Here is a 57,671-nt window from a genome sequence, read left to right on the forward strand (position 1 = left end):
CGAGCTGCGCTTGTTCGAATTGCTCTTGTAAACTCATGATGGCTCCTGTGTGCTGATGGAATCGCTGGAAAAGTGCGGCAGACCCGGCGGAGTGGCCACCGTGCGTGCTGCAGTGCCTGACATCATAGTGAAAAAAGGGCGCCGTGCATTAGAGGAGACACTCAAAAAAACGCCGTCTCATGGACGGCGTCTGGCGGCAGGCAGTGTCTGGACTGCCTGGCAGTCTTATACGCCCAGCAGTTCGACGTCGAAAATCAGGGTGGCGTTCGGTGGAATCGCGCCGCCGGCGCCGCGTGCGCCATAGCCCAGTGCTGCCGGGATGATCAACTGGCGCTTGCCGCCCACTTTCATGCCTTGCACGCCTTCGTCCCAGCCTTGAATGACGCGGCCTGCGCCCAGCGGGAATTCGAATGGGTCGTTGCGGTCCTTGCTCGAGTCAAATTTCGAACCGGCGCTGCCGTCGTCGTTTTGCAGCCAGCCCGTGTAATGCACGACAACATTGTTGCCGGCTTGCGCTTCAGCGCCTTCGCCGACGACGGTGTCGATGTATTGCAGGCCGGAAGCGGTAGTGGTGGTGGTCATGATAATCCTTGTGTAGGCGATGAAAGCTTCAGATTGTAGAGCAATGAGTTGCAAAGCGCCATTCCAGGCTCGGCGCAAGGAAAAAGGGGAAATTACGGCGATGTGTGGCTACCGCTTGCATTTAAGGGGGGATTTCACACAATATGTACAGTGTTCCACGTAAAATGCCTATTTTGTATTTAACAGTGATTTCTTCCATGTTCCGCAGTCTACGCCGCCTTGTTTTTTCCTCGCTGTGCCTGGTTTCCGCAATGTCTACGGCGCAAGCCGAAGTGGTGGTGGTGCTCAATTCCCGTGATGCTACGGTGCAACTGCTGGACCAGAAAACCTATGCTCCCTTGTCCACCTTTGCCGTCGGCAAGGAACCGCACCATCTGATGGAGACGCCGGATGGCAAGTCGCTGATCGTCGCCAGTTCCGTCGGCAATGAATTGATCTTCCTCGACCCCGTGTCGGGCCAGATCCAGCGCCGCATCAGTAATATCCTCGATCCTTACCAGATCGGCTTTTCGCCGGACCAGAAGTGGTTCATTTCGAATTCGCTGCGTCTGGACCGCATCGACCTGTACCGCTACGACGGCAAGAACCTGACCCTGGCCAAGCGCATCGCGCTGCCGAAGCTGCCCAGTCACATGGCGTTCACGGCCGACAGCAGCATGGCTTTCATTACGCAGCAGGGCAGCAACCAGGTCAGCGCCATCGACCTGGCCACGCAAACCGTCAAATGGACCATGCCTGTCGGCCCCGCGCCAGCCGGCATCACGATGACGCCCGATGGCAAACATTTGCTGGTGGGCATCATGGGCAGCGATTACGTGGAAGTGATCGATTGGCGCACGCAAAAGACCGTCAAGCGCATCAAGGCGGGCGCCGGCACGCATAATTTTCGCGCGCTCGGTGATAACCGCATGACGTTTGTGTCGAACCGCGTGTCGAACACCATCAACATCATCGACCAGAAGACGCTGGAAAACGTGGGCACCATCAATGTGCCCGGCGGCCCGGACTGCATGGAAATCACGCCCGATGGCAAGACCATGTGGGTGACGTTGCGCTGGATCAAGAAAGTGGCCGTGATCGATTTGACCACGCGCAAAGTGATCAAGACGATACCGGTGGGCCGCTCGCCCCACGGCGTGTATTTCGCCACCCATTCGCCGCGCATGTGATGACGGGTGTGATGATGAAACGCCTCCTTTTTGCGGGCTGTGCGCCCGCCATGCTGCTGTGCGCCAGCGCCATGCTGTCGCCCGCGCATGCGGCCGCACCGGTAGCACCGGCATCAGCCGAAACTGCCGCCTGCAAGGGCACCATCTATATGACGTTCGATACGGGCAGCCAGTCGCAAGCGCAACTGATCGCCGACGTGCTGAATAAACGCCATGTGAAGGCAACCTTCTTCCTGGCCAATGAAAAGACCACGCGCGGCGACTATTCGCTCGATCCGTCGTGGGCGCCGTACTGGAAAGCCAGGGTCGCCGAAGGCCATGCGTTCGGCACGCATACGTTTGACCACGTGTACTGGAAGAAGGATCTGGCCAATGGCTTGATCCAGGTCAAGCCCCAGTTCGGCAAGGGGGGCGGCAAGCTGGCATCCTTGACCGATCAACAGTTCTGCGAGGAATTGCGCCGCGTCGATACGCGCTTCCAGGCGCTGACCGGGCACAAGCTCGATCCGTTCTGGCGCGCGCCAGGCGGCTATACGTCGCCGCGCACCTTGGCGGCCGGCAGCGCCTGCGGCTACCAGCATGCGGGCTGGGCGCCAGCGGGCTACTCGGGCGATGAGCTGCCCAGCGACAAGTATCCAAACGCCGTGCTGCTGAAAAAAGCCCTGGCGAACTTGCGCAGCGGTGACATTTTCATTGCACACATGGGCATCTGGTCGCGCAAGGAGCCATGGGCTCCCGCCAACCTGGATGCCTTGATTTCCGGCTTGCAAGACAAGGGTTTTTGCTTTGCCACCCTGCGCGAGCATCCTGCCTACGCGCCGAAGAAGGGCCAGCCATGATCGCCGCCGACATCCTCAGCCTCGTCACCCCCGTCATCGACACGGTGATCGACGCCTTTGGCGTGGCGCAAGGCTGGCTGTTCCAGACTATCGTCAACCCGCTCGTATATCACCTGGGTTTTGGCGAATTCACGGAAGAGGCGTTCGAAGGCACGGAGTGGCTGTTGATCGGCCTGTGCGAGCTGGTGCTGCTGTTTTTTGTGTTACGTCCGCTCGAAGCCCTGATTCCCGCGCAAAAAATCACCGATGCGCGCGCCCGATGGAACGACTTTATTTACACGGTGCTGCACCGCATCGGCCTGTTTTCCGTGCTGGTCTTCTTCACGCTCGATCCACTGATGGATGCATTGGCGGGCGCCTTGCGTTTCGATAATATCCATCCCTTCAACCTGGAATCGCTGTTGCCCGGCATCAGTCCCTTGCTCAGTTTTATCATTTATTTTGTGATACTGGACTTCGTCGATTATTGCTACCATCGGGCCTCGCACCATTTCGGCTGGTGGTGGGGCTTGCACAGCCTGCATCACAGCCAGCAAAACATGAACTTGTGGAGCGATGACCGCAACCACTTGCTCGATGACTTCTTGCGCGACGTAGTGATGGCGCTGGTGGCGCTCGGTATTGGCGTGCCGCCTGGGCAATATGTGCTGCTGGTCTCAATTTCGCGCATTCTGCAAAGCTTGCAGCATGCGAATGTGCGGATACACTTCGGCCGCGTCGGCGAGCGGCTGTTGATCTCGCCCCGTTTCCACCGCACGCATCATGCGATAGGCGTGGGGCATGAATCGAAAGGCAAGGGCAGCATGGGCGGTTGCAACTTCGGCGTGGTCTTGCCGATTTGGGATATGCTGCTGGGCACCGCGAATTTCTCGGAGGGCTATGTGCGCACGGGCGTGCGCGACCAGCTGGCCCGTATCGACAGTCATGGCGTGGGCCGGCCGGGGCGCAACTATGGCAGCGGCTTCTGGCAACAACAATGGCTGGGCCTGCGCCGCATGGTGGAATTTGCAAGATTGAAACGAAAAGGACGCCGTTGATGCGTAATGTCTTGAATTCGTATGGCCGCGCCCTGCTGTCGCAATTGCACGGCAAGATACTGCTGCTGAGCGTCGCGCCATTCATCCTGTCGGTGATCCTGTGGGGCGCTCTGCTGTATGTGGGCCTGCAGCCGCTGATCGACAGCCTGCATGCGCTGTTTACCGAATACGATTTCTTCCGCAGCAGCGGCCAGGTGCTGGCCACCTTTGGCCTGGGCGTGCTGAAAGCCGTGATCGTGCCCCTGATCGCCATGTTCATGTTGCTGCCGCTGATGATATTGACGGCGCTGATCTTCATGGGCCTGTTCGCCATGCCGGCCATCGGCCGCCACATTGGCGGGCGGCACTTTCCGCAACTGGACAAGAAACATGGCGGCAGCTTGGCTGGCAGCGTCGGCACCTCGCTGGCCACGTTCTTGCTGTTCATCGTCGTCTGGGTAGTCTTGCTGCCCCTGTACGCGTTTCCGCCCGCCGCATTGGTGGGGCAAGCGGTGCTGTGGGGCTGGCTGACCTACCGCGTGATGGCGTATGACGCCATGGCCGACTATGCCAGCGTGGAAGAGCGCCACGCCATCATGCGCACGCAGCGCTGGCCCCTGCTGGCCATCGGCATGGTCTCCGGCGCGGCCGGCGCCGTGCCGGGCATGCTATGGATGGGCGGCGTGATGTCAGTGGTGTTCTTCCCCTTCCTGGCGGCGTTCGCCATCTGGCTGTATGTATTGATCTTTATCTTTACGGGTCTGTGGTTCCAGTATTACTGCCTGGAAGCACTGTCGCGTTTGCGGGGCGTACGCGGCATGACCGACGTGGCGCCGGCGGACGCTTGAGTATTTTTGTCGAATTCTACGAGGAAGTTCCATGGCTATCGGATTGATCATCATCGGCGACGAAATCCTGTCGGGCAAGCGCACTGACCAGCATTTCCCGAAAGTAGTGAGCATGCTCAAGCAGCGCGGCTTGCAGCTGAGCTGGGCGGAATATGTGGGCGACGAACCGGCTCGCCTGGTCGCCTTGCTCAAGCGCAGTTTTGCCAGCGGCGACATCGTTTTCAGCTTTGGCGGCATCGGCGCCACGCCGGACGACCATACGCGCCAGGCGGCGGCCGATGCGCTGGGTCTGCCATTGGTGCTGCATCCGCAGGGCAAGCTCAATATCGAGCAGCGCATCACGGAAATGGGCGAGGAAGCGGGCGTGTCGGCGGACTTGAACTCGCCGGAAAACCTGCACCGCCTGAAAATGGCGGAGTTTGTCGAAGGCGCCGAGCTGATTCCGAATCCGTACAACAAGATTGCCGGCTTTGCCGTGCGCGAACATTATTTCGTGCCGGGTTTTCCCGTCATGTCCTGGCCCATGATCGAATGGGTACTCGACACGCATTATGCGCACCTGTTCAACCAGGTGCCGCACGCGGAACATGCCTTGCTCGTGTATGAAACGGCCGAGTCCCTGCTGACGCCGCTGATGGTGCGTCTGGAAGCGGAGTTTCCGCTGATCAAGGTGTTCAGCCTGCCCAGCGTGGGCGATGCGCAGACGCGCCGGCATATCGAACTGGGCGTCAAGGGCGAACCGGCGCAAGCGGCGGCCGCCTTTGCGGACATGCGCGCCGCGCTCGACGCCCTGCACGCGGAATACACCACCATCTGAGCTGCTGCCAGCCCGGCGCCGGCGGCTTTTTCGCCAGCGTCCAGTCCGCCTTGCATCTATGTACGCAAGCGTACGTTCCAGGACGTTGTTTTTTTGCGAAAATCTTCAATGAAGCAAGATTTTTGTGTGCGCTCGTCAGTCGTTTTCATGCCGATGTGGTGGAATGGTGAACAGGAGCCTGGCGTGTCAAACGCGGGGTTGCCTGCCTGTGCAGTAGCGTGTTTTTTGATTCATTGGTATGGACATCATGTTAAGCAAGTTTTGTTGTGACCGGCTCTGGCTGGCCCTCGTCTTATCCTGCGCGGAGCGGTATCGCTACCGCATTTTCCGCGCCGTCCAAACCCAACCTTACCCCAGCATCCCATGAAAGACACAGGCGACAACCTGGCCGCGCAAGAGCGGCCCCCCTCTGATCCAGCTGCCGAGGCGCCGCCGCCGGCGAGCCCGCCGAAGAAGCGCCGTTCGCGCATCTGGCCGATCTTTGCCATCATTGTGCTGGCGCTGATCGCCGGCGTGGCGTGGTTCGTCATGCGCGAAGTGCGCACGTCGGCCCTGCAGGCCGAGTTTTTCACGCGCCTGGACCGCCAGGTGACGTTCAAGGTCGAGCCTGGCCCCGCACCGGCGGGCGCCATCCGCTATCCGCAGCATGGTCCGTATGACGAGCGGCTCGGCTATGCCAGCCTGCCGGACTTTATTAGCAAGCTGAATGCGCGCGACTATGCCGTCACGGCGCAGGCGCGCATGTCGCCGAAGATGGTGCAACTGGTCGACCGGGGCATCTTTGCCACCTATCACGAGAAAAACCGCGCCGGACTGACCATCCTCGATTGCCGCGCCGCGCCGCTGTTCGCGGCCAGCTATCCCGAGCGCATGTTCGACAGCTTTGCCGAAGCGCCACCGGCGCTGGTGCAAAGCCTGCTGTTCATCGAAAACCGCGAATTGCTCGACCCGGGCACGCCCGAGCGCAATCCCGCCGTGGAATGGGACCGTTTGAGCAAAGCCATCCTCGACAAGGCGCTGAACCTGTTCGGCGGCCACCGGGGCGGTGGCGGCAGCACCCTGGCCACGCAGATCGAAAAATACCGCCATTCGGAAGACGGCCGCACCAGTTCCATGCAAGACAAGTTGCTGCAGATGATTTCGGCCAGCCTGCGCTCGTACCAGGATGGCGAAAATACCATGGAAGCGCGGCGCAAGATCGTCGTCAATTACCTGAATACCGTGCCGCTGTCGGCCAAAAGCGGTTTTGGCGAGGTCAACGGCATTGGCGATGGCATGTGGGTCTGGTATGGCCGTCCGTTCGCCGAAGTGAAGACTATGCTCAAGGGTAAGATGGACCAACCGGGCAGCGCGCTGGCCTACAAGCAGGCGCTGAGCCTGTTGATCGCGCAGCGCCGTCCCTCGCATTATCTGGTGGCCGGTGGCGCCGACCTGGAAGAATTGACCAACAGCCATCTGCGCTTGCTGGGGCAAGCGGGCGTGATTTCGCCGCAGTTGCGCAATGCGGCCATCGCCGAGAAGCTGCGCCCGTCGACGGCTTCGGGCGTGCAGTCGGAAGCGTCCACTTCGTTCGTCACGCGCAAGGCCTCGAATGCCGTGCGCAATCACCTGGCCAGCATGCTCGGCGATCCGCGCTTGTACAACCTCGACCGCCTCGACCTGAAAGTGGTCAGCACGCTTGACGCGCAGGCGCAAAACGCCGTCACCAAGGTCTTGCGCGAGTTGCGCGATCCGGAAGTGGCAAAAGCGGCCGGCCTGACGGGCAAGGGCATGCTGGGCAATGGCGACCCGGCCAATGTAGTCTACAGCTTTACCTTGCTGCAAAAGGGCGAGCAAGCCAATTTGCTGCGCGTGCAAACGGATAACTTCGACCAGCCGCTCGACATCAACGAGGGCGCCAAGCTCGACCTCGGTTCCACGGCCAAGCTGCGCACCCTGGTGACATATATGGACATCATCGACCAGTTGCACCAGCGCTACAGCGGCATGGGCGCCGCCGAGCTGGGCAAGATTGCCGTCGATCCCAAGGACATGCTGTCGCAGTGGGCGATTGCTTACCTGAAACCATTGCCGCTCGGCGAGGCGCGCAAGCTGCCCGCCATGCTGGCCGCTGCCATGGAACGTAAATATTCGGGCAACCCTGGCGAAGGCTTCTTCACGGGCGGCGGCTTGCACCATTTTGGCAACTTTTCCAAGCTCGACGACAGCCGCATCATGACGCTGCAGCAGGCGCTGCGCCAGTCGACCAACCTGGTGTTCGTGCGCCTGATGCGCGACGTGGCGCGCTACTACATGTTCTCGCGCCCCGATTCCTCGGCCTCGCTGCTGGCGGATGCGGACGACCCGCGCCGCGCGCAGTACCTGAGCCGTTTTGCCGACAAGGAAGGGCGCGAGTTCCTGCACCGCTTCTACCAGAAGTACCGCGGCAAGAGCGTCGACGAGCAGGAAAAGATCCTGCTGGCCAGCATCCGCCCGACCCCTGTGCGCCTGGCGAATATTTTCCGCACCGTCAATCCGAAGGGCACGGTAGCGGAATTCGGCGATTTCCTCAACGCCAACTTGACATCGCAAAACGAAGTGCCGCCCGAGCGCGTTGCCAAGATGTACCAGCAGTACGCGATGGAAAACTGGTCGCTGGCCGACCGGGGATATCTGGCCAATGTGCATCCGCTGGAACTGTGGATGGTGGCGTATCTGCGCCAACACGAAGGTTCCACTCTGTCGCAGATGGTGGCGGCCAGCGAAAAGGAACGCCAGGAAGTGTACAAATGGCTGTTCAATACGCATCGCAAGCATGCGCAGGACCGCCGCATCGCCAACTTGCTGGAAGTGGAGGGCTTTCTGGAAATCCACCGCCAGTGGAAGAAGATGGGCTATCCGTTCGACTCGCTGGTGCCGTCGTATGCGACGACTCTGGGCGCTTCGGCCGACCGTCCCGCCGCGCTGGCCGAGTTGATGGGCATCATCGTCAACGATGGCGTGCGCAAGCCGAGCGTGCGCATTGATTCCATGCATTTCGCCGCCAATACGCCGTATGACACCATGGTCAAGCGGGGCAGCAAGGTGGAGGCGGAACAAGTGCTGTCGCCGGACGTGGCCAAGGCTGTCGCCAAGGCCATCCGAGAAGTGGTGTCGGATGGTACGGCGAAACGGGCGAAGACGGCGTTTGTCGGCGCCGACGGCGTGCCGATCCCCATGGGCGGCAAGACGGGCACGGGCGACCAGCGCTTCGACGTGTATGGCGCCGGTGGCCGCCTGATCGAGTCGCGTTATGTGAACCGTTCGGCCACGTTTGTGTTCAATATCGGCGAACGCTTCTATGGCAGCATGACGGCGTATGTGCGGGGACCGGAATCGAAGAACTACGATTTCACCAGCGCCTTGCCTGTGCAATTGCTGGTGTCCCTGGCGCCGAGTCTGATGCCGCTGATCGAGCCGCCTGCGCCGGCCGAAGGCGTAGCCAGACAGTGCACGAATTAAGGCGCCGTGACAGCTGAAAACCGGCCTTTACGGCCGGTTTTTTTTGAGGAAGAGAAGGATGCATGGACAGCATGCAGCAGATCTAGCCAGCAAATACGGCGGTTTTACCTTCCAGGCGCGCATGGTAGGCGGCAATGGCGGGAGTGTCGGGACGTTGCATCGGCGCCGTCAGCCAGCGCTTGACGGACAGGCCCAGCACGATATCGGCCAGGGTGAACTGTTCACCGCACACATACGCGCCCGTGCGCTGCAATTGCTGCTCGAGGACGCCCATCATCTTGTTCCATCCGGCAATACCGGCCGCCAGCTGCGCCGCATCCTGGTGCACCGGGCTGTGGCGCACCAGCGACATGAAGGCGTAGCGCCAGCTATTGTTGAGGTCACCCATTTGCCAGTCCATCCATTTTTCCACTTCCGCGCGGGCGCGGGGATGACTCGGCAGCAAGTCATCGCGGCCCGCCTGGGCGCACAGGTAACGGCAAATCGTGTTCGATTCCCACAGCACCAGGTCGCCATCGAGCAGCACGGGCACCATGGCGTTCGGGTTCAAGACCAGGAAGGCGGGGTCGTCGGTAGCACGAAAACCGCTGCCCCAGTCTTCGCGTTCGTACGGCAGGTCGAGTTCTTCGCACGTCCACAAGACTTTGCGGACATTGATCGAGGCGGCTTTTCCAAGAATTTTCAACATGCGGGGCTCCAGGGGGCAGGTGATCGATCTGCCACTGTAGCCGAAATGGCCACGCCGCGCATGTGAAAGTGCCTTGCATAGTTGGGCTTTTCTTGGCATCGTAGCCACCCATGAAACCTATGCGCCACCACATGTCCAAAATCCTCGCGTTCAGCCGTTTTTCCGTGCGCGATTTCCTCGCCACCGCCGGTCCCACCCTGCTGCTGGTCGGCGCTTTTTGTGCGCTCGCTTACTGGCTGGTCGACCCTGCGCCGCCGCGCCAGGTGAGCCTGTCGACGGGGCAGGACAATAGCGCGTATGAAGAATTCGGCAAGAAATACGCGGCCACTCTGGCCAAGCACGGCATCAAGGTGAGCTTGCAGCCGTCGCTGGGCTCGCAGGAAAACCTGCAGCGCTTAAATAGCGGCAAGACCGATATCGCCTTCGTGCAAAGCGGCTCAACGGAACACGCGGATGCCGAGCGGCATGGCCTCATATCCTTGGGCAGCCTGTTTACGGAACCCGTCTGGCTGTTCTTGCGCGAAGACAAGGTGGTGACCGAACTGACGCAATTGAAGGGCATGAAGATCAACCTGGGACCGGAAGGCACGGGCGTGCCCAGCTTGTTCCGGCAGTTGCTGTCCGTGAATGGTGTGGAAGCGAACGAGTTGACCGTGAGCGATTTGCAAAACACGCCTGCCACGGTGGAGCTGCTGGAAGGGCGCATCGACGGCCTCGTGTTCAGTTCGGCGCCGGAAGCGCCGCTGATCCAGATGCTGCTGCAAACGCCCGGCATCAAGTTGTTTGATTTTTCGCAAGCCGAGGCGTACACGCGGCGCCTGCCTTTCCTCACGCATGTCGTCTTACCGCGTGGCATCGTTGACCTGGGGCGCAACATTCCCGCGCAGGATTATCACCTGATCGCGCCGACCGCCACTTTAGTCGCGCGCGAAGACTTGCATCCTGCCTTGATCGACCTGTTCGTGCAGGCGGCGGCCGGCATTCATGGCGGTACGGGCTGGTTCCAGCAACAGGGGCAGTTCCCGTCCGCGCGCTATACGGAAATTCCCGTGGCGCCTGAAGCACTGAAGTTCTACAAGGATGGCGCGCCCGTGCTGCAGCGCTATATGAGTTTCTGGCTGGCCAATTTCTTTGACCGCATGTGGGTGCTGGTGGTGGCGCTGGGTGCCTTGATCCTGCCCCTGTCGCGCGTGGTGCCGCCGCTGTACGTGTGGCGCATCCGCTCGCGCGTGTACCGCTGGTATGGCCAGTTGCGCACGGTCGAGCAGGCGCTGGAAGACGTGCCGCAAGAGCAGCGTGCGCAAGTGTATGCGGCGCAGTTGAAGCGGCTGGACCAGATCGAGGAAATGGTCAACCAGATCTCGATTCCCCTGTCGTTTGCCGATGGTCTGTATGGCTTGCGCAGCCACATCAATTTCGTGCGCAAGCGCATCTTGACCTTGATGGGTGAGCATCCTGCGCTTGAAGCGGGCGAGCCGGCCTGAGCACTTAAACGAGGGGGGTCGACAGCTTGCGCCCGAGCAGCGCGGCGGCCCGCCGGATCAATCCCTGTTCAGTTAATCAGGCGGCCAGCGTCAGGCGCCCAGCCAAGGCAATCCCGCCTTGCACCAGCCGCCGATCTGCTTGCGGTGGCCGTCCGCATCCTTGTCGCCTTCGAAGCCTTCGAGGATGTCGAAGCAGTTGATATAGCCGTGCTCTGTCGCCAGCTTGGCGGCATGGCGCGAACGCACGCCGGAGCGGCACAGGAATAGCAGCACCTCGTCCTTGTCGGCCTGGGCAGCCAATTGCGCGAGGAAGTCGGGATTCGGCACGCCGCCCGGATACGTGGCCCACTGTACCGCGCCATGCTGGGTATCGGCGATGTCGACCCGGCCGACCCAGTCGCGCTCGGCATTCGTGCGCACATCGATGAGCTTGACGGCAGCATCGTGCTGCAGCAGCGCATGCGCTTCCTGCGGCGTGACGGCGCCGGCATATGGCGTACCTTCATTGGCCCGGCTGCGGGCGGTGGTCAGGATGTCGGCGGCGGTAGTCATGGCGTCCTCGATGAAAGTGGATAGGTGTGAACGATTATAGTGCGCCGTCCGCGTCCCGCAAACGGGAAGTCACGGTGCACGGCGCGCGCACCACGACAAGGCATTTTTCAGAAATCTGCGAAAAATGCACGATAATAGTGCGTTATTCGTTTTTTGCACTTGCATAGTGCATTCTTGATGTGACGCAAACGCGCGTGAAAATCGCGGGCAGGAAAACTTTCACTGGGATGGCAGTAATTTTGTTGCTGGCGCCAGGGTGCTCCTGAAGCTGGCATGGAATCTGCTATGATCCTTATGAGTTTTGGTGGCACGCAATGTTTGCTTCGCTTCATCAGCCCAGACGCATTAAGGTCGGCTCACCCCACATTCATTTAGGAGATACGCATGGCAATGACAGCCGCAGAAGTCTTGAAGATGGTAGAAGAAAACGAAGTCAAATTCGTTGATTTCCGCTTTGCCGATACCCGTGGTAAAGAGCAGCACGTGACGGTTCCCGTGTCGCACTTCGACATGGATAAATTCGAGTCGGGCCACGCCTTTGACGGTTCTTCGATCGCTGGCTGGAAAGGCATTGAAGCATCCGACATGATCTTGCTGCCGGATCCAAACACGGCTAATATCGACCCGTTCATGGAAGAAACCACGCTGTTCATGCAGTGCGACGTGATCGAACCGTCGGACGGCAAGGGCTACGACCGTGACCCGCGCTCGATCGCGAAACGCGCCGAAGCCTACCTGAAATCGTCGGGCATGGGCGACACCGCCTACTTCGGCCCTGAGCCGGAATTCTTCATCTTCGACAGCGTGCGCTGGAAGATCGACATGTCGGGCTGCTTCGTCAAGATTGGTTCGGACGAAGGTTCATGGTCGACCGGCAAGGACATTGAAGGCGGCAACAGCGGCCACCGTCCTACCGTCAAGGGCGGCTACTTCCCGGTGCCACCCGTGGACAGCTTCCAGGACATGCGTTCGGAAATGTGTCTGATTCTGGAATCGCTGGGTATCCCGGTTGAGGTACATCATCACGAAGTCGCTGGCGCAGGCCAGAATGAAATCGGCACCCGCTTCTCGACCCTGGTCGAGCGCGCCGACTGGACGCAAAACCTGAAATACGTGGTGTGGAACGTGGCGCACAGCTATGGCAAGACCGCCACCTTCATGCCGAAACCTATCGTTGGCGACAACGGTTCGGGCATGCACGTGCATCAATCCGTATGGAAAGATGGCAAAAATCTGTTCGCCGGCGACGGCTATGCCGGCCTGTCCGATTTCGCCTTGTACTACATCGGCGGCATTATCAAGCATGCCAAGGCACTGAACGCGATCACCAACCCGGGCACCAACTCGTACAAGCGTCTGGTACCAGGCTACGAAGCCCCAGTAAAATTGGCGTACTCGGCGAAAAACCGTTCCGCCTCGATCCGTATCCCGCACGTGGCCAATCCAAAAGGCCGCCGCGTGGAAGCGCGCTTCCCGGATCCACTGGCGAACCCGTACCTGTGCTTCGCCGCACTGCTGATGGCTGGCCTGGACGGCGTTGCCAACAAGATCCATCCGGGCGAAGCTGCCTCGAAAGATCTGTACCATCTGCCGCCAGAAGAAGACGCACTGATCCCTACCGTGTGCGCTTCGCTGGAAGAAGCACTCGATGCGCTGGACAAGGACCGCGAGTTCCTGACCCGTGGCGGCGTGTTCAGCGATTCCATGATCGACGCGTACCTGGAACTGAAAATGCAGGACGTGCAGCGCATGCGCATGACCACGCATCCTGCCGAGTTCGACATGTACTACTCGCTGTAATGGCGCCATGCCGGCAACTTGCCGGTAGTGAATAAAAAACGCGGGTGAGGCGATGGTCTTGCCCGCGTTTTTTTATGCAGTACGCCAAGGCGGTGAGAGTGCGGTGTTGTATAGTCGGCCCAGGAACGATATGGCATGTGCCGACAGGAGTGAAGATTGACCAAGCATTACAGAATAGCGCTGATGGCAGGATTGCTGGGCGCGGCGGCACAGGCGCACGCGCAGCTGTATGTCTGCGCCGATGCGCAGGGACACAAGACGTATACGGACAAGCGTGCTGGCGCGCATTGCCAACTGCTCGATTTGCCCGGCGCCATGACGGAGCCGCCACGCAAGACGGCGCCGCTGGCCGGTGTGCCGGCCCGGCCCGCCATGCAGGCAGCCACGGCGGCCCCTGCCGCCGGCGCTTTTCCCAAGGTCGATGGCGCCGAGCAGCGGGCGCGCGACCTGGACCGGCGCCAGATCTTGCAGGACGAATTGCGCAGCGAAGAGCAGAAACTGGCGGCCCAGCGCCTGGAGTTGAACGCCGGACAAGCTGAGCGCCAGGGCAATGAGCGTAACTATGCGAAATATCAGGAGCGGTTGGCGCAGTTGAAGGACAACATTGGCCGAACGCAGCAAAACGTCGAAGCCCTGAAACGCGAGATCGCCAATATCCGATGACGAGACCATGACAATAGACAACCATTCCAGCCGTCCCGCCCACCTGGCCGGCCTTGATTTGCTGGCTTCGGCCGTGATTCTGCTCGATGGCGACGGCCGCATCAGCTATGCCAACGCGGCGGCAGAAAACTTGCTGGAAAGCTCGCTGAAAGCCCTGTCGCGGCAAAAGCTGACGGCGCTGTTCCTCAATCCCGAGGAGCTGGCCGGCATCTGCGCGCAGGCGCTCGAACATAAATTTTCCGATTTGCGCCAGGACCTGAGCCTGGAACGCCTGGGGCGCGAGCCGCTGCGCGTGCACAGCATCATCAGCGCGCTCGATGCGCCGCGCGACAGCGTGCTGATCGAGCTGCGCGAGAACGTGCAGCAGTTAAAACTCGACCGCGAGGAGCGCATCCTCGACCAGAGCCAGGTCAACAAGGAGCTGATCCGCAACCTGGCGCATGAGATCAAGAACCCGCTGGGCGGCATCCGCGGTGCGGCCCAGCTGCTGGAGCTGGAATTGCCAGCCCTGCACCTGAGCGAGCTGCGCGAATATACGCAAGTCATCATCAAGGAAGCGGACCGCCTGCAAACCCTGGTTGACCGCCTGCTGGCGCCGCACCGCCGCCCGCATATCGTGGGCGACGTGAATATCCACGAAGTGTGCGAGCGCGTGCGCAGCCTGATCCTGGCCGAGTTTCCCAGCGGCCTCACCATTTCACGCGATTACGACGCTTCGATCCCCGAGTTTCGCGGCGACAAGGAACAATTGATACAAACCGTGCTCAATATCGCGCACAACGCGGCGCAAGCCCTGGCCGAGCGCATCGAGGCGGGCGATGCGGAGCTGATTTTCAAGACGCGCGTGGCGCGCCAGGTGACCCTGGCCAAGGTCCGTTACGGCCTGGCATTAGACTTGCATATCATTGACAATGGACCGGGCATCGCACCCCAGATCCGCGACCGGATTTTCTACCCGCTGGTATCGGGCAGGGAAGGCGGCAGCGGTTTGGGACTGACCTTGGCGCAAACCTTCGTGCAACAGCACTTGGGCGTGATCGAGTGCGAAAGCCGGCCTGGATACACCGATTTCAGGATCGTTCTACCCTTGCCATAAGCGAGGAGGTATCCCACCCATGAAATCCATTGCGGGACGCACACACTAATGAAGCCAATCTGGATAGTTGACGACGACGAATCAATCCGCTGGGTGCTGGAAAAAGCCCTGGCGCGGGAAAATCTCGCCACCAAGAGTTTTGCCAATGCGCGCGACGCCATCGCCGCACTGGAATTTGACACGCCGCAAGTGCTCGTGTCCGATATCCGCATGCCGGGCGCGTCTGGCCTGGAATTGCTGCAGACAGTCAAGTCGCGCTTTCCCGGCTTGCCTGTCATCATCATCACGGCCTTTTCCGATCTCGATTCGGCCGTCGCTGCCTTCCAGGGCGGCGCCTTCGAATACCTGGCCAAGCCCTTCGACATCGACAAGGCTGTCGAGCTGATCCGCCGCGCGCTGGAAGAGAGCCTGCGCGAGACCAGCGTCGAATCGGGCCCGTCGGAAACGCCGGAAATCCTCGGCCAGGCGCCGGCCATGCAGGAAGTCTTCCGCGCTATCGGCCGCCTGTCGCAATCGAACGTGACGGTGCTAATCACGGGCGAATCCGGTTCCGGCAAGGAACTCGTGGCGCGCGCGCTGCACAAGCACAGTCCGCGCGCAGCGCAGCCCTTCATTGCCCTGAATACGGCGGCGATCCCCAAGGATTTGCTGGAATCGGAACTGTTCGGCCACGAACGGGGGGCGTTCACGGGCGCGCAGACGACGCGCCGGGGCCGCTTTGAGCAAGCGGAGAATGGCACCCTGTTTCTCGATGAAATCGGCGACATGCCGTTCGACCTGCAGACGCGCCTCTTGCGCGTGTTGTCCGACGGCCATTTCTATCGCGTCGGCGGGCATCAGCCCATGAAGGCGAATGTGCGCGTCATTACCGCCACGCACCAGAACCTCGAGCAGCGCGTGCGCGACGGCCTGTTCCGCGAAGACTTGTATCACCGCCTGAACGTGATCCGTTTGCGCCTGCCCAGTTTGAGGGAGCGGCGCGAGGATATCCCCATCCTGGTGCGCCACTTCCTGGTGCAAAGCGCGCGCCAGCTGGGCGTGGAAGCCAAACGCATGAGCGAACCGACCATGCAATTTCTCAGCGGCCTGGATTTGCCCGGCAATGTGCGCCAGTTGGAAAACCTGTGCAACTGGATCACCGTGATGGCGCCAGGCCAGACGGTGGAAATCAAGGATTTGCCGCTGGAATTGACGCAGGGGCAGGGCGATGGCGCAGCCGCGCCGGCGTCTGCTGACGTGGCGCCAGCGAATGTTGCTCATGTGCACGGCGGCCAGGTGTTCGAGGCCGCCGCGCCCGCCACCGGCGCGCTGCCCGGCTGGATCGGCTTGCTGGAATTGCAGGCGGCCGGCATGTTGGGCGCCGGGCAACAGGAAGTCATGGCCGTGCTGGGGCGGCAATTCGAGTCGGCCCTGATCAAGACGGCGCTCAAGCATACGCACGGGCGCAAGAACGATGCCGCCGTGCGCCTGGGCATCGGCCGCAACACCATCACCCGCAAGATATCCGAACTGGGCATCGACGGCGCCAAGGACGACTGATTCCCGTCCGGACGGGGCCTCGCCCCGTCCGCTTTCCCTGCCGGCGTCCCTTGCACGCCACAACACCCACAACAATGGCAAGCGATAAGGTAAGCTGACGCCTGCCGGACTGTTTCGTCCGGTCTTAACTTACATTGTGGAAATTGTATGCCGGGATTCGTATGCTGATTAACTGCGTGGCCTACCAGGATGGCAAAAAACTGGCCGACTTGCCGATTGAAGATATCAGCGATTACGTCGAGCGCCCCGACTGCTTCGTCTGGGTGGCCCTGCTCGATGCCACGCCGGACGAGCTGAAACAAATGCAGCACGAGTTCAGCCTGCATGAACTGGCCGTCGAAGACGCACAGCGGGGCCATCAGCGCCCGAAGATCGAAGAATATGGCGATTCCCTGTTTGCCGTGGTGAAAACCGTGGAAATGGTGGGCAATGAGCTGGTGCTGGGCGAAGTTGATATTTTTGTCGGCGCCAACTATGTGCTGTCCGTGCGAAGCAACAGCTCGCAAGGTTTCCTCGGCGTGCGCGCGCGCGCCGAACGGGAGCCGCACCTGTTGCGCCAGGGCTCGGCTTTCGTGCTGTATGCCTTGATGGATGCCGTCGTCGACCGTTATTTTCCCGTGCTCGACGCACTGGAATCGGAGCTGGAATTGATCGAGGACCGTATCTTCGACCGTGGTAGTGAACGCGACAATATCGAACGCCTGTACCAGTTGAAGCGCAAGGTCATGGTCTTGCGCCATGTGGTGGCGCCCCTGATGGAAGCGGTGGGGAAATTACACGGAGGCAGGGTGCCGCCGCTATGCCACGATACCCAGGAGTATTTCCGCGACGTGCACGATCATCTGGCGCGCATCAATGGCACACTCGACACCATCCGTGACACCATCAGCACGGCCATCCAGGTGAATTTGTCGATGGTGGCCATCGATGAGAGCGAAGTGAACAAGCAGTTGGCAGCCTGGGCGGCTATTTTCGCCGTGTTCACGGCGTTTGCCGGCGTGTGGGGCATGAACTTCAAGTTCATGCCGGAGCTGGACTGGCAATACGGCTATCCTGTGGCCGTGGGACTGATGAGCTGTGTCTGCGGTTATATGTATTACTTGTTCAAGCGTTCCGGCTGGCTGTAAAAAATTCCTGTCTATCTGTATTATTAAACAATAGCCAGGGGTACAATCGCGGCAGGTCCGCTGGGGCGGGCCATGGCTGAGGGTTGCCACGCCGGCAGGTTTGCTGGCGCTTCCAGTGCTGCGCAGGAGCATTCATGAGTATTCCGTTGTTTGATGTGAATTCGCAAGAACCCCTGTTCGATCCCGAGCAGCGGCGCAGGCTGGCGGAAGCGGCCCTGCGCTCGATTACGGCCTCGACGGCGCACGCCCGTGGCGACGACTTCCTGCGCATCCTCGTCAAGGACCTGGCCGAAGCGCTCGACGTGCACTATGTGATCGCCGGGCGCCTGGTGCGCATGGCCGATGGCAGCGAAGGCATCCGCACCCTGGCCTTGTGGGGCGGCGACGACTACCAGCCGAATATCGAATACAGCCTGCAGCACACGCCTTGCCAGGACGTGACCTGCCAGAGCATGTGTTTTCATGGCAGTGACATCCAGCGTCGCTTTCCATTCGATAGCCTCCTGGTCGACATGCATGCGGAAAGCTATGTCGGCATGCCGCTGATCGATACCGAAGGCAAGACCCTGGGCATCCTGTCGGCCATCGACACGCGTCCCATCGATGAAAACAAGCGCTTGCTGGCCTTGTTGCTGCTGTCGATCTTCTCGGCCCGCGGCGCGGCCGAGTTGCAGCACCAGGAGCGCACGCAGCAGCTGGAAGAAATCGTGCGCGTGCGTACAGAATCACTGCTGGCGGCGCAGGCCAACCTGATCGAGCAAGAACAGATGGCGGCCCTCGGTTCGCTGGTGGCCGGTGTGTCGCATGAAGTCAACACGCCCATCGGCGTGGCGTTGACGGCGGCGTCGAGCATGGGCAGTTATGCCGACCAGCTGGTACAGCTGCTGGGAGGTGCCAAGGTCAGCCGTGCCGAACTGGTCGACATTGCCGAATCCCTGAAAGGCGCGGCCGCCCTGATCGAACGCAACCTGGCGCGCGCCGCCGACCTGATCGGCAATTTCAAGCAGCTGGCCGTGGACCAAGTCAGCGAATACGTGGCCGACTTGGCGCTGCACGACTATGTGCACGGCCTGGTGTCGGCGCACAGTCCGGAACTGCGCAAAGCGGCGCTGGGCGTGGAACTCGACATCGCGCCCGATTGCCAGGTGCGCTTGGCGGCCGGCAAGTTGTCGCAAATCCTCTCGAACCTGCTGATGAACAGCGCCCGCCACGGCTATCCACAGGGCGGACCAGGACGCATCACGATACGTGCGCGCATCGAGGCGGATGGGGATGACGCGGCCTTGCAATGGCTGCTGCTGGAATTTTCCGACGATGGCATCGGCTTGGCGCCAGCCGTGCGCGAGCATATGTTTGAACCGTTTTTCACCACCAAGCGTGGCCAGGGCGGCTCCGGCCTGGGCATGCACATCGTCTACACCATCGTGCAGCAACTGGGCGGCCAGGTGTGCGCCATCGACTGCACTCCCGGCTGTCATATACAGATCAGGCTGCCGCTGGCCTCCTGATCTGCTGTACAGGCTTCAGGCGGCCGCCATCGACAAGGCTACCGCTTCGGCCACCTTGATGCCGTCGACGGCCGCCGACAGAATGCCGCCTGCATAGCCGGCGCCTTCGCCTGCAGGGAACAGGCCGCGCGTGTTCAGGCTTTGCAGGTCGTCGTCGCGGCGCTTGATGCGGATCGGCGACGAGGTGCGCGTTTCCACGCCGGTCAGCACGGCGTCGGCCTTGTAATAGCCCTTGATCTGCTTGTTGAACGCCGGAAAGGCTTCACGCAAGGCCGTGATCGCGTACTCGGGCAGCGCTGACGCCAGATCCGTCAGGTGCACGGCAGGCTTGTACGATGGCACCACGCTGCCAAATTCGGTCGAGGCGCGACCTGCCACGAAGTCGCCGACCAATTGCCCTGGCGCATCGTAGTTGCTGCCGCCCAAAGCAAACGCGCGTTCTTCCAATTCGCGCTGCAGGGCGATGCCGGCCAGCGGGTCGCCCGGGTAGTCGGCTGGCGTGATGCCGACGACGATGGCGCTGTTGGCGTTGCGCTCATTACGCGAGTACTGGCTCATGCCGTTCGTCACCAGGCGGCCCGGTTCGGAGGCGGCGGCCACGACGGTGCCGCCCGGGCACATACAGAAGCTGTAGACGGAGCGGCCATTGCTGGCGTGGTGCACCAGCTTGTAGTCGGCCGCGCCCAGAATCGGGTGGCCGGCGCTGGGGCCGAAGCGGCAGCTGTCGATCAAGGATTGCGGGTGCTCCACGCGGAATCCGATAGAGAACGGCTTGGCTTCGATATACACGCCGCGGCGATGCAGCATCTCGAAGGTGTCGCGCGCGCTGTGGCCAATGGCCAGCACCACGTGATTGCTGGCGATGGTCTCACCATTCTCCAGCACCACGCCACGCACCTGGCCGCCATCGCTGCCTGGCACGATGTCGAGATCGACCACTTTGCTGCTGAAGCGGTATTCGCCGCCCAGTTGTTCGATATTCGCGCGCATTTCTTCCACCATCTTGACCAGGCGGAAGGTGCCGATGTGCGGCTTGCTCACATACATGATTTCTTCGGGCGCGCCGGCCTTGACGAATTCCGTCAATACCTTTCGGCCGTAGTGCTTGGGATCCTTGATCTGGCTATACAGCTTGCCGTCCGAGAAGGTGCCGGCGCCGCCTTCGCCAAACTGCACGTTCGATTCCGGATTGAGTTCGCGCTTGCGCCAGAAACCGAAGGTGTCGACCGTGCGTTCGCGCACCTGCTTGCCCCGTTCCAGGATGAGGGGGCGCAAACCCATCTGCGCCAGGATCAGCGCCACGAACAGGCCGCAGGGGCCCGTGCCGATGACGATGGGGCGCGGTTCATTGGTGTGGCCGGCCAGCTGTTCGCCGCCGGCGACGAATTTGTAGTCGGTGTCGGGCGCGGGCATCAGGTGTACATCGTGCTGCAGGCGCGCCAGCACGGTCGCTTCATTCTTGACGTCAACATGCAGCGAGTAAATCAACACCACGGCGCTACGCTTGCGCGCGTCATAGCTGCGTTTGACGACGGTAAAGCCGAGCAGGTCCGCTGCGGCGATGCCGAGGCGCGCCAGGATGGCGGCGGGCAGGGCCGCTTCGTCGTGTTCGAGGGGGAGTTTTACTTCGTTGAGTCGCAACATGGTGTGTATTTTTAAAAATTACCGGGCTCCGTAGTTAGCGGAGAGTGTGTTGTGCCGTGTAAGGGCATCCGGGCGCTATTTTACCCCCACAGTGCTCGCTGCTTGGTTTGCAGGAACTTTTTGTGGGTGCAAAAGGCATGCGTGCCGTCTGTGCGCATTGTCGCCACAGTGCTCATGGAGTGACTTGGATGCGTTTTCTGGCTGCCACAAACAGGTGCAAATCGGTGCGCTGCTGGTGCGTTCGCTGCACCTTGTTGGGGCGTGCAAATCCGAGCCTTATTTTTCAGGTAAATTTGTGTTGCTTTTTTGTTGTTGCAAGCTGATTTTGTTGACGCCTTGCCATTGCGTGTGATTTGATAGTGTTTTGTTTCTTGCAGGCGCAATTCTGTATCTTTGTTTCGAACTCACCCCAGGAAGTGAGTAGCGCTGTTTCTTCTTGCCGCGGTTTCTTCAATTGAGGGTGGGATTTTATTTTAAGATTATGGCAAAGAATTTGTTTTATATAGATCCATTCGTGAAAAAGTCTGATTGATTTATTGCGAGGTAGCTCTGCAGTACATTTTGCCTCGTCTGATAGATCATTGATTTTTGCGCTTCATCTATTTTTCGAGCTCTTTATATTCATTTTTTTAAAGCGATCTCTTCCAGCAGTTTTCTAATTCCATTGGCGCAAAGCCACTGTTTGCAGGTATTCCAAATAAATTCGATTATCGTCCGCGAGTGTTTTCATTCAGCCAGGGCGCTTTCTGCATGTCTATTTCTACAGTAAATTGAAGTGTTGCGTCAATATAACAGTTTCTCTAATTTTATTGACCAGTTCGATTCAATATGTTCCGATGTGCCATTCTGTTTTATTTTGCGTATGCAAAGTGGAGACCGAGAGGATGTCTTGTGTGGTGGGATAGCAAGGCGATGAGAGTAGAAAGCGTTTAAAAACGCATAAGCGTGAGTGAAAAACTCCTTTACCAAAGCAGTAATACTGCGCTCATATAAATAATAGGGAATAACATGTTGAGAAAAACTGTAATAGCACGTGCATTAACGATAGCGTTCAGCGCATCGGTATTGAGCGTTGCGATTGTTCCAGCGGTAATGGCACAGTCGAATGCCACCGGCAACATCATCGGCAAGATTGCGCCGGATGCCAGTGCCTCGGTGCTGATCGTCGGTTCTGACAACGGCTTCAAGCGGACCATTTCGCCCGATGCCAGCGGTACTTTCCGCATCACCTCCCTGCCAGTTGGTAACTACAAGGTAACGCTGCTGAAAGGTTCTTCCGTCGTCAGCACGCAGGATGTGGAAGTGCGCATCGGCCAGGAAAGCGAAGTGGCGCTGCAGCAGGTGCAAACCGTGAACGTGACGAGCCGCCGCCGCGCGATCGATGTCACCAGTTCCAACTCCGGTTCTTCCTTCAATTCGCGCGAACTGGCTACCCTGCCACTGGCGCCTACGGTTGCCAACATCGTGCAACTGGCCGGCGGCACCACGCGCGCCGACTCGCGCTACGGCAACAACGCCGCCAGCTTCGGCGGCTCCAGCGCGTCGGAAAATGCGGCATACATCAACGGTTTCCCCGTCACCAACAGTCTGTACCAGGTTGGCTACTCTTCCTTGCCTTTCGGCTCGATTGCTGAAGCGCAAATCATCACGGGCGGCTACGGCGCGGAATTTGGACGTTCGACGGGCGGCGTGGTCAATATCACCACCAAGAGCGGTACGAATAACTGGGAATTCGGTGCCGGCTTCACCTACGCGCCGGATTCGCTGCGCGGCAAGGCCAAGAACATCATGTTTCCGAATACGGGCGCCAATCCCAAGACGGATGGCAAGATCTACAACTACCGCGAAGGCGACAAGCTGACCGAGAAGGTCTACAACGCCTATGTCAGCGGCCCGCTGATCAAGGACAAGCTGTTCATCTATCTGGGTGGTGAATTTACCAAGATGGACCGCGAAACGGCGCGTCTGGCATCGACCAGCACGGTAAATAACCAGACTGGTTGGCTGGTACAGAAATCCGACGTGCCGCGCTATATCGCCAAGATCGACTGGAATATCACCGACAACAACCGTCTCGAATACACGCATATTTCGGACGAGTCGAATGTCAACGATCAATACTACGGCTTCAACTACGACACCAAGCAGCGCGGCTATGTGCAGAACGGCGGCGCCAGATTCAAGAACTATTCGGCAGGTGTGCTGTTCCTCAACGCCACCGGCGCCGCACTGGCGGCAGCCCAGGGTTCCAATATCGACATCCTCAAGCTGACCAGCTATGTGACAGACGATTTGACCGTGCAGGCCCTGATCGGCCAGGCCAAGACGCAACGCGAGCAAAATCCGTTCGGCTACATTCCAGGCTTGCGTCCTGTCGTTGCCTCCCCGGACAACCAGGTGCCAGGCGTGAATTACCAGCCTAGCCAAGTGCAGGGTTTCAGCTCGGCCTTGTTGCGCGACGGTGCGCAAGACACCAACCGCGGTTATCGCCTGGACCTGGAATACAAACTGGCCAAGCAGCATACGATACGCGGCGGTCTTGACCACAACAAGATCAATGCCCTGAACGGCACGGAAGCGGCCGGCGGCGGTACCTGGACTTACCTGAAAACCAATCCGAACACGGTATTGTCTGGCCACAATATGTCGCCGGCAGCCGGTGGCGGTTATGGCACCCAAGGTTACTATGTGCGTGAAAACCTGCAGCGCGGCGGCTCCACCCCTACCGTCGAGCAGTCGGCGCAATACATCGAGGACCGCTATCAAGCCACGGAAAACCTGGTCGTGACCCTGGGCTTGCGCAATGAGTCGTTCAAGAACATGAACGGTATCGGTGAAACCTTCGTGGAACAGAAAAACATGCTGGCACCGCGCTTGAATGCGGCCTGGAATGTGTATGGCGACGGTTCCCTGAAAGTCTTCGGTACGGCTGGCCGCTACTTCATGCAATTGCCTGCCAACATGGCCGTACGTTTTGCTGGCGCTTCGCTGAACACCGACCGCTTCTACACCTATACCGGCGTCAATCCAACCACCGGTGCACCGCTGGGCTTGAACCCGATCAGCAATGTCGTGTCGGCTAACAATGAATTTGGCCAGGAAAAACGCGCCAATGAATTGGCTTCGACCAACTTGAAGGCCCACTTCCAGGACGAGATCAACCTGGGCTTCGAAAAGGCCCTGACGCCTGATTTCAACGGCGGCATCAAGTTTACCTATCGTAAGCTGAAAAACACGATCGATGACTACTCGGATCCGCGTGCTATTTCGGCCAAGCTGACGGGTGCTGAGAAAGAGTACTTCGACGACCATGGCTGGAACGGCGCCCTGTTCAATCCAGGCAAGGACAACACCTTCATGATCCCTGTGGGACCAAACGGTGCGCAACGCGCGGTGACGATTACGGCTGCCGATGCAGGCTTCCCGGAAAAAGCCAAACGTACTTACACGGCGTTGGAATTCATGCTGGAACATCCGATGCGCAATGGCTGGTATGGCAAGATGAACTACACTTGGTCGCGCAGCGAAGGCAATCAAGAAGGTCAGACCAAGTCGGATAACGGCCAGGCCGACGTGGGCTTCAGCTCGGGATGGGATTTCCCGGAAACGATGGTCAACGGCAGCGGCTTGTTGCCGAACAACCGTACGCATCAGTTGAAAACCTACGGCTACTATGAGTTCACGAGCCAGTTTGGTGTTGGCGGCAACTTGCTGGTGGCGACGGGCCGTCCAATGTCGCGTACCTGCAATATCCCGGCTGCCATGGATCAACAGGGCTTGGGCTTGTCGCAATACGGCTCGATCTTCTTCCTGTGCCCAACGGGTCCGAACGGTCGTGGCGCTTACGGTACGCTGCCAACGGAAATGCGCCTGGACTTGAACTTCATCTACAAGCCAGAGCAAATCAAAGGCATCGTGCTAAAAGTCGACGTGCTGAACGCAACAAACCGTCAAGTGGCGCAATCCATTGACGAGGCCTACAACACCAGCGCCGCCGGCACTGCCGTCAGCCCTACCGCCGGCATGGTCAACGCGTATTCGAACCCGCGCACCGTGCGCTTGTCGGCCCAATACAGCCACAAGTTCTGATGTAGTTCCATCTTTGCCGGTTGACAGTTGTCAGCCGGTGGAAGCCGCGATACACAGACAAACGTAGGAGTTTCTGTCGCCCCGCAAGCTGCGAAGCTTGTGGGGCCTTTTTTTGGTTCATCGCGGTTGATGGGGGGGGCGGACTTGACGTTTTTGCCGAAGAGGTGGCGGCGAAGGTTTGAATTGGTAAATTAGTTGTCACCAAACAAAAAAATTTACCTTACCACCTTCGCCGACATGCTCAATCTGAGGTGTAATGGTCGCTGCACGCCCGCAACTGAATGGAGTGTCTGCAGCCTGGAATGGTGCTCTCATTGTGTTGTTTTATGTGCGGGAAGGTATGAAGCCAACATTTCTTATTGACAACGTTGCAGCTTCATGATGAACTGGAATGCTTGTTAAGACTCTCGTATCGATAGCTGCCAGAGTCCCTGCTTTTGCGCATTGCCCACTCATATTCTTATCTTCCGGTGCCACTTTTCGCGCACCTGCCACTTTGCTTGTTCCTGTTTGATACATGTAGAAAATCCTTACTGTTGTAATTAAGTGTAACTTCTATGGATATATTTGACAATTTAGGTACTGAAATGTTCTAGTGGTATCCGCTAGGCAAAATGTCCATCACATTTTGTAAAAACAAGCCGGGGGTGAACGGCGATCCTAGTTCGGGTTGCCAAGGGATTGAACCCACAGTTCCTTGGTCAACAGTCAGTTCTATAAGAGCAAGCTGTGAGAGTAGCTTGTACGGAGAAAAAATTGGTTAAGAAAATTGTATTGAAACGTAGTGTTGTTGCAGTAGCACTTACGCTGGCATCGTCCCACATGGTGGCGATTGCGCAAGAGGTGTCCGCCGAGCCCGCCGTGCAAAAGGTGCTGGTGACCGGTTCGAATATTAAACGTTCCGAAAAGGAAGGTTCTTCCCCTGTCCAGACTCTCAATGCCAAGCAGATCGCCGCGACTGGCGCCAACACTGTAGCTGAGCTTTTGCACTCGATTCCCGCCTTCGGCTCGGGCTCCTCGGTAGATGTGACCGACGGCGGTTTCTCGCGCGGTGCGGCCACGGCTTCCCTGCGCGGCCTGGGTTCCTCGTCTACACTGGTCCTGTTGAACGGCCGCCGCATCACTGCATCCGCTTATGCCGACCCGAATCAGGGTAAATCGGCGGTTTATGACTTGAACAGCATCCCGGTTTCCGCGATTGAACGCGTTGAAGTGTTCAAGGATGGCGCCTCGGCTGTGTACGGTTCCGACGCGATCGCCGGTGTGGTCAACTTCATTACCAAGACCAATTACACAGGTGCTGAATTGACTGCCAGCATCAGTGCCAACGATGATGGAGAGTTTGCCCGCCAAAACCTCAGTGGTATCTTCGGCTTCGGCAAGGACCGTTTCAACGCTTTCGTCAGCTTCGACATCGCCAAGCGCGACAGCACCCTGATCAAGAACGTCAACGACGTTGAAAAAGGCATGTACGCGGACATCAACGCCCGCCTGAACCCGTTTTCGAGTAGCCTGAGCACCTCGCCTTTCTTCTATGCCGAGCGTTCGCCAGGCGGCAAGAACTTCGCCAATACATATGCCTTGCGCGATCTGGTCAAGAATCGCCTGGACTGCCCGACCTCGCAACAGATTACGGGCGACCGTGTGGCGCATAATCTGACAGCAACCGATACCCTGGTGGGCCGTACGTTCTGTAACTTCAATACCAACGATTATTCGGAAGTGCAAAGCGCAGGCAAGGACGCCAACGTGCTGTCGCGTGCCACGTACGAAATTACGCCGAGCATGACCGCGTTTGCGGAGGCGGGCTATAGTCGTTCGGAACGTACTTACCTGCGTGCCCCAACGGCATTCCGTGGCACCTCGTCAACGACCGTCTTCCTGCTGGACGGCGCACCCCAGCAATTCCAGATGATTCTGCCGGTAGGACATCCTGACAATCCTTTCCCGACGCAGCGCGCCGCGGTCGGCTACCGTGTCAGTGCGGATGGTGGCGCAGTCAATACCAATGAAACCTACCGTTTACTGGCTGGCTTGCGCGGCACCGTCGGCGAGTGGGACTGGGAAACTGGTTTCCTGTGGAACCGCGCCGAGCGTAAGGAAGAGACGCTCGGTATGCTGTATCGTCCGACCCTGGCAAAAGTCATGACTCAGGGTTGGACCCTGGCCCAGGCCAACGCCGATCCTAGCGTCACGCGCGACCTGACCAACCGCGGTTTCGCGCAAGTAAGTCAGATCGACGCCAAGGCCAGCTCGGCCTTTGGTCAGCTGGGCGGCGGCCAGGTAGGCGTGGCGTTTGGTGCTGAATTCCGTCAAGAAAAAATCGGCCTGACGCCAGACTTGTTAGTACAGCGTGGCGATATCATTGGCCTGGCCAACTCGGTTGCCGACGGCCGCCGCAACGTTAGCTCCGCCTTCTTTGAAGTGCGTACGCCCTGGACCAAGAATTTCGAGATGGACTTTGCTGGCCGTTACGACAAATACCCTAACCTGAAGGGCAATTTCGTCCCGAAAGTGGGCGGCAAGCTGACGGTCAACGATCAAGTTGCCATCCGCAGCACCTACGCGGAAGGTTTCCGTGCTCCTGCGCTGACACAAGTGTCGCCAGGCGGTGTACAGTCATTCTCGACGGTAACGGATTCGCTGCGCTGCCCGGACGGTGTTAATCCAGTCCCCGGCGCAGACAAGAGCGATTGCGCCAAGGGTATTTCCAGCCTGTCGTCGGCAACGCCTGACCTGCGTCCTGAAAAGTCGAAGAGCTACTCGCTGGGCCTGATCCTCGCGCCGACCAAGGATATCGACGTGCTGATCGACTACTATCGCATCAAAAAGGTCGATGAGACCGCCTTGTTCAGCGCACAGTACATGATCGATCATGCTGACCGCTATCCCGCCAACGTGGTGCGCGACAATAGCGCGGCCAACCAATTGGTCGATGGCAGCGGCAAGCCTATCGCAAATAGCGGCCCGATCTATCAGGTTAACCGTTCGTATGTGAACCAGGGCAGCACCGAGGTGAAGGGTGTAGACGTTGAAGTCGCCTTCCGAAAATCGCTGGGCGACATGGGCCGTCTGACCGCCAATGTGAACTGGAGCTATCTGATGAGCTTCAAGCGTGCCGAGCGTCCAGGCGACGTAGCGACCGACACCTCGGGTTCTGCTGGCGGCATTTCCGACTGGTCAACGTCGGTTGGCGACAATCCGAAGCACCGTGCTAGCGCATCGGCTAATTGGACGCGTGGCGATCACTCGCTGACCACTTCGGTTGATTTCGTGGGTGCCGTATCGTTGCTGCGCCGCAGCGACAACGATGTATTTTACGATAAGCCATACTGCCAGTACGGCTCGGGACAGCCATCGACTGCATATCAACTGGGTGGCTTGCCGAAATTTAGCAACTACATCACCAACTGCAGCGTGAAGAGCTGGACTACGACCAATCTGGCCTATTCGTACACGGGCTTCAAGGATTTGACGCTGTCGTTCAATATCAAGAACGTCTTTGATATCAAGGCGCCATACGATCCACGTTACCCAGTTGAAGGCTTCAACACTCAGCTGCACAACGGTCAGGGCCGCTACTTCCGCGTCAGTGCCAACTACCACTTCATGTAATCAGTACCTGCCGACGTGTCAGCACGCCGGCAGACCTGCATTTCTGGCATAAAAAAGCCACCCGGGATTTTCGGGTGGCTTTTTCGTGATGACGCCGCTTGCGTCTTACATCCCGCCCCACAATGCCGCCAGCGTCGCCAGCGCCGTCAATCCCGCCGTTTCCGTGCGCAGAATGCGCGGCCCCATCGACAGCCCGATGGCGCCGGCGGCCAGGGCGGCTTTTTCTTCCGCTTCCGAAAACCCGCCTTCCGGCCCCACCATCACGGTGATCGCTTGCGGCGGCTGCTGGCGGGCCCAGTCGGCCAGCGACTGTTCCGCGCGTGGTGTCAAAATGATGCGCTTATTGTTGTCATTCGGAAAATCTTGCTGGCTGCTCCAGCGATTGAAGTCTTGCAATGGCGCCAGCTGGGCCAGGCGGTTGCGCCCGCATTGTTCCGAGGCGGACACGATGATGCCTTGCCAATGCGCAAGTTTTTTCTCGGCCCGCTCGCTGGACAAGCGCACCACGCAGCGCTGCGCCGCCAGCGGCACGATGCCGGCTGCACCAAGTTCGATGGCTTTTTCGATGATCCAGTCCATTTTGGACGCTTCCGGCAGCGCTTGCGCCAGGGTCACGGCATACGGCAGTTCCGCTTCGCGCGCCACGTGCGCCTGTATTTCAGCCGTCACGCTGCGCTTGGCGACCGCCACCAGGCTGGCCTGCACTTCGCCGCCTTCGCCATTGAATAGGGTGATGACGTCGCCCGGCGCCAGGCGCACGACCTGGATATGGTGGGCGACAGCCTCCGGCAGGGAGATGGTGGCGCCGGCGACGAGCGGCTGGGGGCAGAAAAAACGCGGCATGCAAATCCTCAACGGGGGGTAAGTGGGGTGGAAAGACGTCAAAGTATAGCCATTTGGCGGGCCAGTACGCCGCAATTCTAATTTGCAGCCCCCCAGTCTGGTAAAATAGTTGACTACAGAAAGCAGCCGGCTTCCCTGTCCGCGCTGTTGCAAACGAATCCCAAACTCGCGACTGACCCACACCATCATGACAACTACGCTCCCGACTACCAAAATGGCCAATGCGATCCGCGCACTGGCAATGGACGCTGTACAAAAGGCCAATTCCGGCCATCCAGGCATGCCGATGGGCATGGCCGAGATCGCAGTTGCCCTGTGGAGTGGTCACTATCGCCACAATCCAGCGAATCCAAAATGGCAGAACCGCGACCGTTTCCTGTTGTCGAACGGCCACGGCTCGATGCTGCACTACGCGCTGCTGCACCTGACGGGCTACGACCTGTCGATGGATGACATCAAGGCCTTCCGCCAGATGCATTCGAAAACCCCGGGCCACCCGGAAGTCGATGTCACGCCCGGCGTGGAAACGACCACCGGCCCGCTGGGCCAGGGCATCGCCAACGCCGTCGGCATGGCCCTGTCGGAGCAATTGCTGGCCGCTGAATTCAACAAGCCAGGTTACGACATCGTCGACCACTACACCTATGCTTTCCTGGGCGACGGTTGTTTGATGGAAGGTATTTCGCACGAAGTGTGCGCGCTGGCCGGCACCCTGGGCTTGAATAAACTGATCGCCCTGTACGATGACAACGGCATTTCCATCGACGGTAAAGTCGAAGGCTGGTTCACGGACGACACCCCGGCGCGCTTCGAAGCGTACGGCTGGAACGTCATCCGCGCCGTCGACGGCCATGAGGTTGCCGCCGTGGCTGCCGCCATCGCCGCCGCCAAGACCGCATCGAAGCCAACCTTGATCTGCTGCAAGACCATCATCGGCAAGGGTTCGCCTAACCTGCAAGGCGGCGACAAGGTCCACGGCGCCGCGCTGGGCGACAAGGAAATCGCTGCCGTGCGCGAATACATCGGCTGGGATGCGGCACCGTTCGAAATGCCGGCCGACGTGTATGCTGCCTGGGATGCCAAGAAACAGGGCGCCCTGCTGGAAGCGGACTGGAACGAGCGATTTGCCGCCTACAGCCGCGAATTCCCGCAGCAAGCCGCAGAACTGACCCGCCGCATGCAGGGCGAGTTGCCACAGGCATTCGAAGCGGCCCTGAGCGCCGCCATCGCTTCCTGCGTGGAAAAGAAAGAAAACATCGCCACCCGCAAGGCAAGCCAGAACGCCATCCAGGCGCTGGCCTCGTCATTGCCGGAATTCCTCGGCGGCTCGGCCGACCTGACCGGTTCGAACCTGACCAACTGGAAAGAGTGCGTGGCCGTGCGTTCGGGCCAGCCCGGCAACCATATCAATTACGGCGTGCGCGAATTCGGCATGAGCGCCATCATGAACGGGATCACCCTGCACGGCGGCTACATCCCGTTCGGCGCCACGTTCCTCACGTTCTCCGACTACAGCCGCAATGCGCTGCGCATGGCTGCCCTGATGAAGCTGCGTTCGATCTTCGTGTTTACCCACGATTCGATTGGCCTGGGTGAAGACGGCCCGACGCACCAATCGGTCGAGCACGTCTCGTCGATGCGTTTGATCCCGAACCTGGACAACTGGCGTCCATGCGACACCGTCGAGTCGGCCGCTGCCTGGGGCGCCGCCGTGCGCCGCAAGGATGGTCCGTCGACCCTGATCTTCTCGCGCCAGAACTTGCCATATCAGGAACGTAGCGCCGAACAGATCGAGAACATCTACCGTGGCGGCTATGTGCTGAACGACGTGGCCGACGCCAAGGCGATCCTGATCGCCACCGGTTCCGAAGTGGAACTGGCCGTGGCCGCCGCCAGCGCGCTGGCCGCGGAAGGCATCAATGTGCGCGTGGTGTCGATGCCATCGACCGACGTGTATGACCGCCAGGACGCCGCCTACAAGGCCAGCGTGCTGACAAAAGGCGTGCCGCGCGTGGCCATCGAAGCGGGCGTGACCAGCTTCTGGTACAAATACGTGGGCCTGGAAGGCGCCGTGGTCGGTATCGACACGTTCGGCGAATCGGCGCCTGCCGGCGTGCTGTTTAAGCACTTCGGCTTCACGGTCGAGAACGTCGTGGCCAAGGTCAAGGCTGTCATCGCCGGCTAATATTGATTTTTAACAGCCCTGACGATGTGTTCGCCTGGGCTGTGCATGTACCTTCTTTTTTAATCAGGAGCAGAGTATGACGATCAAAGTTGCAATCAATGGCTACGGCCGCATCGGCCGTAATGTGTTGCGCGCTTTCTACGAAGGCGGCAAGAAACAGGATATCCAGATCGTTGCAATCAACGACCTGGGCGATGCCAAATCGAACGCCCACCTGACCCGCTACGACACCGCGCACGGCAAGTTCCCGGGCACGGTGACCGTCGAAGGCGACAACATGATCGTCAATGGCGATCCAATCCGCGTATTTGCACAGCGCAACCCGGCTGAAATCCCATGGGGCGAGCTGGGCGTGGACGTCGTACTGGAATGCACGGGCTTCTTCACCACCAAAGAGAAAGCTTCGGCTCACCTGAAGGGTGGCGCGAAAAAAGTCATCATCTCGGCACCAGGCGGCAAAGACGTCGATGCGACCGTCGTGTTCGGCGTGAACCACTCGGTATTGAAATCGACCGATACCGTCATCTCGAACGCATCGTGCACCACCAACTGCCTGGCACCGCTGGTCAAGCCACTCAACGACGCCATCGGCATCGAAACGGGCCTGATGACCACCGTGCACGCCTACACCAACGATCAGGTGCTGTCCGACGTGATGCATGAAGACCTGCGCCGCGCCCGTTCGGCCACCATGAGCATGATCCCGACCAAGACGGGCGCTGCTGCCGCCGTTGGCCTGGTCCTGCCTGAGCTGAATGGCAAACTGGACGGCTTCGCCATCCGCGTGCCGACCATCAACGTGTCGCTGGTCGACCTGACCTTCATCGCCAAGCGCGACACCACCGTGGAAGAAGTCAACGCGCTGATGAAAGCCGCATCGGAAGGCGCCCTGGAAGGCATTCTGACGTACCAGACCGAACCGCTGGTGTCGATCGACTTCAACCATAACCCGGCTTCGTCGAACTTCGATTCCACCCTGACCAAGGTATCGGGCCGTTTGGTGAAAGTATCGTCGTGGTACGACAATGAGTGGGGTTTCTCGAACCGCATGCTCGACACTACTGTCGCACTGATGGGCGCCAAGTAATTGTTGACCGCATAAGAAAGAGCGCCCTTCGGGGCGTTTTTTTCGTCCGTATGATTAAAAACGGCGCCGGTAAAAGCGCCACAGCACGCGCAAGTCGCGCAGCACGGGCACGCCGGACAGCAGGGTCAGCACGCCGGCCAGGATGATGGTGGCGGCCGGAAAGCCGATGTGCTTGAAAGCCAGGGCGCCGCTGACGCCGCCGATGAAGAAGCAGCTGATCAGTAGGCTGTGCGTTCTCAGCTTGCCGCGGTTGACCTTGACCATCCGGTCCGGCAGGTGGCGCCGGTTGTAATACGCCATTTTGCCCAGTTCGATGCCGATATCGGTGGACAGGCCCGTCACGTGCGTGGTGCGGATGACGGCGCCCGAGATCTTGGTGATGATGGCGTTCTGCAAGCCCATGACAAAGCACAGCAGCAAGATGGTGACGGGGCCCAGCACGTCGGGCATGGCCGCCAGGTAGTTGCCCGTCAGGCCGAACAGCAATAACAGGGCCGCTTCCAGCAGCAGGCTGGCGGCAAACTGACTGTGCAGCCGGCGCCGCTTGCCCCAGTTCACCATAATGGCGGTCACGGCCGCGCCGCTGACAAAGGCCAGCCACGCGCCCAGCGCGGCCAGGGCCAGCGTGATATTGCCCAGCGCCAAGTCGTCCGCCATGCCCGAAACGATACCCGTCATGTGCGAGGTATAGCCGCCGATGGCGAGAAAACCGCCTGCATTCACGGCGCCTGCCACCAGCGCCAGCACACAGCCCAACTGCAGGTTGGCTTGTGTATCGCGTGCCGATCCGCTCAGGCGGGACAGGTAATGGAGCGGCATGCGGCTGCGGTTTCCTCTTGCCGTGGTTTATTTATAGATGCCGGAACCGACGATCATATTGTCGACCCGTTCGATGTAGCCGGACTTTTGCTCGACCACCTTGGTCAGCGGATTCGGCCACTTGAAGTCTACCCAGCCCCGTCCGGCTGGCGTGCTGGCTGTGGCGATCAGCGACTTGACGATGGCCTTGCCTTCATTGTCCTTCAGGTCGATCAAGTTCTTGCCGACCATCTTGGGATTGTTGCCGTGCGCCAGGGTGACGCCATTCATGTCGTACACATAAATGTACAGGTCGCGGTCATGGAAGCTGGTGTTGGCGGCATCGGCAATGGCGGCAAAGGCCTTTTCCTTGCCATCGGCCTTGATCATGGCCACGGCGCGCTTGGTCATGGCGATGGCTTCGTCTGCGCTGCCTTTGGGGGCGGCCCATGCCGCTGCCGGCATGGCGCAGATGATGAAACTGGCAACAAGGGCATTGATGCCCGTTTTTACACTAGTCTTCATACGCTGTCTCCTGGGATGATAGGCAATCCCGGCGCGGCCTGTTGTACGGCACTACTGGGAAGTGGAATTGCCTGTACGTATCATACGCCGCCGCCGGGCTTATGCAATCGTTGCGGGAAAGATCGTGTGCCACAGGCGCATCACATTCTGCGCATGCACGCGCACCCGTTCCGGTTCCACGCGGGCCAGGTCTTGCCCCTGCAGGCGCAACTGGTGCTGGAGCTTGCGCAGCGCGCGGTAGGCGTCGGCGACCAGGCCGGCCAGTTGCGCGTCGATCAACCCCAGTTCGCCGCACAGGCGCAGCAGGGCGATATTGCCCGAGTTGGCCGTCAGCTGCGGATACTGCGCCGCATGCTGCAGCACCAGGTATTGCACCATGAATTCGATGTCGATCATGCCGCCCGGATCTTGTTTCAAATCAAAGCTGCCGGGACGGGACGGGTGCGCGTCCAGCATTTTCTTGCGCATGGCCACCACTTCGCCCTTGAGAGGGCCGTTTTCCGGCCGTTCCTTGCGCAAGATCGTGTCGCGGATGCGCTCAAAATGCTTGCCGATGGCGACGTCGCCGGCACAAAAGCGCGCGCGCGTGAGCGCCTGGTGTTCCCACACCCAGGCCGCGCTGCTCTGGTAGCGCTCGAACGCCTGCACGCTGGAGACCAGCATGCCCGAGGCGCCGTCGGGGCGCAGGGCGATGTCGATATCGAACAGGATGCCGGCCGAAGTGTGCGAGGTCATCCAGGTAATGAAGCGCTGCGCCAGCTTGGCGTACAGGCCGGGAGCGTCCTGGTCGTCGTCATCGAACAGGAAGATGACGTCCAGGTCGGAGACATAACCCAGTTCCTTGCCGCCCAGCTTGCCGTACGCGATGACGGCGAATTTCGGCACTTCGCGGTGGCGCGCCGGCAAGGTTTGCCAGACGGCTTGCACGGTGGCGGCAACGATGATGTCGGCCAGCTGCGACAGGTAATCGGCCAGTTTTTCCACGCTCAGGTCGCCTGCCAGGTCTTGTGCCAGACACTGGAATAGCTGTGCGTGGTGTGTTTCGCGCAGGATATCCATCTGTCGCTCCGTGTCGCCGGGCGCGTCGTCGAGCTGGCGCTGCAGGTCCAGCGCCAGCGCGGCCGGATCGGGCACCGTGTTGCGGATGCGCTCATCCAATAGTTCGTCGAGCAGGATCGGGTGTTGCGTGAGGAAAGTAGCGGCCCAGCCGCTGGCGCACACCATGCGCACGACGCGCTCGAGCGTGTGCGGGTATTCCGTCAGCAGCGACAAATAGGCCGAGCGGCGCGCAATCGCTTCCAGGAAATCGAGCAGGCGGCCCAGGGTGGCCAACTGGCTGGCGTTACCGTTGGAAACGGAGCAATCGGTGATCAGGGGCAGGGCGGAATTGACGAGGGCGACGAGGCGCGTGCGGCTCGCCTCGGGCAAGGATTGCAGGCGCGGCGCCTGCCAGGTGGCCAGCAGGCGCCGTGCGCAGGCGGCAGGTTCATGGAAACCCAGGGCGGCAAAGCGCGCCTCGATGGCTTCCTGCTGGTCCGAGGCGGCGCAGTCGTTCGACGTCTGCGGGTCGATGCCCGTGTCGGCCGGTGGCGTGCCGCTGCTCTTGTCGCTGAACATCTCGTCAAATTGTCCTGCGACAAACACACGGTGCGCGTCCAGCTGGACCAGCAGGGTGGGCGTGTCGGGCAAGCCCATCATCTGCGCCACGGTCAGGCGGTCTGCCTCGTTGGCGGGCAGGGTGTGGGTTTGCGCATCGTCCAGGTATTGCAGCCGGTGTTCCAGGTTGCGCAGGAAAGTGTAGGAAGCAAGTAATTGTTCCACGATGGCCGGTTCCAATAACCGCTTGTCTGCCACCGTGCGCAGGGTGGCACGCGTGGAACGCTCGCGCAGCTCGGCGTCGCGCCCGCCGCGTATCAATTGAAACACTTGCGCCAAGAATTCGATTTCGCGGATGCCGCCCCGGCCCAGCTTGACGTTGTTGCTGCGGTCGGGGTGCAGCCGTTCTTGGCGGTTGACCTCGGCGCGGATCTGGCCGTGCATGGTGCGGATGGCATCGATGACGCCGAAATCGAGGTAGCGGCGGAAGACAAACGGGCGCACGATGGCGTCGAGCGAGGCGATGTCTTCCGGCTTGCCCGTCACGGCGCGCGCCTTGACCCAGGCGTAACGCTCCCATTCGCGGCCCTGCACGATCAGGTATTGCTCCACCATGCCCAGGCTGGCGGCCAGCGGACCCGAGTTGCCGTTCGGGCGCAAGGCCATGTCCACGCGGAAGGTAAAACCGTCTTGCGTGATCTCGGCCAGGGCGGCGATCAGTTTCTTGCCCATGCGAATGAAAAACTCGTGATTGGACAGGCTGCGCTGGCCCGGCAGGGTGACTTGCGTGTCGCCATCTTCCGGGTAAACAAAGATCAGGTCGATATCCGACGAGACGTTCAGCTCGCCGCCGCCCTGCTTGCCCATCGCCAGCACCATCAAGGCCTGTTCCTGGCCCGACTCCTCGCCGACAGGCATGCCGTGCAGTACCACCATCTCGGCCATGATGGCGTCCACATGCGTGCGGATGGCGAAATCGGCAAAGCCCGTCATGGCCGTGACGACTTCGTTCAAGTCGGCCTGGCCGCCAAGATCGCGCTCGATCAGGCCGCAGACGAGCAGGTTGCGCAGGCGGCGCATGGCCCGCTCGGGCGGCAGCGGCGGCGTGGCGGCGTTCGCTTGGTTGGCCAGCGCGGCGGCAAAATCGAGTCCGTCGAGCGGCGCGCGCACCAGTTGCGCTACCTGTGCGGTGCGCTCGGGGGCTGCACCCAGCCAGCGCTGGTAGAAACGGGAGGCGGAGATCAAAGGCTGTGTGCTCATGGTGTCGGTAAGGCTCTCGTGGATGCTGCTTGCATGGTTCTTGTTTAACTTGGCTGTGAACGGCGGGGGATGCGGTAAAATTGTGCCGCTGGCGCGAATGCCGTCGGCAGTGTGTGCTCTTCCGGACGATGGTAAGGGAGGCTTTGCTCAGAAGCAAGCGCAAGGATGCAGGCGCGCACCACGAATGCAGACGATTTTTGCCATTATTTGACGCCGGGCCAGTTTATTAGCTTATTGATGCAAAAACCGCCAGAAGCAAGCGTGACAGAACATGTGCCATTGGCCCTGCGCTGGCAGCGGCTGCGTGCCGCCTATCGCATGGCCAACCTGGCCACCCATCACGTGTTGGGTTTTACCATCAAACTGGTGCTGCTGGTGTATTTCGCCTTCGCCGTGCTGTTTTTATTCCTGCGTTACGCCATCTTGCCCAATATCGATTACTACAAGGGCGATATCGAGCGGGCGGCCAGCCGCGCGCTGGGCAACCCTGTCAGTATCGCGCGCATTTATGCCTCGTGGCATGGCGTGCGGCCGAATCTCTTCCTGGGCGACGTGAGCCTGCGCGACCAGGCGGGCCGCCAGGCGCTGAGCTTGCCGAGCGTCTCGGCCACCGTGTCGTGGTGGAGCGTGCTCGGTTCCGTGCGTTTCACTACCCTGGAAATCACGCGGCCCGACCTGGACGTGCGGCGCAGCAAGGATGGCAAACTGTATGTGGCCGGCGTGTTGATCGACAGCAGGCAAGGCAGCGATGGCAAGGGTGCCGACTGGCTGCTGTCGCAGCATGAGATCATCATTCGTGATGGCAAGGTGCGCTGGACGGATGAAGCGCGCGGCACACAAGAGCTGGCACTGGAAAAGGTCAACTTGCTGCTGCGCAACCGCTGGCGCAGCCACCGGCTGGGTTTGCAGGCTACGCCGCCCGCCAGCCTGGCTGCGCCCATCGATGTGCGCGCTCACTTCACGCACCCCCCTTTCAGCCAGCGCATCTCGGACGTGTCGATGTGGAAGGGCGAGTTGTACGCGGACTTGAAAAACGCCGACCTGGCCGCCTGGCGGCGCTACCTCGATTATCCGTTCGACTTGAGCCAGGGCAAGGGTGCCCTGCGCGCCTGGTTAAGCCTGGATCATGCACGCCTGGCCGGCTTCACGGCCGATGTGGGCTTGACGGAGGTGCAGGCGCAGCTGGGCGAGCATATCGCCCCGCTCGACTTGCTGTCGGTCAGCGGACGTATTTCTGCAAAGGAAGAGCTGTCGGCGCAGGTGCCGGACGGCAAGCCAACCTTTGGCGCGAATGGACACCAGGTGGAGTTGACGAATTTCGCGGTGGAAACACGCGATGGCCTCAGCCTGCCGCCCACGACCTTGTCCGAACGTTTTGTTGCCGCCACGAAGCGCAAGCCGGCGCGCACGGAAATCAAGGCCAAGTCCCTCGATTTGCACACCCTGGCCGCGCTGGCCGATAAGTTGCCGCTGGGCGAGCAGCAGCGCCAGCGCCTCGACGCCTTGGCGCCGCGCGGGCGTTTGCAGGATTTTTCAGCGCAATGGGAAGGCGACATGGCCACGCCCGCCAGCTACCGCCTGCGCGGCAAGCTCATCGATCTGGGCCTGAATGCGCAGCCGGCGCGCCTGGCCGTGGCGAAGACGGCGACCAGTGCCGCGCAGGCAGCTGCGCCGGCCATTCCCGGCTTCGACCACCTGACCGGCAGCATCGACGCCAACGACAAGGGCGGCAGCATCGCTATCGATGCGCAAGACCTGGTGCTGCAGTTTCCCACGTACTTGAGCGAACCGGCCTTGCCGTTCGAGCAATTCGCCATGCAGGCGCGCTGGACCTTTGAAGCGGACAATATGCTGCAAGTCGGGTTGGACAAGCTCGACTTCAATCAGCAAGGCTTGCGCGTCGCCTTGCAAGGCACGCACCGCCTGCCGCTCGATGGCAAGAACCTGGGCCAGGTGGATTTGACGGGCACGATCGACAATTTCCAGATCAACACCATCGGCCGCTATCTGCCGCTGCAAACACCCGAGCATCTGCGTCACTGGCTGACGGGCGCGCTGGAAGGCGGCGTGGCGCGTGACGTCAGCCTGCGCCTGCGCGGCGAACTCGAACATTTCCCCTTCAAGGCTGATACGCCCGCCCAGCGCAATCGCGGCGACTTCCGCGTGGCCGGCAAGATCGAGAATGGCTCCCTGAATTACGCGCCCGGCGAATTTGCGGAAAACGGTCCGCTGGCGGGCAAGGCACCCCGCTGGCCGCAGGCGGAAAAAATCAAGGGCAGTTTTGTCTTCGAGCGGGCGCGCATGGAAATTCGCGGCGACACGGCCACCACGGGCGGCGTGGCCTTGACGAATGTCAAAGCCGTGATCCCCGACCTGACCGTGTTCGACACCTTGCTCGACATTGAAGGCAATGCGGCCGGCCCGATGCAGGAATTCCTCAAGTACGTGACGGCCAGCCCCGTGCTGGGCTGGATCGAGCATTTCACGGATGAAACGACGGCGACGGGCAACGCCAAGCTGGCATTGAAGCTGCACCTGCCGATCGAGCGCATGCTGGAGTCGACCGTGCAGGGCAGCTTGCAATTGGCGGGCAATGACGTGGTGCTGTTCCACGACATGCCGCCCGTGCTGGGCACGCAGGGCAAGATCGAGTTCAACGAGAAGGGCGTCAATCTGAATGGCTTGAATGGTAGCCTGCTGGGCGGGCCATTGGCCATCTCGGGCGGCACGCAGGCGGACAATTCCATTCAGGTGAAACTGGCCGGCAACATGACCATCGATGGCTTGCGCAAGACATATCCGGCGCCCGTGATGCAGCGCCTGGCGAAACATTTGAATGGCGGCGCGCGCTATAGCGGCCTGATCACGGCGCGCGACCACCAGGTGGTGGTCAATGTCGAGTCGCCGCTGACGGGCCTGGGCCTGGATTTCCCCGCCCCCCTAAAAAAGCCGGCCGGCGACAGCTTGCCCGTAAAATTTACCCTGACGGGCAACGCGGCGAACGGCGCCGGCCTGCGCACGGACGATATCCGCATCGCGCTGGGTTCTGGTATCGCTGCCCGCTACCAGCGCCAAAAGCAGGGCAAGGACGCCTGGCGCCTGGTGCGCGGCGGCATCGGCGTGAACGTGCCGGCGCCGGAACCGGACAGCGGCATGATGCTCAACGTGAATATGAAAACGCTGGACGTGGATAGCTGGATCGCCGCCGGCAGCGAGATCGCCGGCAGCGCCACGGCCCCGGCCGATGCGGGCGGCAACGCCGACGATGCACCTGATATCGCGCATTATGTGGTGCCGGACATGATGGCGGCGCGCGCCAGTGAACTGATATTGGGTGAGCGCAAGCTGGAAAACGTGGTGGTGGGCGCCACGCATCAAAAGGATGTGTGGCAAGCCAATATTGACGCGAAACAAGTTTCGGGCTATGTGACGTGGCTGGAAACGCCATCCGGTCTGGGCAAGATGACGGCGCGCCTGTCGTCGCTGATCATTCCGGAGTCGGCCGCCAACGATGTGAAAAATTTGCTGGAAGGCAAAAACGGCGCCCAGTCGATTCCCTCGCTCGATATCATCGCCGAGCAATTTGAGCTGTTCAACAAGAAGATTGGCCGGCTGGAGTTGCAGGCCTATAACACCATGGCGGCGGGCGGGCGCGAGTGGCGCGTGGGCAAGCTGCAACTGTCGAATCCTGATGGCGCGCTGAGCGGCAATGGAAAATGGGTCATCAAGGATGGGCAAAGCACGACCAGCCTGCGTTTTGGCCTCGATATCGTCGATGCGGGAAAGTTGCTCGACCGCTTCGGCTTTGCCGACACGGTGCGTCGTGGCAAGGGGCGTCTGAGCGGCGACATCGCCTGGAATGGTTTGCCGTATTCGCTCGACATTCCCACCCTGTCGGGACAGATCGAGATGAACGTGGAAGCGGGACAGTTCCTCAAGCAGGATCCGGGCGCGGCCAAGCTGTTGGGCGTGCTCAGCCTGCAAGCCTTGCCCCGCTTGCTGAAACTCGATTTCCACGACGTGTTTTCCGAAGGCCTGGCCTTCGACGGCATCACGGCCAACGCCAGCATCAAGCGCGGCGTGGTGACCACCGACAACCTCAAGATGCACGGCGTGGCGGCCACCGTACTGATGGATGGCACGGCCGACATCGCCAATGAGACGACGAATTTGCACGTGGTGGTGATTCCGGAATTTAACCTGGGCACGGGGCCGCTCGTGTATGCGCTGGCCGTCAATCCCGTCATCGGCCTGGGCAGTTTCCTGGCGCAATTGTTCCTGCGTGCTCCCGTGATGAAGGCCCTCACTTACCACATGCAGATCGCCGGCCCATGGAAATCGCCCGTCGTAAGCAAGCTCAATGGTGGTAAATTGGAGCCTGTCGCCGTTCCCGCCGCTGCAGCGGCGGCGCAGGATGCTGTCGCTAAATAAATGCCGCACAGTAAGCTCGCAGTGCGCTTGAAGGGTTAGGTGAAGGATGCATACAGTCGCAGCAATACAAATGATTTCCTCGCCGTCCGTGCTAGACAACCTGGCCACGGCGCGGCGTTTGGTGGCGCAGGCCGCCGCCGGTGGCGCGCAGCTGGTGGTGCTGCCCGAATACTGGGCCATCATGGGCAAGCAGGAAACGGACAAGCTGGCCCATGCGGAACAGCCCGGCAGCGGACCGATCCAGGATGGCATGGCGCAGATGGCGCGCCAGCACGGTATTTGGCTGATCGGCGGCACCTTGCCCCTGATTTCCGGCGAGGAGGGGAAGGTCCTCAATACCACGCTGGTGTACGACCCGCAAGGCGAGCCGGCCGGCCGCTACGACAAGATCCACCTGTTCGGCTTTACGCGCGGCTCCGAGTCGTACAACGAATCGCGCACCATCGTGCCCGGTGCGCAAGTGCGCGCGATCGAGACGCCGTTCGGCCGGGTCGGCCTGTCCATCTGCTATGACCTGCGCTTTCCCGAACTGTACCGCGCCATGGGCGATTGCGCGCTGATCGTCGTGCCGGCTGCGTTTACCCATACGACGGGCAGCGCCCACTGGGAAGTGCTGCTACGCGCGCGCGCCATCGAAAACCAGTGCTATGTGCTGGCCTCGGCGCAGGGCGGCTTGCATCCGAACGGCCGGCGTACCTGGGGCCACAGCATGCTGATCGACCCGTGGGGCGAAGTGAAAGCCGTGTTGCCCGAAGGCGAGGGCGTGGTGAGCGGCGAGATCGACCTGGTGTTTTTGGCTGGCGTGCGCGAGTCCTTGCCAGCGCTTGCGCACCGCACCATGTAAATTGAAAGAATAGAGAGCCATGATCCCATTTGAACCCAATCTGTCCAGCCTGGCCGTGGCGCGCGAACTTCTGCTCACGCCGTTCGGCCTGGACGAAGACAAGCTGCTGAAAGCCCTGGGCACGATGTTTACGCACAAGGTCGATTATGCCGACCTGTATTTCCAGTCGACCAAGAGCGAAGGCTGGAGCCTGGAAGAAGGCATCGTCAAGACGGGCAGCTTTTCCATCGACCAGGGCGTGGGCGTGCGCGCCGTGTCCGGCGACAAGACGGCCTTTGCATATTCCGACGAGATTTCCGAGCGGGCCCTGCTGGAAGCGGCAGCGGCCACGCGCACCATCGCGCGCGCGGGGACCGGTAAAATCAAGATCGCGGGCCACATGCTGGCGCAGGGTGGACGCTCGCTGTACTTGCCCAACGACCCGCTCGCCTCGCTGGACGCCACGGCCAAGGTGCAACTGCTTGAGCGCGTGGAAAAGATGGCGCGGGCGAAAGATCCTCGCGTGGTGCAGGTGATGGCGGGCCTGGCCGGCGAGTACGACGTGGTGCTGGTGCTGCGCAGCGACGGCGTGCTGGCGGCCGATATCCGCCCGCTGGTGCGCGTCTCGCTCACCGTGATCGCGGAACAGCATGGCCGCCGCGAAACGGGTTCGGCCGGCGGCGGCGGGCGTTTCAGCTATGACTATTTCAGTGATGCCGTGCTGGAACAATACGCGGCAGACGCCGTCAATTCGGCCCTGGTGAACCTGGAAGCGCGCCCGGCGCCCGCCGGTCCCATGACCATCGTGCTGGGACCGGGCTGGCCCGGCATCCTGTTGCACGAGGCCATCGGCCATGGCCTGGAAGGCGATTTCAACCGCAAGGGCTCGTCCGCGTTTTCCGGGCGCATTGGCGAACGGGTGGCTGCCAAGGGCGTCACGGTGGTCGATGACGGCACGCTGGCTGGCCGGCGCGGCTCCCTGAATATCGACGACGAGGGCAACCCGACGCAGTGCACCACCCTGATCGAGGACGGCATCCTGAAGGGGTACATCCAGGACACCATGAATGCGCGCCTGATGAAGATGCCCGTGACGGGCAATGCGCGCCGTGAATCGTTCGCCCACCTGCCCATGCCGCGCATGACGAACACGTATATGCTGGGCGGCGACCGGGACCCGGGCGAAATCCTCGCTTCCGTCAAAAACGGTCTGTACGCCGTCAACTTCGGCGGCGGCCAGGTCGATATTACGAATGGCAAGTTCGTCTTCTCGGCCAGCGAAGCGTACATGATCGAAAACGGCAAGCTCAGCTACCCGGTCAAAGGGGCGACCCTGATCGGCAACGGCCCGGACGTGCTCAACCGCGTTTCCATGATCGGCAACGACCTGCGCCTGGACTCGGGCGTGGGCGTGTGCGGCAAGGAGGGGCAAAGCGTGCCCGTGGGCGTAGGGCAGCCAACCTTGCGCCTGGATGGCATCACCGTCGGCGGCACGGCTTAGTTGCCGGCCACAGCGTTGCTAGCCAGCCGATGCGCATCGATAGCGCGCAACTTTTTATGCTTTTTTACGTATTTTGCAGTGCAAAATGGCGGCGGCATGCGGCTTTGCCGACAAATAGGCTTGCCAACCCTTGCAATTTAGGTTTATAGTCGTTCATCACTTACGGATGACTCGCATGTTCGCTCGCCACTTTTTTACCGCTTATTTTTACTTTAGCAATTCCAACCCAAAGGCGGTGGAGTAGCGGTCGGTTCACGTAGCAGCAAAAAACGAGATCCCAGCAAATTCTAAAAAACCGCCACTGATGGCGGTTTTTTTTTACCCAGATGTTTTACCCTTCCTTAAATTTTGGAGAAAATGATGCCCCGCACCGATGATTTGCGCATTCGCGAAATGAAGGAATTGACCCCGCCGTCCCACCTGATCCGCGAATTCGCCTGCTCGGAGCAAGCCGAACAGACCGCTGCCAGCGCCCGCATCGCCCTGCACCGTATCCTGCACGGCCAGGACGACCGCCTGATGGTGGTGATCGGGCCTTGCTCCATCCACGATACCAAGGCGGCGATGGAATATGCGCGCCTGCTGGTCAAGGAGCGCGCGCGTTTTGCCGGTGAACTGGAAATCGTCATGCGCGTCTACTTCGAGAAGCCGCGCACCACGGTCGGCTGGAAGGGGCTGATCAACGACCCGTACATGGACAACAGCTTCCGCATCAATGACGGCTTGCGCATGGCGCGCGAACTGTTGCGCAATATCAATGAGCTGGGCTTGCCGGCCGGCACCGAATTCCTCGACGTCATCAGCCCGCAATACATCGCCGACCTGATCAGCTGGGGCGCCATCGGCGCGCGCACCACGGAGTCGCAGGTGCACCGCGAGCTGGCGTCGGGACTGTCCTGTCCGGTCGGCTTCAAGAATGGCACGGATGGCAATGTGAAAATCGCCGTGGAAGCCATCAAGGCCGCCTCGCAGCCGCACCATTTTCTTTCCGTCACGAAGGGCGGCCACTCGGCCATCGTCTCGACCAACGGCAACGAAGATTGTCACATCATCTTGCGCGGCGGCAAGGCGCCCAACTATGACGCGGCCAGCGTGGACGACGCTTGCAAGGCCATCGCCGCGCAAGGCCTGGCGGCGCGCCTGATGATCGACGCTTCGCATGCGAACAGCTCGAAAAAACCGGAAAACCAGATCCCCGTGTGCGCCGACATCGCCAGCCAGGTGGCAGGCGGCGATGGCCGCATCGTTGGCGTGATGGTGGAATCGCACCTGGTGGCGGGGCGCCAGGATTTGATCCCGGGCAAGGACTTGATCTATGGCCAATCCGTCACGGATGGCTGCATCGACTGGAGCGCCAGCGTGGCCGTGCTGGAAAACCTGGCCGCGGCCGTCAAGCTGCGCCGCCTGCAGGGTGACGCGGAATAAGGTGGCGCGCAGCATGAAAAAAAGCCCGGAAAGCTAAGCTTTCCGGGCTTTTCAGTTTTTAGCCAGGAGCAGATGCAATCAGCTTAGAACTTGTAGGAACCGCTCAGGTAGAACTGGCGGCCCAGGGCACTCGAGTACGATGGGTTGTAGCCCACTTGATGCGAACCCGTGTTACGCAGGGTGAACGGCGGATTGCGGTCGAACAGGTTCAGGATGCCGCCCGTGATTTCCACGTTCTTCATCGGACGGTAAGCCGTCTGGAAGTCGAAGGTGGTGTAGCTTGGCACTTCCAGCTGGATGCCATAGCATTCGCCAGGGCTGCCGGCGACGATCACGGCGCAATCGTCGACCGTCTGTTCCTTGTCCGTGTAGCCATTGCGGTAGCTGGCGCTCAGCGTATGCGTGAACTTGGCCGTCTCATACGAGGTGGTGGCGCGGATGATGTTGCGGAAGCTGACCTTGTCGTTCGAACCGTAGCGATTCAGGCTGGTTTCCCATTGATCATCGGTGCCTGGCGTCGTGTAGCGCGAGCGCAGCAGGTAGGTACCCATCAGGCGGCTCGTCAGGCGGCCGTCCAGCAGCTTCATCTTGTGGGTGAAGTCGTAGTCGATACCGCGGTTTTCCACCTTGCCGATGTTAATCGGCAGCAGTTTGATGGCCAGTACGTCGAGGCCCGTCGAGCTGATGTGCTTGGTGGTGAACAGGTTGGCATACTTGGCCGGATTGTTGAAGATCAAGCCTTCCGAGACCGCCGTCACCTGGTCGCGGATTTCCACGTTCCACAGGTCGAACGACATCGACAGGCTGTCGATTGGCTCGAACACGGTACCGATACTCCATTGCTTCGACGTTTCCGGCTTCAGATCAGGATTACCGCCCTGGAAGGCTTCAAATTGCTGGCGTACAACGCCACTGCAGTAGCCGGCCAGCGGGTGGCCGCCCATGCCGTTCGCTGCCGTCAACGGGCATTGGTAGTTACCACCGGTGACGCCCCAGTCTTCCAGCGGGCCGGCGATTTCCTGCATGCTGGCGGCGCGGAAGCCGGTGCCGGCAGCGGCGCGGAACATCAGGCTCTTGGTCGCGGAATACTTGCCGCTGACCTTCCAGGTAGTGGCGTTTTCCTTCTTGCCTATCGTCTTGCCCGTCAACTTGTCATCGATGGCGCCGATCTGGTCATAACGCAGCGAGCCCGTCATTTCCAGTTTCTTCGAAATCGGCAGCATCAGCTCGGCGTATGCGCCCGCGTTGTCGCGTGCGTATTCGCTGTCGACTTGTTGATTGTCAAACAGGATTTGCGCCTGCTTGGCGACGTCTGCCTGTTGCATCTTGAACGAGGTGTTGCGGTAGTCGGCACCCACGCCCAGCATGGCGGAGCCGCCCGGCAGCGAGAACACAGGGCGCGAAGCGCGGCCGTCGATGCCCTTCATTTCTACCGTTTGCGTGTTGTAGGTGCCGCTGAAGCCCGTGCCCAGCAGTGCCTGGCGCATGGCGTCCGGCATGGCGCCCACAGGGTAGGCGAACGGGTCGATATTGCCGGCGTCGATCTGGGCGTTGAACTTGTCAGCCAGCGGGAAGCCGCTGACGTAGTCCTGCGTTTGCTTGTTCTTCGAATACGTCACGGCCGTGTTGATATCCCAGCCGAATGCATTGCCGTCGACACCAGCAACGATATGCGTGGCCTTGGTACCATAGTCGTAGGTGCGGTTGCCCATTTCGGACAGGCGGTATTTGGCGACACCGCTCACGGCATTGGCCAGTTGCGTCGGGGTCAACTGCGAGGCGAGGTACTTGCTGAACAGTGGCGAATTCGGGGAAATGGAGAAATCGGCCGGGTACGGCGCGATGCTGGCCTTGATGCTCGCCTCGGTGTAGGCGAAGTCATAGAAGCCCTGCCAGCCGGTCTTACCCAGCTTGACGGTGCCCGAGCTGAACAGCGAGTCGCGCTTCGATTCCGGATTGATTTCAATGGTCGACGGCGAGTCGAAATAGCAGTTGCCGTCGCCGTAGAAGTCCATATTGCTAGGCGCGCACTTGCCGCCATGGGCCAGCGCATACGGATTGGCCAGGTTGACGCTGTCGACAAACGGTTTTTTGGTTTCTGGATTGATCACCACATTACCGTTCGCATCGGTACGGTTGTAGTTGACGCTGGCATTGCCCGGTGCCGAGCGCGAGGAACCGTTGATGAATTGCAGCGCTTTGCCGGTCTTCGGATCGTTGAAATTGATGATGCCGCTTTTCGCGAAGCTGCGCTGCGATGCTTTCAGCGATTTTTGTTCGTCATGGCTGGCCGACACGAAGATGCTGTAGCCGTCTTCGTCGATGTCGCCGAAGCCCTTGCTGATCGAAATCGAGTTGCTGGCGCCGCCTTTTTCTTCAGGACGCGAGTACTTGGCATTGATTTCCAGCGGCGATGCGCCTTTTTTCAGGATGAAGTTGACCACGCCGGCGATGGCGTCGGCGCCATACAGGGCCGAGGCGCCGTCCGTCAGGACTTCCACGCGCTCGATGGCCGACAGGGGAATCGAGTTCAGGTCGATGGTGGTGCCGGAATTGGACGGCGCCACGCGGCGGCCGTTGAGCAGCACCAGTGTGTAGGCCGCACCGATATCGTGGATCGAGGCCGTGGTGACGCCGCCGCCGCCGCCGCCAACCGAATCGGCGGCCACGGAGAAGCCCTGCATCGCAGGAATTTGCTGGATGAAATCGGTCACCGTGGTGACGCCCGTTTTCTTGATGTCTTTCTGGTTGAATGACTGCACCGGCAGCGACGCTTCGGAAGCGATGCGCTTGATGCTCGAACCCGTGACTTCCACGCGTTGCATGGTGCCATCTGTTGTTTCTTGTGCATACGCGGCGTGCATGCTCAGGGCCATGCCGCCTGCAAACATCAGGCGCAGCGACCGCGATATTACATTTTCTATCATCATCTGAAATTCCTTGTTATTGTGATAAAGGCGGCAATTATTTTGAAATAACTTGTTGCTTACCAACAATTTATTTGCCTTTTTGAAAATCCACCAATGAAAATTCTGTAAATTTTCACGGCCCCCATCAAAACATTCACGATTCAGATTGTCAATTTCGCGCGGACTTTTTGGATGAAATGCAACATTTTCCTGTTTTTTTCATAATCCTTCAGTAATAAAGTATCGTGAGCCCTTGTCAGATGTGCTCAGATGCGTAAAATAAAACGGCGCACAGCATAGCTGCTGGCGCCGTCTCTGGTGCTGCTGGCAAACGCTGGTTGACGCTGCCCTGTTCATCTCTGTTTCAGCCAATCTCCCTTAAAACGTATAGCTGCCACGCAAGTAGTAGGCGCGCCCGAGCGGGTCCGTGTAGCGCGGGTCATAGCCTTTCTGGAACAGGGTGCCCTGGTTCGAGAACGGCGGTTCCTTGTCCAGCAGGTTTTTCACGCCGGCCGTTAGCAGCAAGCCTTTCCACGCATAGCTGCCCGACACGCCAAGCAGGCTGTAGGACGGCACATCGTGGCGGTATTGCGGATCGACTTGGTTCTGGTCCGTGTAGCCGGACTTGAACGATTGCGACAGGGTGGCGCCCCAGTTGCCCATGCGCCAGTTCAACGCCGCCGTATGTTTCCAGCGGAACACGGGATTGTTGTCCGCATAGCGGCCCACGTTGGCGATGAATTCGCCGCCGCGCTCGTTCTGGTAGTCATACTTGTGGGTCCAGGTGCCGTCCACCGACACGCTGAAATCGCCGTAGGCGCCGCGCCCCAGGCGGGCATTCAGGCTGACGTCGATGCCGTCGGTTTTCACTTCGCCGAGGTTGTCGTTCAGGTCGAGAATGGCGAAAGGCGAGCCGTCGGGATTGCGCAGGAACAAGGCCTTGTATTTTTCGTAGTTGCCGTAGATCGATTGCTCGGGCAGGGACGAAATCTTGTTCTTCAGGTGAATGTTCCAGTAATCGATGGCCACCGTCACTTCCTTGACGGGTTCGAGCACCAGGCCGAAAGCGAAGGTGGTGGATTTTTCCGGTTTCAGCTTTTCATTTCCGCCTTGCAGCTTGAATTGTTGCAAGTCGCAATCGCGCAGGGGGTTGGCGCCCGGCTGCGGCACGCCGCCCGGGCACAGAATGGGGTCGTCGTAGGAATCGTTGGTATCGTTCTTCGACGGCGGCGCATTCTTTTCAAACAGGGTGGGAGCGCGGAAGCCCGTGCTGGCCGAACCGCGCAGTACCAGCGCGCTGCTGGCCTGGTAGCGCAGGGCCAGCTTGGGATTGGTGGTGCTGCCCACATCGCTGTAATGGTCGAAACGGGCGGCCAGCTGTACTTCCAGGTCCTTGATCAGCGGCAAGTTGACTTCGCCAAAGACGGCCTGGATGGTGCGTGAGCCGCTCTTCGATAGCGAGCCGGACAAGCCGGAACTGGCAGCCTGGCTGGCGATATCGCGGTTGACGTTGAATTCTGCCTTTTCGCGCCGCAGTTCGCCGCCCAGCGCGATGGCCAGCGGGCCGCCGGCCAGCTGCATCAGTTCGCGGCTGCCCTTGATGTCGAAGCCCGTCGTGGTGACTTTGGCGTTCTGCACTTCGCCGCGCAGGGCGGTGCTGTCGAGGTAGGCCTTGCCGGCCGTGTCCTGCATGCCAAAAGGATTCAGGATACCGTTCAGCACGCCGGCAGCAAACGACGCATCCTGCACATAGCCACCCGTAAATTTCTCGGATGACTTGCTGATGGCGTGGCTCAGGCCCGTCTTGTAGTCCCAGCCCGCCAGTTCACCCTCCAGTGCCAGCACCAGGCGGTCCGCCTTGCCGTCCGAATCGATCTGCCGCTGGCCCGCTTCCACTGGGCGCCAGTTGACGCTCAGCGGCTGCCCCGACAAGCCTGGCTGGGCCGGCACGCCGCCCGCATTGCCTGGGTAGTATTTGCTGCTAATGGGCAAGATCAAGCCCGTTTGCGGCGGTGGCGCCGTGCGCGCCTTGACCTTGTTTTCCGAATGCAGGTATTCCACGGTGGCCAGGTGCCCGCCGCCCAGCTTGAAGGCGCCCTTGCCGAAGAAGGCCACCTGCTCCTGCGCCGGCAGGTCGTCGATCTGCCGCGTGTAGTCTTGGCGGCAGGTGCCGTTGGCAGCCGCCACGGACAGGGGCGGATTGCAGCCCGTGGCCGCATACGGATTGCCTGCCAGGCCCTTGCCGCCGTTGGCCGCCGCATCGAAGTAGTTGCCGGGGAAGGTGGTGCCGCTGGTGAGCGACAGGCCCCGCTCGGGAATGATGCCGGTCTTGGAGAAATCGCGGTCTTGCGAGGTCAGCACATTTTGCTTGTGGTAATCGACCACGCCGAAAATATTGTAGCCATCGGTGTCGAGCTTGCCGAAGCCCGTCGACAGGTTGATGCGGTGCTCGCCGCCGCCCTTGTGTTCGGGCGCGACGACCTCGGCGGTGATGTTGGTGACATTCACTGAGCGCTTCGTGATGAAGTTGATGACGCCGCCGATGGCGTCCGTGCCATAGATAGCCGAGGCGCCGTCGCGCAGCACTTCGACGCGCTCCAGCGCGGCGATGGGGATGATGTTCAGGTCGACGCTGGCGCCGTCATACGGATGGTTGGCGATGCGCCGGCCATTGAGCAGCACCAGGGTCTTGTCGCCACCCAGGCCGCGCAAGTCGGCGCTGGCCTGGCCGCCCGTGGGCAAGCCGCTGGTATTGCCGCCGACGGCATTGCCGCTGCCCATGCTGGAAGAATTCGAGGGTATCTTGCTCAGCACTTCCTGGGCCGTGGTCAGGCCCTGTTTGGCAAAATCCTCGGCCTTGAAGATGGACAGCGGCGTGGCCGTTTCCGAGACGAGGCACCCGACAGTTCCACCGTTTTGAAGACGGGTGCCAGCACTTCCATGAATACGGCCGAGACCTTGCTGTCGCCCTTGGCGGCGACATAGCTGGAGTTGATGGAACCGTTTTCCGTGCCCGACAACGATGGGTTGTCGAGCTTGTCGCGGCGGTGTTCTGCCCCCACGGCCAGGCCCATGGCGCCACCAGGCAGCTGCATCAGTTCGCGCGAGGCCTTGAAGTCGATGATGTCGAGCTTGGTTGTGGAGTCGGAGGTGGCGTTGGTCACCATGGCCGCATACAACGAGGCGGGATTCTTGCCCGCCTGCGCACCGATGTAGTAGGGCAAATACTTGCTGCTCGGACTGGAATCGCCCAGGGCCGCCTTGACGACGGCCATGTTCAGCATGTTGCTGTAATCGAGGTGCAGCTTCGATTCCGAATGGGTATAGCCGGCATCGTAGTCCCAACCCATAGCGTTGCCCTTGACACCGAGCACGATGCGGTTGAACTCATTGTTGGCCTGGCGCGTGCTGGCGCCGACGTCGAAAGCCTGGTAGCGCACGCGCACCGGCACGCCGTACGGATTTTGCGGATGGTTGGCGGCCAGCACAATGGTGGTGCCGGCGCCGGAGCCGTAGTTGACGACGCCAGTCGGGCTGGTGGCATTCGGCGGGAAGGCGATGGTCGGCGTGACCGATGGCGGTATCAGGGTGAAGGCCGTATCGCGCTTCGAGTAGCCCGCTTCCGCGTACACCTGAGTGTCAGCATTGACTTGCCAGGTGCCGCGCGTGTACAGGTTGACCGATTCGATCTTCGGCTGCATCGAGCGGAACTGGTCGTGGTGCCACAGGCAGCCACCCTTCGGATCTTGCGGCGAAGACACGGACAAGGTAGAGCAGCCGGGCAGGGAGACATAGTTGTGGGCTGAACGGCATACTGTGCGTTGCCGTGCTTGATAAGACCACTTGCCGAGAAACCTTGTCAACGCGCAAATGTGACATTTCGGGATGGAAACAACAGTGTTTTTGATAATGTTCGAATATTTCAATATTGGCAATTATTTAAATATTGCGGTGCGCTAAGCGTTTTCCGCTCGACAATAAAAAGTGCGCTCATTCACGGATGTAAGGGTTTCTACTAATGCGCTTTTGCGCCGCATTGTCCAGGCGATGTTGCGGTGCGGAAGATTTCTCCCGTGACGCGGCTGGTTGTTGCCGCGCACGCCAGAAGTACCGCAGCTTTTCGCCCGGCATGCAAAATATGCGTTATCGTTACGCGTTTTCCAGCTCGTCAAACCACCGACGCGGCTGGCTGCTAACAAGGCATAGATCTTGCGAGGATGGACTGGTTTTGGCGGTGGAATCCTGTATCCCAGGGGGAAACCAGTACAAGCGCACCAATACGGTGCGACAGATAATCGAGATGAAGGGTATTACATGAAGTCACCATGGATGCGGCGCGTGGCGCTGCTCGCCTGTCTGGCCACCCTGCCGCTGGCGGCCACTGCCGTTGCTGCGGATGCCGCCCCTGCGGCCGCGCCGGTGAAAACCTTGCGCTATATCTTGCCGGCCGCCGAGACGGGTTTCGATCCGGCTACCTCGCGCGACCTGTATTCGAACCACATCACGCAGGCCGTCTTCGACACGCTGTACACCTACGATTACCTGGCGCGCCCCGTCAAGGTGGTGCCCGGAGCTGCGGCCGCCATGCCGGAAGTGTCGGCCGACGGCAAGACCTACACCATCCGCCTGAAAAAAGGCATACTGTTTACGCCCGATGCCGCGTTCGGCGGCAAGCGCCGCGAACTGACGATGGCCGATTACGTCTATTCGTGGAAGCGCTTGTTCGACCCACGCCTGGCTTCGCCGCACAATTGGCTGTTCGAAGGCAAGGTGGTCGGGCTGGACGACCTGGCGAAGGAAGCGGCCAAGTCGAACAAGCTCGATTTCAACAAGAAGGTGGCCGGTCTGGAAATCCTCGACCCGTACACCTTGCGCATCACGTTGACCAAGACCGATTTCAATTTCCCCATGATCCTTGCCTACGTGCCGACGGCCGCCGTGGCGCGCGAAGTGGTGGACAAATACGGCGATGTGAAGGGCGAAGTGGGCTCGAATCCCATTGGCACCGGCTATTACACCTTGGGGGAATGGACGCGCGGCAACCGCATCGTCCTGAATCGCAACCCGCAGCATTTACCGGAAACGTGGAATTTCATGGCCGGCGACGACCCGGACGACCAGCGCATCGTGCGCCAGATGCAGGGTAAACGCATTCCCGCCATCGACCGCATCGAAATTTCCGTGATGATCGAAGATCAGTCGCGCTGGCTGTCTTTCCAGAGCGGCGGCACGGATGTGTTCTGGCTCGACGGCCCACTGGCGCCGAAGGCATTGCTGAACGGCAAGCTGCGTCCCGAGCTGGCGGAGAAGGGCGTGCAACTGTCGCGCCTGCTGGACCCGGAAATCAGCTATTACTACTGGAATATGGAAGATCCCACCCTGGGCGGCTTCAGCAAGGAAAAGATTGCCCTGCGCCGCGCGATTGCCATGGCGCACAATATCGATGAAGAAATCCGCATCATCTGGAATGGCCAGGCCAAGCGCCTCGACTATCCGATACCGCCGGGCGTGGTCGGCTACGACCCGCACTACAAGAGCCTGCTGCAATACGATCCTGTGCTGGCCAATAAACTGCTGGATAAATTCGGCTACAAGAAGGGCGCCGATGGCTGGCGTACCCTGCCTGACGGCAAGCCGCTACTGATCCGCTACGCTTCGCGCAACGAAGCGAACGGCGTGCTGCAAGCGGAAATGTGGCGCAAGACGTACAACTCGCTGGGCATCCGCATGGAAAACGACCGCATGATTTTTTCCGATATTTTAAAAACGGAAAAGCAGTGCAAGATGCAGACGCGCACGGCGCCGTGGCTGGCCGACTATCCGGACGGCGACAACTTCATGCAGCTGTTCTACGGCCCGAACACGCATCAGAACAACAATGGCTGCTACCAGGACCCCGAGTACGATAAATGGTACGCGGCCAGCCAGGCCATGCCGGCCAGCCCCGAGCGCGATGAGCTGTTCCACAAGATGGCGCGCCGCCTGGAAGTCAATGCGGGCGCCCTGATCGGCTATGCGCGCTACCGCAACATGCTGGCGCAAAAGTCGGTGCAAGGCTACAAGAAGCACCCGATCCTGTTCCAGGAGTGGGCGTACATGGATATCGACAGCACCGGCACGCCAGTGGCGCCTGCTGCTGACTCGGCTAAGAAATAAGCGCAGCGCTTATAACAACATATACAACAAGGAATCATTATGTTTGCTTATATCCTGCGCCGCTTGTGGCAGATGCTGCCCACCATGCTGGGTGTCGTCCTGTTGGTGTTTATTCTGTTCAACTGGGTGGGCGGCGATCCCGCCTACATCCTGGCCGGCAAGATGTCGAGTGCGGAAAGCATTGCCAACATCCGCCGCCAGCTCGGTGTCGACCAGCCGTACTACGTGCAACTGTGGATCTTCATCAAGCAGATCGTCACCTTTGACTTCGGCCAGAGCTGGGCGACGGGGGAATCCGTGTCGCACATCATCACTTCGCGCCTGGGGCCGTCGATGATGGTGCTGATCCCGCTGACCGTGCTGGAAACGTTTTTTGGCGTAGCGCTGGCGCTGGCCATCGCCTTCGTGCGAGGCTCGCTGACGGACCGCGCCGTCATGATCGCCTGCACGGTGGGCATGTCGATTTCCATCCTCGTCTACATCATCGTCTTCCAGTATGGCTTTGCCTACAAGCTGGGCCTGTTCCCCGTGCAAGGCTGGGGCGACAGCTTCTGGGAAAACCTGCTGCGCTATTCGACCCTGCCGATTTTGATCGGCCTTGCCGTGTCGATCGCACCGACCCTGCGCCTGTTCCGCACCTTCGTGCTGGACGAGGCGAACCAGGATTACGTGCGCACCGCGCGCGCCAAGGGCTTGAAGGAAGGCCGCATCATGTGGGTCCACGTGCTGCGCAACGCCGGCATTCCCATCATTACCTATGTGATGTCGAACTTGCCGGCCCTGCTGATCGGCGCTTTCCTGCTGGAACGCTTTTTCGGCATCCCCGGCATCGGGCGCGAAGTGATTTTGGCCGTCGAGCGTAGCGACTTTCCGGTGATCAAGGCGATCACCGTGTATGTCGCCGCCGCCACCATGCTCTTCAACCTGCTCACCGACCTGCTGTACCAGGCGGTCGATCCTCGCGTTCAACTGAAGTAGAAAGAGACGATGTCGAAACCTCATACATCGCCCGGCCTGTGGGCCCTGGCGTGGCGCCGTTTGCGCGGCGACAAGATCGCAATGGTATCGCTGGCCATAGTCGGCGCGTTTTTCCTGCTGGTGCTGGCGTCCGCCAGCGGCCTGGTGGCCTCGAACTGGGAAGATGAAGTGGCCGTCAGCTATGCGCCGCCCACGTTTGTGGGCGCCGACAAGGACGCGTCCGCGTCCGGTGATGGCGCGATTCCCTTGCCGGACGAGCGCAGCGCGCCCACACATGTCAACGTGCTGGACCCGCTGGCCGACGATATCGCCGAACTGCGCGCCCAGATGGGCAGCAATCCTTCTGCCGGCGTGGAAATGTACGGCGTCACCGACCCGCTGGCCGACGACTTGACGGCCTTGCGCTCCGGCATGGGCAAGGCCAGGAAACTCGTCACGCACAAGGCGGCAACGCTACCGTTCGGCGCCGACAAGTGGGGGCATGACATCGTCCAGAAAACCATCAAGGGCGGCGAAACGTCGATCGTGGTTGGCCTGGTGGCAGCCTTGCTGGCCGTGGTGCTGGGCACGCTGTTTGGCGCCGTGTCCGGCTACTTCGGCGGCATCGTCGATGACTTTTTCAACTGGTTCTACAGTATTTTTACGTCGATTCCATCGATCCTGATGATTTTGACAGTGGCGGCGGTGCTGCAGCAAAAGGGCGTGCTGACCATCGTGCTGATCCTCGGCTTGACGGGCTGGACGGGGCCGTACCGGCTGATCCGCGCCGAGTACATCAAGCACAAGGCGCGCGAATACGTGATGGCGGCCGACGCCATCGGCGCCTCGCACTGGCGCAAGATGTTCTCGCACATCTTCCCGAATGTGAGCCACGTGGCTTTGGTGCAAATGTCCATCCTCGTCGTGGGCTTTATCAAGGCCGAAGTGATTTTGAGTTTCCTCGGCTTTGGCGTGCCGGTGGGCACCGTCTCGTGGGGCAGCATGCTCAACGAGGCACAAAATGAACTGATCCTGGGCAAATGGTGGCAGCTGACGGCCGCCGCCACGGCGATGGCCGTGCTGGTGACGGCGTTCTCGCTGTTTACCGATGCCTTGCGCGATGCGCTCGACCCCAAAGTGAAATAGGAGTTGCTCATGGACCAGAATAACCTGTTGGAAGTGCGCGATCTGCGCGTCACCTTCCGCCTGGACAAGAAGACCACGTTCGAAGCCGTCAAGGGCATCTCGTTCAACGTGCCGCGCAACAGCACCGTCGCGCTGGTGGGTGAGTCGGGCAGTGGCAAGTCCGTCAGCTCGCTGGCCGTGATGGGCTTGTTGCCGCCGGATAACACCATCATAGCCCCCGGATCGAGCATCCACTTCGGCGGGCGCGACTTGCTCCAATTGTCGATTGCCGAGCGGCGCACCATGTGCGGCAAGGATATCTCGATGATCTTCCAGGAGCCGATGTCGTCGCTGAACCCCGTGTTTACGGTCGGATTCCAGATCGCCGAAGTGTTGCGCCAGCACATGGGCATGAACCGCAAGCAGGCGCGGGCGCGCACCTTGGCGCTGCTCGAGGAAGTGGGCATTCCCGATCCCGCCACCAAGATCGACGCTTACCCGAGCCAGATGTCGGGCGGCCAGCAGCAGCGCGTGATGATCGCCATGGCGATTGCCTGCGAACCGAAACTGCTGATCGCCGACGAGCCGACGACGGCGCTGGACGTGACGATTCAAAAGCAGATCATGGACTTGATCGCGGCGCTGCAAAAGAAACATCAAATGTCCGTGCTGTTCATTACCCACGACCTGGGCCTGGTGGGTGAAATTGCCGACCAGGTGATCGTCATGCGCCATGGCGAAGTGCGCGAGACGGGGGAAGTGCGCCAGGTGTTTGAAGCGCCGACCGACGCTTATACCAAAGCCCTGCTGCATTGCCGCCCGTCGCTGGACGAGCGCCCGTGGCGCCTGCCCGTCATTGCCGACTATCTGGAAGGCAAGGCCGGCCCCGGCGTGGAAGTGAAACAGCGCACGCGCGGCTACACGCCGGGCGATGAACCCGTGTTGGTGGTGAATAATCTGAGCAAGAGCTTTTATACGCGTGTAGGCCTGTTCGGCAAGCGCGAATTCCAGGCCGTCAAGGATGTGTCATTTACCCTGCCGCGCGGCAAGACCCTGGGCGTGGTGGGCGAATCCGGTTCCGGCAAGACGACGGTGGGCTTGACCCTGCTGCGCCTGCACCAGGCCACGGGCGGCACGGCCATGTTCCACGGCAAGGATTTGATTGCCATGCCGAACAAAGAGTATTTGCCGTATAAGCGCCGCATCCAGATCATCTTCCAGAATCCGTATGCCTCCTTGAATCCCCGCTTTACGGTGGGGCAGATTTTGCTCGAACCGATGCGCATCCACAAGATCGGCGCGAACGACCAGGAACGCATCGCCAAGGCCTACTGGCTGCTCGACAAAGTTGGCTTGCCGGAGCAGGCTTTTCATCGCTACCCGCACGAGTTCTCCGGCGGTCAACGCCAGCGCATTGCGATTGCCCGCTGCCTCACCATGCAGCCGGAAATCCTCGTGTGCGACGAATCCGTGTCGGCGCTCGATGTGTCGGTG

The 57,671-nt window shown here is 60.3% G+C and carries 38 protein-coding genes (2 of these 38 cut by a window edge); 25 read left to right on the top strand and 13 right to left on the bottom strand.

The genetic code is table 11. The annotated features are described in order from the left end of the window. Both ACP7DE_RS23120 and ACP7DE_RS23125 read right to left on the bottom strand, forming a co-directional pair. Positions 1 to 37, bottom strand: the start of a protein-coding gene (locus ACP7DE_RS23120; protein ID WP_426074280.1) for an acyl-CoA-binding protein. The gene continues 218 nt to the left of window position 1, outside the view; the window shows 37 of its 255 coding nt (coding positions 1-37); the start codon lies at positions 35 to 37; the stop codon falls past the left edge of the window. Between the two features lie 188 nt (positions 38 to 225). Then, complete coding sequence (locus ACP7DE_RS23125) at positions 226 to 582, bottom strand: FKBP-type peptidyl-prolyl cis-trans isomerase (protein WP_010395194.1); 357 nt, start codon at positions 580 to 582, stop codon at positions 226 to 228. A gap of 251 nt (positions 583 to 833) precedes the next feature. Here ACP7DE_RS23125 and ACP7DE_RS23130 point away from each other — a divergent pair, with 251 nt between their 5' ends. From ACP7DE_RS23130 to ACP7DE_RS23155, 6 genes are all read left to right on the top strand, one after another. After that, positions 834 to 1,751 (top strand): cytochrome D1 domain-containing protein, encoded by a 918-nt coding sequence (locus ACP7DE_RS23130; RefSeq protein ID WP_426074281.1) that lies wholly within the window; start codon positions 834 to 836, stop codon positions 1,749 to 1,751. Positions 1,752 to 1,765: 14 nt separating this feature from the next. Beyond that, positions 1,766 to 2,590 (top strand): polysaccharide deacetylase family protein, encoded by an 825-nt coding sequence (locus ACP7DE_RS23135; RefSeq protein ID WP_426074334.1) that lies wholly within the window; start codon positions 1,766 to 1,768, stop codon positions 2,588 to 2,590. Beyond that, entirely contained in the window at positions 2,587 to 3,627 is a 1,041-nt protein-coding gene (locus ACP7DE_RS23140; protein WP_426074282.1) for a sterol desaturase family protein, read from the top strand. The genes ACP7DE_RS23135 and ACP7DE_RS23140 overlap by 4 nt, the downstream gene beginning before the upstream one ends. Further along, positions 3,627 to 4,454 carry an EI24 domain-containing protein gene (locus tag ACP7DE_RS23145; protein WP_426074283.1) on the top strand — a complete coding sequence of 276 codons (828 nt, stop codon included), beginning with the start codon at positions 3,627 to 3,629 and terminating at the stop codon, positions 4,452 to 4,454. The genes ACP7DE_RS23140 and ACP7DE_RS23145 overlap by 1 nt, the downstream gene beginning before the upstream one ends. A 31-nt stretch (positions 4,455 to 4,485) precedes the next feature. Next, a complete protein-coding gene (locus ACP7DE_RS23150) occupies positions 4,486 to 5,271 on the top strand; it encodes a competence/damage-inducible protein A (RefSeq protein WP_426074284.1) in 786 nt (261 codons plus the stop codon). 363 nt (positions 5,272 to 5,634) lie between these two features. Next, entirely contained in the window at positions 5,635 to 8,751 is a 3,117-nt protein-coding gene (locus ACP7DE_RS23155) for a transglycosylase domain-containing protein (protein WP_426074285.1), read from the top strand. An 82-nt stretch (positions 8,752 to 8,833) separates the two neighbouring features. Here ACP7DE_RS23155 and ACP7DE_RS23160 read toward each other — a convergent pair whose 3' ends face one another. Further along, on the bottom strand, positions 8,834 to 9,439 hold the full coding sequence (locus tag ACP7DE_RS23160; protein ID WP_426074286.1) for a glutathione S-transferase family protein: 606 nt from the start codon (positions 9,437 to 9,439) through the stop codon (positions 8,834 to 8,836). A 131-nt stretch (positions 9,440 to 9,570) separates the two neighbouring features. On the opposite strand from ACP7DE_RS23160, the gene ACP7DE_RS23165 reads away from it, so the two are divergent. Then, positions 9,571 to 10,923 (top strand): TAXI family TRAP transporter solute-binding subunit, encoded by a 1,353-nt coding sequence (locus ACP7DE_RS23165; RefSeq protein WP_426074287.1) that lies wholly within the window; start codon positions 9,571 to 9,573, stop codon positions 10,921 to 10,923. Positions 10,924 to 11,013: 90 nt separating this feature from the next. On the opposite strand, the gene ACP7DE_RS23170 is transcribed toward ACP7DE_RS23165, so the two are convergent. Continuing rightward, the gene (locus ACP7DE_RS23170; protein WP_426074288.1) at positions 11,014 to 11,475 is read right to left on the bottom strand and encodes a rhodanese-like domain-containing protein; all 462 of its coding nucleotides are present in this window, start codon (positions 11,473 to 11,475) and stop codon (positions 11,014 to 11,016) included. A gap of 384 nt (positions 11,476 to 11,859) precedes the next feature. Between ACP7DE_RS23170 and glnA the strand changes: the two genes are divergently transcribed. From glnA to ACP7DE_RS23200, 6 genes are all read left to right on the top strand, one after another. Beyond that, entirely contained in the window at positions 11,860 to 13,275 is a 1,416-nt protein-coding gene (glnA, locus tag ACP7DE_RS23175) for a type I glutamate--ammonia ligase (protein ID WP_225243482.1), read from the top strand. A gap of 183 nt (positions 13,276 to 13,458) precedes the next feature. Continuing rightward, positions 13,459 to 13,938: a DUF4124 domain-containing protein gene (locus tag ACP7DE_RS23180; RefSeq protein ID WP_426074289.1), complete on the top strand. Its 480-nt coding sequence runs from the start codon at positions 13,459 to 13,461 to the stop codon at positions 13,936 to 13,938. 7 nt (positions 13,939 to 13,945) lie between these two features. After that, positions 13,946 to 15,034: a nitrogen regulation protein NR(II) gene (gene glnL, locus ACP7DE_RS23185; protein ID WP_426074290.1), complete on the top strand. Its 1,089-nt coding sequence runs from the start codon at positions 13,946 to 13,948 to the stop codon at positions 15,032 to 15,034. A gap of 48 nt (positions 15,035 to 15,082) precedes the next feature. Then, entirely contained in the window at positions 15,083 to 16,573 is a 1,491-nt protein-coding gene (gene ntrC, locus ACP7DE_RS23190; RefSeq protein ID WP_426074291.1) for a nitrogen regulation protein NR(I), read from the top strand. A 161-nt stretch (positions 16,574 to 16,734) separates the two neighbouring features. Further along, the gene (gene corA / locus ACP7DE_RS23195; protein ID WP_426074292.1) at positions 16,735 to 17,700 is read left to right on the top strand and encodes a magnesium/cobalt transporter CorA; all 966 of its coding nucleotides are present in this window, start codon (positions 16,735 to 16,737) and stop codon (positions 17,698 to 17,700) included. A 134-nt stretch (positions 17,701 to 17,834) separates the two neighbouring features. Further along, the gene (locus ACP7DE_RS23200; RefSeq protein WP_426074293.1) at positions 17,835 to 19,208 is read left to right on the top strand and encodes an ATP-binding protein; all 1,374 of its coding nucleotides are present in this window, start codon (positions 17,835 to 17,837) and stop codon (positions 19,206 to 19,208) included. A 15-nt stretch (positions 19,209 to 19,223) separates the two neighbouring features. On the opposite strand, the gene ACP7DE_RS23205 is transcribed toward ACP7DE_RS23200, so the two are convergent. Together ACP7DE_RS23205 and ACP7DE_RS23210 are read right to left on the bottom strand one after the other, a co-directional pair. Next, positions 19,224 to 20,852, bottom strand: coding sequence for an NAD(P)/FAD-dependent oxidoreductase (locus tag ACP7DE_RS23205; protein WP_426074294.1), 1,629 nt, complete (start codon positions 20,850 to 20,852; stop codon positions 19,224 to 19,226). Positions 20,853 to 20,932: 80 nt separating this feature from the next. Continuing rightward, complete coding sequence (locus ACP7DE_RS23210) at positions 20,933 to 21,235, bottom strand: hypothetical protein (RefSeq protein ID WP_426074295.1); 303 nt, start codon at positions 21,233 to 21,235, stop codon at positions 20,933 to 20,935. Between the two features lie 709 nt (positions 21,236 to 21,944). Between ACP7DE_RS23210 and ACP7DE_RS23215 the strand changes: the two genes are divergently transcribed. Together ACP7DE_RS23215 and ACP7DE_RS23220 are read left to right on the top strand one after the other, a co-directional pair. Further along, the gene (locus ACP7DE_RS23215; RefSeq protein ID WP_426074296.1) at positions 21,945 to 24,941 is read left to right on the top strand and encodes a TonB-dependent receptor; all 2,997 of its coding nucleotides are present in this window, start codon (positions 21,945 to 21,947) and stop codon (positions 24,939 to 24,941) included. Positions 24,942 to 25,697: 756 nt separating this feature from the next. Further along, positions 25,698 to 28,556, top strand: a complete 2,859-nt coding sequence (locus ACP7DE_RS23220; protein ID WP_426074297.1) for a TonB-dependent receptor — start codon at positions 25,698 to 25,700, stop codon at positions 28,554 to 28,556. Between the two features lie 105 nt (positions 28,557 to 28,661). Here the strand turns inward: ACP7DE_RS23220 and ACP7DE_RS23225 are convergent, their stop codons facing one another. After that, the gene (locus ACP7DE_RS23225; RefSeq protein WP_426074298.1) at positions 28,662 to 29,399 is read right to left on the bottom strand and encodes a 16S rRNA (uracil(1498)-N(3))-methyltransferase; all 738 of its coding nucleotides are present in this window, start codon (positions 29,397 to 29,399) and stop codon (positions 28,662 to 28,664) included. Between the two features lie 187 nt (positions 29,400 to 29,586). Here ACP7DE_RS23225 and tkt point away from each other — a divergent pair, with 187 nt between their 5' ends. Both tkt and gap read left to right on the top strand, forming a co-directional pair. Continuing rightward, complete coding sequence (gene tkt, locus ACP7DE_RS23230; protein WP_426074299.1) at positions 29,587 to 31,584, top strand: transketolase; 1,998 nt, start codon at positions 29,587 to 29,589, stop codon at positions 31,582 to 31,584. A 76-nt stretch (positions 31,585 to 31,660) separates the two neighbouring features. Beyond that, entirely contained in the window at positions 31,661 to 32,671 is a 1,011-nt protein-coding gene (gap, locus tag ACP7DE_RS23235) for a type I glyceraldehyde-3-phosphate dehydrogenase (protein WP_426074300.1), read from the top strand. Between the two features lie 54 nt (positions 32,672 to 32,725). Here the strand turns inward: gap and ACP7DE_RS23240 are convergent, their stop codons facing one another. From ACP7DE_RS23240 to glnE, 3 genes are all read right to left on the bottom strand, one after another. Continuing rightward, entirely contained in the window at positions 32,726 to 33,490 is a 765-nt protein-coding gene (locus ACP7DE_RS23240; RefSeq protein WP_426074301.1) for a YoaK family protein, read from the bottom strand. Positions 33,491 to 33,517: 27 nt separating this feature from the next. Then, entirely contained in the window at positions 33,518 to 33,994 is a 477-nt protein-coding gene (locus ACP7DE_RS23245) for a cache domain-containing protein (protein WP_426074302.1), read from the bottom strand. Positions 33,995 to 34,093: 99 nt separating this feature from the next. Continuing rightward, entirely contained in the window at positions 34,094 to 36,850 is a 2,757-nt protein-coding gene (glnE, locus tag ACP7DE_RS23250; RefSeq protein ID WP_426074303.1) for a bifunctional [glutamate--ammonia ligase]-adenylyl-L-tyrosine phosphorylase/[glutamate--ammonia-ligase] adenylyltransferase, read from the bottom strand. 237 nt (positions 36,851 to 37,087) lie between these two features. Here glnE and ACP7DE_RS23255 point away from each other — a divergent pair, with 237 nt between their 5' ends. The 4 genes from ACP7DE_RS23255 (at position 37,088) to aroG (ending at position 45,030) form a co-directional block, all read left to right on the top strand. Further along, positions 37,088 to 41,281 carry a YhdP family protein gene (locus ACP7DE_RS23255; protein WP_426074304.1) on the top strand — a complete coding sequence of 1,398 codons (4,194 nt, stop codon included), beginning with the start codon at positions 37,088 to 37,090 and terminating at the stop codon, positions 41,279 to 41,281. A 46-nt stretch (positions 41,282 to 41,327) separates the two neighbouring features. Then, positions 41,328 to 42,125 (top strand): carbon-nitrogen hydrolase family protein, encoded by a 798-nt coding sequence (locus tag ACP7DE_RS23260; protein ID WP_426074305.1) that lies wholly within the window; start codon positions 41,328 to 41,330, stop codon positions 42,123 to 42,125. Positions 42,126 to 42,144: 19 nt separating this feature from the next. Then, positions 42,145 to 43,605 (top strand): metalloprotease TldD, encoded by a 1,461-nt coding sequence (gene tldD, locus ACP7DE_RS23265; protein WP_426074306.1) that lies wholly within the window; start codon positions 42,145 to 42,147, stop codon positions 43,603 to 43,605. 360 nt (positions 43,606 to 43,965) lie between these two features. Beyond that, a complete protein-coding gene (aroG, locus tag ACP7DE_RS23270) occupies positions 43,966 to 45,030 on the top strand; it encodes a 3-deoxy-7-phosphoheptulonate synthase AroG (protein ID WP_426074335.1) in 1,065 nt (354 codons plus the stop codon). 83 nt (positions 45,031 to 45,113) lie between these two features. Here aroG and ACP7DE_RS23275 read toward each other — a convergent pair whose 3' ends face one another. The 3 genes from ACP7DE_RS23275 to ACP7DE_RS23285 form a co-directional block, all read right to left on the bottom strand. Continuing rightward, positions 45,114 to 47,960 carry a TonB-dependent receptor gene (locus ACP7DE_RS23275; RefSeq protein ID WP_426074307.1) on the bottom strand — a complete coding sequence of 949 codons (2,847 nt, stop codon included), beginning with the start codon at positions 47,958 to 47,960 and terminating at the stop codon, positions 45,114 to 45,116. 357 nt (positions 47,961 to 48,317) lie between these two features. Then, on the bottom strand, positions 48,318 to 50,885 hold the full coding sequence (locus ACP7DE_RS23280; RefSeq protein WP_426074336.1) for a TonB-dependent receptor: 2,568 nt from the start codon (positions 50,883 to 50,885) through the stop codon (positions 48,318 to 48,320). Further along, positions 50,768 to 51,706, bottom strand: coding sequence for a hypothetical protein (locus tag ACP7DE_RS23285; RefSeq protein ID WP_426074308.1), 939 nt, complete (start codon positions 51,704 to 51,706; stop codon positions 50,768 to 50,770). Before ACP7DE_RS23285 ends, ACP7DE_RS23280 begins: the two co-directional genes overlap by 118 nt. A 547-nt stretch (positions 51,707 to 52,253) precedes the next feature. Between ACP7DE_RS23285 and ACP7DE_RS23290 the strand changes: the two genes are divergently transcribed. The 4 genes in view from ACP7DE_RS23290 to ACP7DE_RS23305 are tightly spaced (at most 39 nt apart) and all read left to right on the top strand, a layout consistent with a single transcriptional unit that may run on beyond the window. Next, positions 52,254 to 54,095, top strand: coding sequence for an ABC transporter substrate-binding protein (locus ACP7DE_RS23290; RefSeq protein ID WP_426074309.1), 1,842 nt, complete (start codon positions 52,254 to 52,256; stop codon positions 54,093 to 54,095). Positions 54,096 to 54,134: 39 nt separating this feature from the next. Continuing rightward, positions 54,135 to 55,073, top strand: a complete 939-nt coding sequence (locus tag ACP7DE_RS23295) for an ABC transporter permease (RefSeq protein WP_034782513.1) — start codon at positions 54,135 to 54,137, stop codon at positions 55,071 to 55,073. 9 nt (positions 55,074 to 55,082) lie between these two features. Further along, on the top strand, positions 55,083 to 56,198 hold the full coding sequence (locus ACP7DE_RS23300) for an ABC transporter permease (protein ID WP_426074310.1): 1,116 nt from the start codon (positions 55,083 to 55,085) through the stop codon (positions 56,196 to 56,198). Positions 56,199 to 56,207: 9 nt separating this feature from the next. Then, positions 56,208 to 57,671, top strand: partial view of an ABC transporter ATP-binding protein gene (locus ACP7DE_RS23305; protein WP_426074311.1) — the 5' portion only. Its footprint extends 228 nt past the window's final position; only the first 1,464 of its 1,692 coding nucleotides appear in the window; the start codon lies at positions 56,208 to 56,210; the stop codon falls past the right edge of the window.

Origin of the sequence: Janthinobacterium sp. DSP2-3-3 (assembly GCF_049897325.1) — a bacterium.
Lineage (GTDB): Bacteria > Pseudomonadota > Gammaproteobacteria > Burkholderiales > Burkholderiaceae_D > Janthinobacterium.

Bases quoted from the DNA above. Each gene is read 5' to 3' on its own strand.
- ACP7DE_RS23225 (WP_426074298.1), bottom strand. From the start codon at position 29,399: ATGCCGCGTTTTTTCTGCCCCCAGCCGCTCGTCGCCGGCGCCACCATC.
- ACP7DE_RS23300 (WP_426074310.1), top strand. From the start codon at position 55,083: ATGTCGAAACCTCATACATCGCCCGGCCTGTGGGCCCTGGCGTGGCGC.
- corA (WP_426074292.1), top strand. From the start codon at position 16,735: ATGCTGATTAACTGCGTGGCCTACCAGGATGGCAAAAAACTGGCCGAC.
- tkt (WP_426074299.1), top strand. From the start codon at position 29,587: ATGACAACTACGCTCCCGACTACCAAAATGGCCAATGCGATCCGCGCA.
- glnA (WP_225243482.1), top strand. From the start codon at position 11,860: ATGGCAATGACAGCCGCAGAAGTCTTGAAGATGGTAGAAGAAAACGAA.
- ACP7DE_RS23150 (WP_426074284.1), top strand. From the start codon at position 4,486: ATGGCTATCGGATTGATCATCATCGGCGACGAAATCCTGTCGGGCAAG.
- ACP7DE_RS23205 (WP_426074294.1), bottom strand. From the start codon at position 20,852: ATGTTGCGACTCAACGAAGTAAAACTCCCCCTCGAACACGACGAAGCG.
- ntrC (WP_426074291.1), top strand. From the start codon at position 15,083: ATGAAGCCAATCTGGATAGTTGACGACGACGAATCAATCCGCTGGGTG.
- aroG (WP_426074335.1), top strand. From the start codon at position 43,966: ATGCCCCGCACCGATGATTTGCGCATTCGCGAAATGAAGGAATTGACC.
- ACP7DE_RS23165 (WP_426074287.1), top strand. From the start codon at position 9,571: ATGTCCAAAATCCTCGCGTTCAGCCGTTTTTCCGTGCGCGATTTCCTC.
- glnE (WP_426074303.1), bottom strand. From the start codon at position 36,850: ATGAGCACACAGCCTTTGATCTCCGCCTCCCGTTTCTACCAGCGCTGG.
- ACP7DE_RS23260 (WP_426074305.1), top strand. From the start codon at position 41,328: ATGCATACAGTCGCAGCAATACAAATGATTTCCTCGCCGTCCGTGCTA.
- ACP7DE_RS23140 (WP_426074282.1), top strand. From the start codon at position 2,587: ATGATCGCCGCCGACATCCTCAGCCTCGTCACCCCCGTCATCGACACG.
- ACP7DE_RS23245 (WP_426074302.1), bottom strand. From the start codon at position 33,994: ATGAAGACTAGTGTAAAAACGGGCATCAATGCCCTTGTTGCCAGTTTC.
- ACP7DE_RS23255 (WP_426074304.1), top strand. From the start codon at position 37,088: ATGCAAAAACCGCCAGAAGCAAGCGTGACAGAACATGTGCCATTGGCC.
- ACP7DE_RS23160 (WP_426074286.1), bottom strand. From the start codon at position 9,439: ATGTTGAAAATTCTTGGAAAAGCCGCCTCGATCAATGTCCGCAAAGTC.
- glnL (WP_426074290.1), top strand. From the start codon at position 13,946: ATGACAATAGACAACCATTCCAGCCGTCCCGCCCACCTGGCCGGCCTT.
- gap (WP_426074300.1), top strand. From the start codon at position 31,661: ATGACGATCAAAGTTGCAATCAATGGCTACGGCCGCATCGGCCGTAAT.
- ACP7DE_RS23145 (WP_426074283.1), top strand. From the start codon at position 3,627: ATGCGTAATGTCTTGAATTCGTATGGCCGCGCCCTGCTGTCGCAATTG.
- ACP7DE_RS23130 (WP_426074281.1), top strand. From the start codon at position 834: ATGTCTACGGCGCAAGCCGAAGTGGTGGTGGTGCTCAATTCCCGTGAT.
- ACP7DE_RS23170 (WP_426074288.1), bottom strand. From the start codon at position 11,475: ATGACTACCGCCGCCGACATCCTGACCACCGCCCGCAGCCGGGCCAAT.
- ACP7DE_RS23135 (WP_426074334.1), top strand. From the start codon at position 1,766: ATGAAACGCCTCCTTTTTGCGGGCTGTGCGCCCGCCATGCTGCTGTGC.
- ACP7DE_RS23180 (WP_426074289.1), top strand. From the start codon at position 13,459: ATGGCAGGATTGCTGGGCGCGGCGGCACAGGCGCACGCGCAGCTGTAT.
- ACP7DE_RS23275 (WP_426074307.1), bottom strand. From the start codon at position 47,960: ATGATGATAGAAAATGTAATATCGCGGTCGCTGCGCCTGATGTTTGCA.
- ACP7DE_RS23155 (WP_426074285.1), top strand. From the start codon at position 5,635: ATGAAAGACACAGGCGACAACCTGGCCGCGCAAGAGCGGCCCCCCTCT.
- ACP7DE_RS23295 (WP_034782513.1), top strand. From the start codon at position 54,135: ATGTTTGCTTATATCCTGCGCCGCTTGTGGCAGATGCTGCCCACCATG.
- ACP7DE_RS23215 (WP_426074296.1), top strand. From the start codon at position 21,945: ATGGCACAGTCGAATGCCACCGGCAACATCATCGGCAAGATTGCGCCG.
- ACP7DE_RS23200 (WP_426074293.1), top strand. From the start codon at position 17,835: ATGAGTATTCCGTTGTTTGATGTGAATTCGCAAGAACCCCTGTTCGAT.
- ACP7DE_RS23125 (WP_010395194.1), bottom strand. From the start codon at position 582: ATGACCACCACCACTACCGCTTCCGGCCTGCAATACATCGACACCGTC.
- ACP7DE_RS23240 (WP_426074301.1), bottom strand. From the start codon at position 33,490: ATGCCGCTCCATTACCTGTCCCGCCTGAGCGGATCGGCACGCGATACA.
- ACP7DE_RS23290 (WP_426074309.1), top strand. From the start codon at position 52,254: ATGAAGTCACCATGGATGCGGCGCGTGGCGCTGCTCGCCTGTCTGGCC.
- tldD (WP_426074306.1), top strand. From the start codon at position 42,145: ATGATCCCATTTGAACCCAATCTGTCCAGCCTGGCCGTGGCGCGCGAA.